Annotated in this window: 42 protein-coding genes and 5 pseudogenes (1 of these 47 running past the window's edge); 18 read left to right on the top strand and 29 right to left on the bottom strand. The window is 68.8% G+C overall.

Annotated elements, in window-relative coordinates:
* Positions 1 to 301: 301 nt before the first annotated feature.
* The 4 genes from AMK29_RS20275 to AMK29_RS37810 form a co-directional block, all read right to left on the bottom strand.
* Positions 302 to 7351, bottom strand: a complete 7050-nt coding sequence (locus tag AMK29_RS20275) for a polymorphic toxin-type HINT domain-containing protein (protein ID WP_241845543.1) — start codon at positions 7349 to 7351, stop codon at positions 302 to 304.
* A 187-nt stretch (positions 7352 to 7538) separates the two neighbouring features.
* Positions 7539 to 11171, bottom strand: coding sequence for a LamG domain-containing protein (locus AMK29_RS20270; RefSeq protein WP_241845541.1), 3633 nt, complete (start codon positions 11169 to 11171; stop codon positions 7539 to 7541).
* Positions 11172 to 12530: 1359 nt separating this feature from the next.
* Positions 12531 to 13133, bottom strand: a complete 603-nt coding sequence (locus AMK29_RS20265; RefSeq protein WP_158071342.1) for a DUF4328 domain-containing protein — start codon at positions 13131 to 13133, stop codon at positions 12531 to 12533.
* Between the two features lie 834 nt (positions 13134 to 13967).
* Positions 13968 to 14708, bottom strand: coding sequence for a transposase (locus AMK29_RS37810; RefSeq protein WP_073814695.1), 741 nt, complete (start codon positions 14706 to 14708; stop codon positions 13968 to 13970).
* A 725-nt stretch (positions 14709 to 15433) separates the two neighbouring features.
* On the opposite strand from AMK29_RS37810, the gene AMK29_RS20250 reads away from it, so the two are divergent.
* Complete coding sequence (locus tag AMK29_RS20250) at positions 15434 to 15766, top strand: hypothetical protein (protein WP_143202925.1); 333 nt, start codon at positions 15434 to 15436, stop codon at positions 15764 to 15766.
* 109 nt (positions 15767 to 15875) lie between these two features.
* Here the strand turns inward: AMK29_RS20250 and AMK29_RS20245 are convergent, their stop codons facing one another.
* On the bottom strand, positions 15876 to 16937 hold the full coding sequence (locus AMK29_RS20245) for an amidohydrolase family protein (protein ID WP_073814691.1): 1062 nt from the start codon (positions 16935 to 16937) through the stop codon (positions 15876 to 15878).
* A 306-nt stretch (positions 16938 to 17243) separates the two neighbouring features.
* On the opposite strand from AMK29_RS20245, the pseudogene AMK29_RS20240 reads away from it, so the two are divergent.
* From AMK29_RS20240 to AMK29_RS20225, 4 genes and pseudogenes are all read left to right on the top strand, one after another.
* Positions 17244 to 17672: pseudogene (locus AMK29_RS20240) on the top strand (transposase); the annotation flags it as partial.
* A gap of 160 nt (positions 17673 to 17832) precedes the next feature.
* Positions 17833 to 17964, top strand: a pseudogene (locus tag AMK29_RS37965) (IS630 family transposase); the annotation flags it as partial.
* A gap of 301 nt (positions 17965 to 18265) precedes the next feature.
* Entirely contained in the window at positions 18266 to 19225 is a 960-nt protein-coding gene (locus AMK29_RS20230; RefSeq protein ID WP_073814686.1) for an SDR family oxidoreductase, read from the top strand.
* Between the two features lie 541 nt (positions 19226 to 19766).
* Positions 19767 to 20403: pseudogene (locus tag AMK29_RS20225) on the top strand (class I SAM-dependent methyltransferase).
* A 305-nt stretch (positions 20404 to 20708) separates the two neighbouring features.
* On the opposite strand, the gene AMK29_RS36475 reads toward AMK29_RS20225, so the two are convergent.
* From AMK29_RS36475 to AMK29_RS37675, 4 genes are all read right to left on the bottom strand, one after another.
* A complete protein-coding gene (locus AMK29_RS36475) occupies positions 20709 to 20864 on the bottom strand; it encodes a hypothetical protein (RefSeq protein ID WP_158071341.1) in 156 nt (51 codons plus the stop codon).
* A 144-nt stretch (positions 20865 to 21008) separates the two neighbouring features.
* Entirely contained in the window at positions 21009 to 21890 is an 882-nt protein-coding gene (locus AMK29_RS20220; protein WP_073814684.1) for an NADP-dependent oxidoreductase, read from the bottom strand.
* Positions 21891 to 22038: 148 nt separating this feature from the next.
* Positions 22039 to 22434, bottom strand: a complete 396-nt coding sequence (locus tag AMK29_RS20215; protein WP_073814682.1) for a MerR family transcriptional regulator — start codon at positions 22432 to 22434, stop codon at positions 22039 to 22041.
* A gap of 223 nt (positions 22435 to 22657) precedes the next feature.
* A complete protein-coding gene (locus AMK29_RS37675) occupies positions 22658 to 22786 on the bottom strand; it encodes a hypothetical protein (protein WP_274535643.1) in 129 nt (42 codons plus the stop codon).
* A 105-nt stretch (positions 22787 to 22891) separates the two neighbouring features.
* Between AMK29_RS37675 and AMK29_RS37265 the strand changes: the two are divergent.
* From AMK29_RS37265 to AMK29_RS20200, 3 genes and pseudogenes are all read left to right on the top strand, one after another.
* A pseudogene (locus AMK29_RS37265) lies at positions 22892 to 23238 on the top strand (transposase); the annotation flags it as partial.
* Positions 23235 to 23702: a hypothetical protein gene (locus AMK29_RS20205; protein ID WP_073814680.1), complete on the top strand. Its 468-nt coding sequence runs from the start codon at positions 23235 to 23237 to the stop codon at positions 23700 to 23702. The pseudogene AMK29_RS37265 and the gene AMK29_RS20205, both read left to right, overlap by 4 nt.
* Positions 23703 to 24078: 376 nt before the next feature.
* Positions 24079 to 24891 (top strand): annotated as a pseudogene (locus AMK29_RS20200) (pectate lyase family protein); the annotation flags it as partial.
* 763 nt (positions 24892 to 25654) lie between these two features.
* Here the strand turns inward: AMK29_RS20200 and AMK29_RS20195 are convergent.
* The 3 genes from AMK29_RS20195 to AMK29_RS20185 form a co-directional block, all read right to left on the bottom strand.
* Positions 25655 to 26023, bottom strand: coding sequence for an STAS domain-containing protein (locus AMK29_RS20195; protein ID WP_073814678.1), 369 nt, complete (start codon positions 26021 to 26023; stop codon positions 25655 to 25657).
* Positions 26020 to 27438 (bottom strand): PP2C family protein-serine/threonine phosphatase, encoded by a 1419-nt coding sequence (locus AMK29_RS20190; protein WP_241845539.1) that lies wholly within the window; start codon positions 27436 to 27438, stop codon positions 26020 to 26022. The genes AMK29_RS20195 and AMK29_RS20190 overlap by 4 nt, the downstream gene beginning before the upstream one ends.
* Positions 27439 to 27875: 437 nt before the next feature.
* A complete protein-coding gene (locus tag AMK29_RS20185; RefSeq protein ID WP_198942291.1) occupies positions 27876 to 28325 on the bottom strand; it encodes an ATP-binding protein in 450 nt (149 codons plus the stop codon).
* Positions 28326 to 28777: 452 nt separating this feature from the next.
* On the opposite strand from AMK29_RS20185, the gene AMK29_RS36470 reads away from it, so the two are divergent.
* Positions 28778 to 28933 (top strand): hypothetical protein, encoded by a 156-nt coding sequence (locus tag AMK29_RS36470; protein ID WP_158071340.1) that lies wholly within the window; start codon positions 28778 to 28780, stop codon positions 28931 to 28933.
* An 83-nt stretch (positions 28934 to 29016) separates the two neighbouring features.
* Here the strand turns inward: AMK29_RS36470 and AMK29_RS20180 are convergent, their stop codons facing one another.
* Positions 29017 to 30558, bottom strand: a complete 1542-nt coding sequence (locus AMK29_RS20180) for a M4 family metallopeptidase (protein ID WP_079197008.1) — start codon at positions 30556 to 30558, stop codon at positions 29017 to 29019.
* 1080 nt (positions 30559 to 31638) lie between these two features.
* Here AMK29_RS20180 and AMK29_RS20170 point away from each other — a divergent pair.
* A complete protein-coding gene (locus AMK29_RS20170; protein WP_073814672.1) occupies positions 31639 to 31863 on the top strand; it encodes a hypothetical protein in 225 nt (74 codons plus the stop codon).
* A 62-nt stretch (positions 31864 to 31925) separates the two neighbouring features.
* Here the strand turns inward: AMK29_RS20170 and AMK29_RS20165 are convergent, their stop codons facing one another.
* From AMK29_RS20165 to AMK29_RS36465, 3 genes are all read right to left on the bottom strand, one after another.
* The gene (locus AMK29_RS20165) at positions 31926 to 32318 is read right to left on the bottom strand and encodes a hypothetical protein (RefSeq protein ID WP_073814670.1); all 393 of its coding nucleotides are present in this window, start codon (positions 32316 to 32318) and stop codon (positions 31926 to 31928) included.
* Between the two features lie 225 nt (positions 32319 to 32543).
* Positions 32544 to 32771 carry a hypothetical protein gene (locus AMK29_RS20160; protein ID WP_241845537.1) on the bottom strand — a complete coding sequence of 76 codons (228 nt, stop codon included), beginning with the start codon at positions 32769 to 32771 and terminating at the stop codon, positions 32544 to 32546.
* A 728-nt stretch (positions 32772 to 33499) separates the two neighbouring features.
* A complete protein-coding gene (locus tag AMK29_RS36465) occupies positions 33500 to 33655 on the bottom strand; it encodes a hypothetical protein (RefSeq protein WP_158071339.1) in 156 nt (51 codons plus the stop codon).
* Between the two features lie 820 nt (positions 33656 to 34475).
* Here AMK29_RS36465 and AMK29_RS36460 point away from each other — a divergent pair.
* From AMK29_RS36460 to AMK29_RS37260, 3 genes are all read left to right on the top strand, one after another.
* Positions 34476 to 34682 carry a hypothetical protein gene (locus tag AMK29_RS36460; RefSeq protein WP_158071338.1) on the top strand — a complete coding sequence of 69 codons (207 nt, stop codon included), beginning with the start codon at positions 34476 to 34478 and terminating at the stop codon, positions 34680 to 34682.
* Between the two features lie 76 nt (positions 34683 to 34758).
* Complete coding sequence (locus AMK29_RS20140) at positions 34759 to 35544, top strand: NUDIX hydrolase (protein WP_241845536.1); 786 nt, start codon at positions 34759 to 34761, stop codon at positions 35542 to 35544.
* Between the two features lie 3 nt (positions 35545 to 35547).
* Positions 35548 to 35784 carry a hypothetical protein gene (locus tag AMK29_RS37260; protein WP_241845534.1) on the top strand — a complete coding sequence of 79 codons (237 nt, stop codon included), beginning with the start codon at positions 35548 to 35550 and terminating at the stop codon, positions 35782 to 35784.
* A gap of 156 nt (positions 35785 to 35940) precedes the next feature.
* Here the strand turns inward: AMK29_RS37260 and AMK29_RS37960 are convergent, their stop codons facing one another.
* From AMK29_RS37960 to AMK29_RS20095, 9 genes are all read right to left on the bottom strand, one after another.
* Entirely contained in the window at positions 35941 to 36456 is a 516-nt protein-coding gene (locus AMK29_RS37960) for a hypothetical protein (RefSeq protein WP_073814665.1), read from the bottom strand.
* A 25-nt stretch (positions 36457 to 36481) separates the two neighbouring features.
* A complete protein-coding gene (gene nhaA, locus AMK29_RS20130) occupies positions 36482 to 37780 on the bottom strand; it encodes a Na+/H+ antiporter NhaA (protein WP_073814663.1) in 1299 nt (432 codons plus the stop codon).
* A gap of 233 nt (positions 37781 to 38013) precedes the next feature.
* Complete coding sequence (locus AMK29_RS20125; protein ID WP_073814661.1) at positions 38014 to 39558, bottom strand: alanine/glycine:cation symporter family protein; 1545 nt, start codon at positions 39556 to 39558, stop codon at positions 38014 to 38016.
* A 417-nt stretch (positions 39559 to 39975) separates the two neighbouring features.
* Positions 39976 to 41034, bottom strand: a complete 1059-nt coding sequence (locus tag AMK29_RS20120; protein WP_073814660.1) for an SPFH domain-containing protein — start codon at positions 41032 to 41034, stop codon at positions 39976 to 39978.
* 3 nt (positions 41035 to 41037) lie between these two features.
* Positions 41038 to 41469, bottom strand: a complete 432-nt coding sequence (locus AMK29_RS20115) for an NfeD family protein (protein WP_073814658.1) — start codon at positions 41467 to 41469, stop codon at positions 41038 to 41040.
* Between the two features lie 104 nt (positions 41470 to 41573).
* Entirely contained in the window at positions 41574 to 41804 is a 231-nt protein-coding gene (locus tag AMK29_RS20110) for a hypothetical protein (RefSeq protein WP_073814656.1), read from the bottom strand.
* Positions 41805 to 41825: 21 nt separating this feature from the next.
* Entirely contained in the window at positions 41826 to 46682 is a 4857-nt protein-coding gene (locus AMK29_RS20105; protein ID WP_073814654.1) for a DNA repair ATPase, read from the bottom strand.
* Positions 46683 to 46779: 97 nt separating this feature from the next.
* A complete protein-coding gene (locus AMK29_RS20100) occupies positions 46780 to 48804 on the bottom strand; it encodes a hypothetical protein (RefSeq protein ID WP_073814865.1) in 2025 nt (674 codons plus the stop codon).
* A 190-nt stretch (positions 48805 to 48994) separates the two neighbouring features.
* Positions 48995 to 49375: a hypothetical protein gene (locus AMK29_RS20095; protein ID WP_073814652.1), complete on the bottom strand. Its 381-nt coding sequence runs from the start codon at positions 49373 to 49375 to the stop codon at positions 48995 to 48997.
* 227 nt (positions 49376 to 49602) lie between these two features.
* On the opposite strand from AMK29_RS20095, the gene AMK29_RS20090 reads away from it, so the two are divergent.
* Positions 49603 to 50664 carry a PucR family transcriptional regulator gene (locus tag AMK29_RS20090; protein ID WP_073814650.1) on the top strand — a complete coding sequence of 354 codons (1062 nt, stop codon included), beginning with the start codon at positions 49603 to 49605 and terminating at the stop codon, positions 50662 to 50664.
* Positions 50665 to 51359: 695 nt separating this feature from the next.
* Here the strand turns inward: AMK29_RS20090 and AMK29_RS20085 are convergent.
* From AMK29_RS20085 to AMK29_RS20070, 4 genes are all read right to left on the bottom strand, one after another.
* Positions 51360 to 51671, bottom strand: coding sequence for a hypothetical protein (locus AMK29_RS20085; RefSeq protein ID WP_073814648.1), 312 nt, complete (start codon positions 51669 to 51671; stop codon positions 51360 to 51362).
* Entirely contained in the window at positions 51668 to 51964 is a 297-nt protein-coding gene (locus AMK29_RS20080; protein ID WP_073814646.1) for a hypothetical protein, read from the bottom strand. The genes AMK29_RS20085 and AMK29_RS20080 overlap by 4 nt, the downstream gene beginning before the upstream one ends.
* 75 nt (positions 51965 to 52039) lie before the next feature.
* The gene (locus AMK29_RS20075; protein ID WP_079196990.1) at positions 52040 to 52759 is read right to left on the bottom strand and encodes a potassium channel family protein; all 720 of its coding nucleotides are present in this window, start codon (positions 52757 to 52759) and stop codon (positions 52040 to 52042) included.
* Entirely contained in the window at positions 52752 to 54125 is a 1374-nt protein-coding gene (locus tag AMK29_RS20070; protein WP_073814645.1) for a TrkH family potassium uptake protein, read from the bottom strand. The genes AMK29_RS20075 and AMK29_RS20070 overlap by 8 nt, the downstream gene beginning before the upstream one ends.
* Before the next feature lie 303 nt (positions 54126 to 54428).
* Between AMK29_RS20070 and AMK29_RS20065 the strand changes: the two genes are divergently transcribed.
* The 4 genes from AMK29_RS20065 to AMK29_RS20050 all read left to right on the top strand — a co-directional run.
* On the top strand, positions 54429 to 55139 hold the full coding sequence (locus AMK29_RS20065) for an alpha/beta hydrolase (RefSeq protein ID WP_158071337.1): 711 nt from the start codon (positions 54429 to 54431) through the stop codon (positions 55137 to 55139).
* 92 nt (positions 55140 to 55231) lie between these two features.
* On the top strand, positions 55232 to 55738 hold the full coding sequence (locus tag AMK29_RS20060) for a hypothetical protein (protein WP_073814643.1): 507 nt from the start codon (positions 55232 to 55234) through the stop codon (positions 55736 to 55738).
* A gap of 79 nt (positions 55739 to 55817) precedes the next feature.
* Positions 55818 to 57248 carry a flotillin family protein gene (locus AMK29_RS20055; RefSeq protein ID WP_073814641.1) on the top strand — a complete coding sequence of 477 codons (1431 nt, stop codon included), beginning with the start codon at positions 55818 to 55820 and terminating at the stop codon, positions 57246 to 57248.
* Between the two features lie 20 nt (positions 57249 to 57268).
* Positions 57269 to 57671, top strand: partial view of a hypothetical protein gene (locus AMK29_RS20050; RefSeq protein ID WP_143202924.1) — the 5' portion only. Its footprint extends 143 nt past the window's final position; the window shows 403 of its 546 coding nt (coding positions 1-403); it begins with the start codon at positions 57269 to 57271; the stop codon falls past the right edge of the window.

The following is a 57671-nucleotide window of genomic DNA, read 5'->3' as shown; positions in this document are numbered from 1 at the left end:
GCCGGGTCAGGGCGCCATGCCACGAATACACCCCCCGCCTCGTCATCGCCAGCGTCAACCTCAACCTCCGCCCCTACTGACCCCACCGCGTTAGCCATCTGAAAGGCGGGGATCCCCGCCAGTCGGAGCTCCCGGCAAACTTGACCAGCCAGCTGGTTTCGATCGGCGAGAATGTCGTCGGGAGCGTTGTCGAAGTCAGACATGCATGAACACCCGGCCTATGTTTAGAAGTTGATGTTTTCCGGATGTGCGGTGGGTACTCTAAGCACCCACCGCACTCTCTTAGGCTAGCGCGCCCCGATCAGCGGCCACCAGCAGCCGCGATCATCTGCCTGAGTAGCTCGTTGGATGCTGCATTCATTGTCGCGTCAGATCCCCACGGCACCGACCAACTAACCGGGGTTCCCGGGCTGAGGGCGCCATCCAGCATGGGTCCACATGTCGGGCAAGGCTGACGCTCGCTGTAGAGATGCGAAACTTTGTCCGGCTTGACCCCCTTGGCTGCCAACTGGTCCAGAATGTGGTTCTCCGAGTGGTAGCCGTTGCCCTTGCTGAAGCCAATAACGAGGTCACCAGTCTTGGGGTTATTCCATCCCGGGACTCGCGCAACTGCAACATTCCGCCCCGGGCTAATCCCGGCCGCAACCCGGGCGTTATAAGCCGCACTGCTCAGCTCATTCCCGTTATACGGGACCTCCCCGCACTTGTTGTGCACCAGAACCGGCGTGTTCCCAGCGAGCACATAGTACGTGTGGAGGTCGGCAACGGTGAAGTTGTACGTCTTTACGTACTTTACGGAGGAGTTATTCCCCTTGACGACGACAGTGTTGCCCTTATCCGTCAACAAGGTCATGCCGGGCTGCAGGTCCTTGGCGGCGACCCAGGCGTGCTGAGAGGGTGACCAGAAGGGGTGCTCTGCTGTGGCCGTAAGGTTCTTAGCACCGTCTGGAGTCGCGATGGAAAGCGTGTTGAGGTGCTTGGCCTCTTGGGTGCGGATCAGTTGGGTAACCGGTCGTGCACCGGATTCCCCAGTTTCGGGGTCGGTCGCTAGGACCTTATCGCCAACCTCGACGTCCTGGATTTCTTTCTTAGTACCGTCGGCCATGAGGACGAGCGTCCCGGCAAGGAAGCACTGGCCGCCAGTTGGCAGACGCTTGCTGAGACCAAAACCTCCGCCGGCGCCAGCTTCCCTGTGGGCCAGCATCGCTCCGATGAATCCAGGGACTTGGTACCAGTCAGATCCAGTATTGACTCCTTGCTCGAGCATCCACTGGTCATAGTCGCTGCCGTAGTCACAGCCGGGCGCTCCTGCTCCGCTCTGTCCCGAGCCGTTCCCTCCCCAGCAGTCGCCGTCGGCTATCCAGCCGAAGAGTGATGCGAAATCAGCGACATTTCTGATGGTCCCGTAGAAGACCTGGTCGACAGGTGTGGAGCCGTAGTTCTTATAAAACCGCTTTGGCGATCCGCCTCCGCCAGTAGTGGCTGCGGTGCCGCTCGAGTCTCCCGTACTGGTCGTTGCAAGGGTGGTTGCATCCGGCTTCGGAGGACCGGGTACCACTCCGGGCGTGGTGTTCTCGAATCCGGCCCCAGGTCGCGTCGGGCAGTCGACTTCGGCGCACATGCCGGTGGGGTCCGACGTGGTGGCGGGGTTGTTGCCGGCGTAGCTGTAGCCGTTCATCGAGCCGGGGGCGTCGGGCGTGAGAAGGGGGTCGACGCTGACGAACTGACCGAGGGTGGGGTCGTATTCGCGGGCGCCGATGTGGGTGAGGTTGGTACCCGTATCAGCGGTCTTGTCGAGGAATGCCTTGTCGTCGGGCCAGGTGCCGCTGGTGGTGCCGCGGGCAGCGCCGAAGGGGGTGGTGTAGCGCTTGGTCAGGGCCTGGGTCACGTCTCCGGTGAGAGAGAGGTTTCCGGTGCCGTGATGGTCGGCGGCGAGGAAGTGGAGTTTTTCGGTGCCGGTTTCGTTGGTGCGCAGAGCGATGGTGGAGCCGGCCGCAGTGTAGTAGCGGTTGGCCCACTTCTTGGTGCCCTTGAGGTGGACTTCGGTGGCGCCGAGGTAAAGGACGGTCTCACCGCTGGTGCCGGAGGCGCGGCGGATGAGGAGCTCGCCGTCGGCGTCGTAGAGGTAGTCCGTGGTGCTGGTGCCTTCGGTGAGCTTGGTGAGCTTGCCTTCGGCGGACCAGGTCAGGGACTGGGTGGTGGTGCTGCCTGCTGTTTCGACGCGGGCGGTGGTGTTGCCGGTGGCGTCGTAGGTGTAGCGGGTGGTTTCGTCGGTGCAGTTGCCGTCGGTCGTGGTGGCCTTCAGCGCGTGCGTGCGGGGGGTGTTGTAGCAGTAGGTGCGGGTGACGGGGGTGGTGGTGTTCTGCTTCTCCGTAGCCCGTTGCCCTGCTGTGTTATAGGTGTAGCTGGTCCAGTAGGGGGCGGCTCCGCCGATGTTGGCGACGGTGCGTCCTGTGGTGGCGCAGGCGGCTGTCTTTGGTGTCCAGGCTTCGGTCATGCGGCGTTGGCCGTCGTAGGTGAAGCATTGGAAGTCGGCGCCGTTGCCGGTGTTGGCGTGGTCGAAGATTGATGTGACGTTGCCGGCTGGGTCGTAGGTGTAGGCGGTGTCGCGGACTGCGCCGCGGGTCTGGTCGTCGACGTCGGCGTCGGTAAGGCGGCCGGTGCCTTCCTCGTAGAAGTTGGTGAGGAAGACCTTCTTGGTGCCAACGGCGCTGGAGGTGCCGAAAATGAGCTGCTGTACCTGCCCGAGGTCGGTGTAGGAGGCGCCCTGAAGGTAGCCGGAGGTACCGGAGAGGCCGATGGGCAGGCCGTAGGGGTTGTAGTTGGTGCTGACGATCTCGCCGGTGAGGCCGCCGCCTGCCGGTTCGGTGGTGCTGCCGACCGTGCCGTCGAGGCGGTAGCTGACCTTGGCTGTGGTGGTGGCTGTGACGGCTCCTGTGGTGACTAGGGCGTCGTCGGCCGGGAGGGTCAGGGTTGTGGTGGTCGGCCGGCTCATGGAGTCATAAGAGGTGACCTTCTTGGTATAGGTCTTGCTGCCGGTCTGACCCTTGCCTCCGGTGTAGCGGATGGAGGCATCGGGCAGGCCCTTGAGGATCGCGTCGTAGGTCCACTCCGCAAGGCGGTTGGCATCGGTGGCACTGTTCTGCCAGAGGCCGGTCTTGCGACCGATCTCGTCGTAGCCGTAGACGAGGACCCGCTGTTCCGCGTCCTTGGTCATCTGGATCTGGTCGAGATCGGTGTAGGACGTGCTGGACGTGCCCTTGTCGGGGTCGGTCGCGGTGTCCTGCCGGCCGTAGAGGTCGTAGGTGTACGACCACTTGGCGTTGTCGGGCCCGGTGACCTGCTTCTGCTTGCCGTCGCGGAAGTAGCCGTACTTGACGGACGTGTAGGAGGTTCCGAGGGTTCCGCCGTAGGCGGTGTCGTCGGGCTGGGTGCCGGCGTAGGTGCGGGTCTCGGTGGTGCGGCCCAGGGGGTCGGTGATGGTGCGGCTTGCGGTGCCGCCTTGTTGGGCGGTGGTGGCCACGGAGTCGCCGGTGTAGGTGGTGACGACGGGATTGAACTTGGGCACGCCCTTGACCAGGAGGGTGGACTTCACCGGGCGGCCCAGGCCGTCGAACTCCATGTTGTACTGCTGGGGTGCGCCGCCGTACTCGGCACGGCTGTAGGTGCTGTCGGGTGCGGTGGTGGAGTCGAAGACGTCGGCGTAGGTCTCGTAGGCCAGGCCGCGGTCGTTGTAGCGGGTGTCGGTGAGGATCCGGCCGCCGTTGGGGGCCGGGGTCTGGGTCTGGAGGGGGCGGAGCAGGGAGTCGAACAGGCTGTAGCTGGTGGTGTAGGACTGTCCGTCGGCCTTGAGGGTGGAGACCGAGGTCCAGGAGGGGTCCTTGGTCTGGTTGATGCCGTAGTCGAAGGTGGCGGTGGCGGTGTCGCCGCCGGACTTGGAGCGGTTGGGCGCCCAGGTCGCGGTGATGCGGCCGAGTGCGTCGTAGGTGTTTTCGATCCGCTTGAGGTTGGCGTCCAGGGTCTGGGTCACCGAGCCGCGGGCGGGGTCGTAGTAGGTGTAGGACCTGTGGGCCTGGCCGTTGGCGAGTGTCGGCTTGGTGACGATCGTGGCTGTGAGCGGGCCCGTGGTGGCCGGGACATATGCCGTGGTGGTGACCTTGCCGGCGGCGTCGGTCACGGTGAGGGGGCGGCCGAGTTTGGCGGTGGCGCCGTCGTAGGTGACCTTGGTCAGCGTCTGCCAGCCGGTGGGGTGACGGTCGGCGGTGTTGCCGGTGACGGCGGCCGGGTAGCCCTTGGCGCGGCCGGTCCAGGTGGGCAGGCCGAGTGTGAGCGTCTGGTCGGCGGTCCAGCCGGTGGCTGTGGGGTCGTCGTAGACCACTGCCGTGTCGGACAGGATGTCGCCGCGTTGGTCCGGGGCCTCGGTACTCGTGTACTTGTGGGTGATGCTGGTGGGCATCTTCAGCAGGTCGTCGGTAACGGAGCAGGCTTGGCCGACGGTGCGTGTGCGGGAGACCAGGCTGGTCAGGCCCTTGGCGTCGTTACGGGTGTACCAGGTGCGGGTGCAGGTTTCGTCGCCGGCGGTCGACCAGTCGCCGTGGTTGTCCGACCGGATGGCCATGCCGTAGCCGTCGTAGGTAGTGCTGACAGCTGTGGTGCGCCACTTCTTTGCGGCGGTCAGGTAGGTGTTGGAGTAGGTCCCTGCGGTGCGGACGTAGCCGGCCGTGATGTGGGCGTAGGACTTCTGCTGGCTGGCGGTCTGCTTGTACCAGAGGTCGTTAACCTGGTTGCCGACCGCAAGGGTGCCGTTGTAGGCGATCTGCTGGCGCAGCTGGCCGGCGTACTGTTCGCTGTCGGTGACGTTGCCGACCGTCACTTCGTCGCCGGTGTTGCCGGCGATGTTGTCGATGTCGATGCCCGGAATGGTGACGCTCTTGGTCAGCGGGTTTCCGTTGGCGTCCTTGGCCAGGCGGCGGTCGCCGTGCATGCCCTGCATGTACAGGCTGACGGTCTTGGAGCGGGTGTTGCCGGCTGCTCCGGTGTGGGCGGTCACCTTCTGGTAGCCGCGCCAGGAGGACCAGGTGCGTTCCTTCTCCTTGGTGAAGGGGTCGTCGTTGTAGTGCCAGGCCGGTCCTTCGTAGGTGTAGGCGTTTTCTACGGGCACGTTGCGGCCGCCGGTGTCGGCTGTGGTGACCGCGATGACCCGGTACTTGTTGAACCAGTCGAGCTGCGGGTCGCCGCCGTTGACCGGCCAGTAGACCGGGTAGCAGGAGAGGGTGTTGTTGTCCTCGGCCACGGGCATCCGCGATCCGCGGAGGCAGTCCGGCTCGGAGAGGGCGACGGTGGTGATGGCGCCCGTCTCGGAGGTGATGGTGGAGATCCGCGGGCGGGTCAGCGGCACGACATTGTCTGGCTCCTCCGTGCTGGCCTGTTCGACGCGGTTGGCGCGCTGCTGGTAGGTGAAGCCGATGGTCGGCAGGGCAAGGGCGGTGCCGTTCTTGCCGGTCCGCTTCAGTCCGGTCAGGGTCCAGACCTGGTCGGAGCTGTTGCCGATGTCCTGGCCGTCGAAGATGTCCTGGGTGAGGGTGTAGGTGTCGACCGGCTGGTAGGCGTCGGGCTCGGCGGCCGTGGACCAGACGTGGGTGTTGATGCCGGTGAGGATCTTCCGGGTGAAGAACGCCGGGCCGATGGCCTTGCAGTCCGTCTCGCTCGCGGTGCAGATCGAGTCGAAGGGCACGTCCGGCCAGTTCTTGGCCGTGTCCTCGGTCAGGGCGTCGCAGCCCCCGCCGATGTCCTTGCAGCGTTCCTTGTGGTCGAACGTCACCTTGCCCGAGGCGGTGCCGGTGAACAGGGTGTCGGAGCGCTGGCCGTACCGGATCTCGTGCAGGTACCCGCCGCGGGTGTACTTGGCGAGGGCGGTCTTGTCGCCGTTCTTCGCGTAGTAGTTTGTGTCCGCTTCGTACCAGTAGGTGGAGGCGTTGCCGTGGATGTCCTCGACCAGGTCGAGGTTCCAGCGCCATGCCTGCTGCTTAGCACGGCCGGAAGGGGACGTTCCGGAGGAGTAGCCGGGTTCGCCGGCATCGTCGCCGAAGACCGGCACGGTCCATACCGAGTTGGTGCGCTCGGTGCCGGCGCCGGCGAGCTTGTTCAGGCCGAAGGTGTAGGTGGTGCCGTTGCCGGTGACGACCTTCCAGTACTCGCCGGCGCCGTCGATGCCGTCGTCGCCTTCGTCGGCGTTGTCGGCGCCGGTCGCATGGGTGACGATGGAGGCGTCGTCGTTCTTCAGCCGCCAATGGTTGCTGGTGTCGTCCTTGACGAGTTCGGTGGCCTTGCCGTTCAGGACGAGAGAGGCGTTCTCGTACTTCCAGCACTGGTCGTGCTTGCCGGTCTGACCGTCGTCGTCGCACGAGCCGTATTTGCGCTCAATGTACGACGACGTGAGGTCGAAGCCCTCACCGACCAGGGAGCCCTGGTTGTTGGTGTTCGCCGTGCGGCCGTCGACGCTGCCTGAGTCGTAGGAGAGTCCCAGAGACGGGGCGGGTCCGGCAGCTGCCGGAGGTACTGAGATCGGGTAGGACCAGGTGAACGAGCCCGAGGAGCCGCCGGCCTCCCAGGAGGAAGAGCTTGCCAGCGGGGTCGCCTTGTAGTCGCCCGCGCCCTTGTCCGAACCGCCCGTCGTCGTGGCCGTGAGGGCCAGCACCTGTGGTGCGGCGTTGACCTGTGCCAGGTTCGCGGTGACAGTCTGATCCTCGGCCTTGTTCTGCGAGCTGATCAGTGTCGTCTTGCGGCACTCGGCCTTCTGCGGAGTGGTCAGCGCACACACCGGAAACGACACGAGACCCAATCGGGTGGCCCACGCGCCACCGATCGCAGAACCGAAGGAGCTGTAGTCGACCTCGACCTGTGCGGCCCCCGCGCCCTGGGCCGCCACGGTGAACAGCACGCCGGTCACGCCGGCCGCTCGCGCTGCTTTCTGGTCGAGCACCTTCACTGTCGAAGTGCCGGACGCGGGGTGCTGGACGAACCGGGCCTCTCCCGCTCTCTCCACGCCGCGCAGGTGTACCAGCGCGGTGCCGTCGGAGGCGGGGGCCGGGGTCAGTCGGCCGCTCAGCGTCTGCGCTTTCGGCCAGACGTTCCGGGCGCGTTCCTGGTCGGCCAGGTCCGACAGGCGGCGGTTGGCCGCCCGGTCCTGCGCGACCTTGGCGCGTTCCTTCTTCGCGCCCGGTTCGGTGACGGCGTGCACCTTCACCGGTGCGGAGGCGGGGACCTCCGGGCGACCCGGAACCTGCGCGGCCTGAGCCAGGGGCACCAGCGGTGTGGGTATGGACAACGCCAACGCCAGGATGCCGATCACGGCACCTCGGCGTCTGCGCAGACGAGTACGTCTGGACACGACGAACTGACTCCTTCTGATCTTCGAACGAGACGAGGGAAGTGGCGGCCCGGATGGGCGCGCGGGCAAGCTGCGGTAACGGGGCGGGGCTAGATCGTGCGCCCCCGCCCCGTTGCCGTGGGTGGGAATATGAGCGTGCTTCGCCGGATCAGGGGCCGACGACGGCAAGCACCTGGTTTCCGTCGCTCAGCGCTCCTGCCCATAGGCGGATGTCGCTGATCTTGCCGGGCAGGTAGCTCCCCCAGGTGGTACCTGTCCACTCTTTTCCGATGCTGAAGCCCGACCCAAGCAGGGTTGTGTAAGCCTTCGGATCGCCCTGCCGGGTAGTACCGGTATAGAGGGTGATGGTCCCCGTCGTAGCGTCGTACACGCCTGTCAGCCGGACTTCGCCGTTAGGCGTGAGGAGTTCGTCGCTCTGTACCGACCCCGAACCATCCGAAGACCAGCGACCGAAGAACCAGCGGCCCACCGGAACGAGCTCCGTGGTCGGCAGGTCGCCCGGATCAGGCGATTCGACAGGCCGCACCTCCATTGCAGTCTTTTCGAACCAGATGCCCCACGAGGAACCTGTGCCCGTCTGCTGCCCCAGGACCTGCATCCGGGAACCGTCAGGCATCGTCCTCAGCTTCGCCGTGGTCACGTCTACTGCGGTGGACACGGTGAAGGAGCCGGTATCGTCCACGAGCGGCCGGACCGTTGAGCCGGAACCGTCCACGCCATCAAGGCTGACGCCCCCACTTCCCAGCACGGCGCCACCGGCCAGAGTCAGTGTGTTGCCATAGCCACTGCTGTCCTGCAGCGTGGAGCCGGATCCACCATCCGGGTTGTACTGGGCAACGAGCTCGACGTGTCCGCTGCCGTCCGCGGCCTTGGCCCCGGCTTCCTTCTGCACGTCTCCTTCCACCAGCGCCCGCTGCCAGAGGGCCACTTCGTCGATCTCGCCGGGGAAGTAGTCGCCGTAGGCACCGGCGTACTTGGCCCGTCCGACCTGCAGACCGCCTGTGGATGCCCAGGCACCGGTGACAAACGGCTTGCTTTTGTCCTGCAGGACACCATTGACGTAGAAGGAGATCGTCTTCTTCGTCGGGCTTGGATCCACCACGAGGCCAAGGTGGGTCCAGGCCCCGAGCTGCGGCGACTGCACTGCGTCGATTCGCTGGGTCGAGAGGGAGGCCGAGTCGGAGTCCGCCTCGGGCAGCCGGACGCACCAGGTCTTCACGTTCGCGCAGTAGCCCATGTAGAAGGCGCTGTGCCGGTTGCCGTTCTGCCCGAGGACGGTGGCGTTGAGAGAGCCGGCAGCATCAAGCCGGGCCCAAGCCGTGACGGTGTAAGGCGACAGTGTCTCGATCACCTGCTTGGCGGTCGATGCAGCTCCATGGCTCGTGCTCGACAGAGACAGCGCCCTGTCCTCCTTGGGCTCCGTACCGACTGGTGCCGCAAGCTCGCCGCGGCGGCCATGGTCGGTTCGGGTGGCTCCGGATGTGGTGAGCGTCAGGTTGTTCTGCAAGGCGGGATCCGTCGTCGAGCTGTCGTACGCGACACCGGACGACTCATTGAAGCTCCAGCGGCCGACGGGCCCGCTTCCCTCCTTCACCAGGAACTTGACGGCTCTCTCACCGACACGCGCCTGGGCGTCCCTGGCCGCAACGTTCAAAACGAAGGTGCCGGATATCGGAGGGGTGATGGTGGCGGTGTAGGAGCCGGAAACCGCAGGCTTCCACCCGCTCCAGGCCCCACCCGGGGACAGCCGATACTGATAGTCAGTGTTCACGTCGCCGGAGGCAGGGCTGAAGGTGACTGTGCCTGGCTTCCCCGGCTCGCCGGCAGGCACACAAGACCCTCCGGTCACGCACTCGGAGTAGGGGGTCCCGAACGTGACGACCGGTGGCTTGGGGGCGGTGGAGTCAACCTTGAAATAGCACCAGGGGGTGGGGCCACTGCTGAGTGTCCCGGTGTAGGAGGTGTTGGGGAAGGACTGGGTGAAGGCGCGGTAGCGGTAGCGGGTGCCCTCCTTGAGGGCGACGTTCCAGTCCTTCACCTGGTTGGGAAAATCCTTCAACGTGGTGCTGTAGGCGACGTGGCCCGCTGTCGGGGCCAACGATCCTGTTGTCGGTTCCGGTGCGTCGGACCAGGTGCCGTCAGCGTTCTTGGCGTCGACGTCGAAGTACACCCGCAGCATCGCGGCGCTCTCGCCGCCGGGAACCACCCGGGGGGTCGCCACGATGAGCGGCGTGGGGTCGGAGATAGTCGTCGGTGACCCCTCGGTCTTACTGCAGATCTGGGTGGAACCCGACGCGGATCCCGACAGCAGTCCGTACTCGGCCGGTGTCGCGGGCTTGCTCATGTAGGTGACGGTGAGGACGGCGTCGTCGTCGAAGCGCTTCCATGCGTCGGTGTCCGTCTCGTCCTGTGCCGACAGCCGCAGGGTCAGGACGCTGAGCTTGCCGTCGGCGAACGACTTGGCGGTGGCCGTCAGGTTCTCATCCGGCTCGTCCGGGTTGTCGTTGAACTCGATCGGGGCGCGCGGCTGCGAGGGCGAGCACAATGTTCCCCGGCCTGCTGAGACGTAGCGGTCGCCTATGTGGTCCAGTGCTGTGGGGCCCGGCCACCGGGAGGACTGGGAGATGGGTTCGGTGCGCTTCAGGTTCACCCAGCGCGGGTTGCAGGAGAACGACCACGTCTCGGTCACGCGGAAGGTGGCGTCCAGGACGTGCTTGCCCTGGAGGTTGGTGGGGACGAACTCGAAGTACATGCGGTTCACGTAGCCGGAGCCGCAGTAGTACGTCACGCCGTTGACCACCGCGCTGCCGCACTTGCCGACACTCATGCCGTTGTCGCCGCCGGAGAAGTTGTAGAAGACGTCGCCATCCGAGGACAGCACCGTCCGCTCCGCCTCGTTCATCTCCGCCGACGGGTCGATGTAGAGGGGGAAGTCCTCCGCGTCGGTACCCGTGACCAGGTCAGCGGCGGGTGTGACCGTCAACGAGCCCGGCTTCAGGTCGACATCCATCAGTGCGGCGGCGTCGCCGGCCCCCGGCCCTGCCAGCGGGTCGCCCTCCTGAAGGGGGGCTACCGGCTCGGGCGCCGGGTCGGCGGAGACGCCGGAGATCTCCCGGAAGCCCGCAGCCTGCGTGCCTGTCCCCGCAACCGGTGGCTCGACGCCGTCATCGCCGGCCGAGTTCCACATCCGGGCGGTCGGCGAACGGAACACCACCCGGCCGTTGCCGTCCAGAGCCTCGACACTGCCCACCGCACCCTCGCGCAGGCGCAGCCCGTCCGCCTTCAGCCCGTACTCGATCGACTTGAGCTCCGGCAGTACCGCAGCCGCGGGAGTCTCGACCTCCAGCACCTGGCGGAAGCCCTCGACCGTCGCGGTCAGGATCAGGTTCACATCCGGCAGGACGTTCTCATAGACGGCACGCTCGCCGTCGAGGCGCGGCTCAGGCAGGCGGCCGGGCCAGCCCATCGATACCGATCGGCCGTCCTGCCCCATCGTCACCAGGCTCTCGCCTGAACCGCCGCCGGAGAACGACAGGTCCACCACGGCGGCCTTCGGACCGATCGACCCGTCCTCCCGGCGTACGAGCGTCGCGTCCGGTCGCGTCCAGCCGCTCCCCGTGTCTACGCGGACTGGAGCGATCGACTTCTCCAGCGTGAACGTCGCACCATCGGGGTTCGCGAACACGGTCTCCCGCTCCGTCCGCTCCCCCACGACCTCCACCCGGGCACCTGCGGCTGCCGCTTCCTTCAGCGCCTGCTCCGACTCCGTCAGAGCAGTCACCGGAACGTCATCCGCCAGGGCAGGACTGACAGTCAGAGCTGGTGCGGCACCTACCAACAAGGCCCAGGCCGCTGTCAGAGCGAGTACTCGCCCTGTTCTTCGGGCGTGCCGAGCACGCCCCGATCTCACGTTCATTCCCCACCCGCAGCTCAACCGGACCCGAAATACGCACGGCCCGGCATGACATGTGACCTACATGCATGTGAAGTGAAGATCTAAAGTCCTTCATGTGATCTTCCTGTGTCAGGGGATCCAACGCCTCGAGCAGCACCTCGTCAAAGGACTTGACCAGCGGAAACACGCCGCAGCCGCCGACATAGATCAGACATCTCCGACCGACCACCCCAACCGAATCGGACACACGCCCTAATTCGGGGTGACGCACGCCACATAAATCATCGGGGTCGCGGGGAACTATCTGTCAGGTCTCCACGCACAGCAGGCACCGCAGCAGGCCGCCGCATCCCGCGCCGGGCGCATCATCTGCACCAAGGAACAGCTGGGACAGACTGAACTCAGGGCGCCCTCAAACTCGACAACCGCAGCATCTTCCCGGAGATGCTCACGAGTTGTCCGGTGAAGTCACTTCCGGCGACTTCGTCACGCCGAGGTGCTGGTGGTTCTGCGGGCCTTAACCCACCAACGTATCGACTCACCACCGGCTGTCGTAGCTTCAAGCCATCAAATGATGGCCCCAAGCGCCTACCAGCACAGAGTCTGCAAGGCCCCTCCGGCTCGCAGCTATCGCCCACCGGCTTCTCGGTGCTACGAGCGCCACCACAAGTCTCGACAGATGTTCCCTGCTCATCAGGCGGGCCGCGCAGGGTCGCTGAACACGGGTCCGATGATGGCTCCAGCCGCCCGCCTCGACTCGACAGGCAAGACGACCTCTCGAGCCCACGCAGGCCAGGCGGCGACCTGCACCGGCCCACTGTGCGCCTCCACGACATGGACCGGCTCATGGCCCAGAGCGTGACAGAAGGTCGCCGTGCCGAAAGGATCGGGATCAAGGGGATAGCACGAGAGCCGTCTGACAAGACCGCTGAGGCCGCACTCGCCGCCTGCGCGCCATCGAGTCCCATCAACTTGGCCGGACTGCCGAGCACCGGAGCAGATATCTGCGGGACGAGGAGACCGACACGAACGTGTTCATGGCGCCGCACCGCTGGTTCAGACTGTGAAGAGCCCCCTCCGTCACCGGGACGGCCTCAGCGGCAGTCGCGCTGAGGCTTGCTGTCAGAGGACATCGCTCCAGTCCCGGGCAAGCGAGGTCCCCCCACCCCCAGGCCGGTCGTAGGTGTTCCAGCCGCCAAGCCGACCGGCAAGCCATGAGTCGGGTAGTCCGGTTAGGCAGCCCCGTCAGTGGCCGGCAGCGGCCTGCATGCGGGTCAGCCTGACGACGAAGTACCCCGCCGCGCCTGCCGCAACGACGTTCAGCGCATCGCCCGTCATTCCCAGGGTCACCGCGTCCACCATCTCGGCGAGACCGTGAGCCCGGTCATGGAGGTACCCGGAACACCAACGGAGCAGAAGCGAACCGGCGAAAGTACCCCACCAGAGGTTTACCGGCCAGAAGGCGGCGCCGGCGCCCGCCCCGCGGCCGGGCCCCCGCAGGCAGGCGGCCCACATCTCGACAGCGATCCGGTACGGCATCCACAGAAATGCCACAGGAACGAACCAAGCTCCGATCGCCCAGCCGGTTCCCCGTCTGAAGCCGTCCGGCGCCAGCGCTCCGGCGGCCCGCCGCATCCGATGGAACCAGGTGACGAAGACCACGGCGCAGGCCAGAAACGCCGGAGCGTGGAACCGGTGCACCATTCTGAACAGGGCGTTTGCCGCCTCCAGTTCGTCCTGCTGGGCGAACACAAAGCCGCCGCTTCCCCGTACCGCAGAGTGAATCAGGAGACCGGTGTAAAGGGCGAACAGATCACATACAGCAACGGCCACGAGCAGCACACACACCGCAACGAGCAAGGCGCGTCTGGGACCTGACACCTGGGCGGGCAGGCCGGGGCGTGGGCGCAGAACACCGAGAGGGGAAGTGGACATGGCGGTGCGGCCCCCTACGGGTGTGGGACTGGAATGTGCCCGCAGACCTGCGTGCAGAGGGAAGCTACGCCACTGAGGACCCGCCCGTCCACGGCGAACCGTCACCAGGGTCACGACGGCGCGACGCATCATTGGAGGTTGGGCACGGTGGGAGGGCATTCAGGCAATGGCTTCTTGCAGCAGGCCGGAGCACGGTACACAGCGACCTCAAGGTGCACCTGAAGGACTTCTCAATGCCAGTGTCAAGCCGTTGCGGGTGCTGTCCGGCCGGGGTTATGCCGCTGGTTCAACGCTCACCGCGACGGATCGTCTCCGAAGGTGAACCGCCAGAATCTCCATCTCAACGAGCGTGCCGATGAGAGCGGTCTCGGCAAGTTGCGTGGCCTGCACCCGTGCTTCGCCCAGGGACAGTTCTCGCGCATTGCGGAGGGCCTGCAGCACGGGAGCAAGGCTCAGCAAGTCTCCGGACAGGCGAAGCCGTGCCGCCCCGGGTACTTGCAGCAGAACTTGTCGAATGTTCTCGGGTGTGACGGGTCCGCTGTCCTGCTCGCACCACCCGTTCAGGCAGTCTGAGCATCGTCCTTCGGTGCCCCAGCAGAGCATGCCGTTGTCGAAGAATGACCGACATCGCAGGTCGTGGTGCCTCCGCAGACACCGCACCGGCCTGTGACCTGTACTCCTTGCGTGATCACAGGGGCTCCTCAGCGTCATCGGTCCATGCTGATGGGATCCTCTCTGAGAAGTCGGCTATCGTCGATCAGGTTTGCGCGACGAGAAGCCCTGAGGGGCGGTTGCCGCCGGTGGCATGGGTTCGTAGTGCCGCTGGTCTCGGAGAAGTGCCCACAGCACGTTGACCCGTCGCCTGGCCAGCGCCAGGACTGCCTGGGAGTGCCTCTTGCCCTCGGCCCGTTTGCGGTCGTAGTACCGGCGTGATTCCGAGCAGCAGGTGATGCTGCTCATGGCGGCAAGGAACAGGGCCCGTTGCAGACGTCGGTGGTATCGCTTGGGGCGGTGACGGTCGCCGCTGCCATTGCCTGAGTCCCTGGGAGCCGGTGCCAGGCCAGCGTAGGTCGCCAGGCGATCAGGGCTGCCGAAGAGATCCATGTCGCCGCCGTGGCGGCACTTCGAGGCCAGGAGCAGGGCGCCACCTCTCAGCGCCTCCAGGAGATCGCCGCCGAAGTGCTCAAGGAGGCAGCGGATCGAGGCTTCCTTCCGCGCCCACGAGCAGGCCGCCATCATTGCCAGCATGCCGGGCATCGGCTCCCAGGGCTCAGCGAGGGGGACCATGTGGTCGATGTCGAGCTTCGCCGGGTCGGTAACCTCCTGCTCGTCGTAGCAGGAGAGCCACTCGCCCTCGCTCAGCTTGCAGCCGGCCTCGACCGACGGCGCGGCTTGCCCCGGTCGGGTTGGCGGCTGGGACTCGATGGCGCGCAGCCGGCGATGACCTGCAGCATGAGGCGGGCCGCACTTCTCGCGTACGTCCGGCATCGGATCGCGTTCGACGTCTCATCCCGGTGCCTCCGGCTGGGACGCGAAGCGACGCGAGGCGTACGCAGACGACCAGGACGCGGCCACCAGCCTCGTCGCCGTCACCGCGCGCACGAACCGACAGACGGCCGACCAGGACCCGGCCACATGGATGCCGCCGGCCCCGAACACCACCTGCCGCTACCTCGCCGATTGGACCGCGACCAAGCCCCGCTGGGGCCTTACCGCCGACCAGAACGAGATCGACACCATCAACGTCTACGCCGGCGGCCGTACGAGAAGACGGTCGTCCACTACACCCCGGCGCCGTAGCTACCGAAGCGCGTTGTGCCCCCGCGCCCGCGGTCACCGGGCACGTGGGAGGCGTACCAACGACCAGTCGGCGCGACCTCTTGAGCTTCACCGTGGCGTCCGCATTAGGGTGGTACAGACGCGGCGTCCCTTGCGGAGCGGCCTGCGGCCGACACACCACGCGGGCGAGATACAGCTTCACCCCGACGTTGACTCTCCGATCGACACGGTCGCGGGCGAGCCCTCAGTGGCCCGCCCTCGATCCTGAGGGAACCCGGACACAGATGCTTTCCGTCATATCAAGAGGCACGCTGCGGCTGGGGCTCTGCGTCGTCGCCGCTTGCTCGGTTGCCTCCTGCGCCACCGATGTCCCGCTCTTTGCGGTCTCAGACAGTGAAGCCGCCGGAGTATGGAAGGGGAGCGATGGGGGCGTCGTGGAGCTGAAGACGAACCGCAGTTTCACGACCTCCGGAGTCAACTGGCGGAACGTGTCCGAGGGCAGCGAGTGCCCGCAAGGAGGCACAAGGACGGGCAGGTGGGGCTTCTGGGGGTCCGAGCCGGGCCACGCCGATTCCTCCGCCGTGCTCGACAAGTACACGGCCGGAGACACGATCAACCTCTCCTTCGAGGGAGCTCCGCAAGGGCAGTGCCTGATCAATCTCAATGTCACGAAGGGTGGCAGCACCCTCTGCGTATCGGACGACATCGAAATCCCTTGCAGCCGGGAGATCACCTTCACCAAGGATGCGGGGAAGACTGCACCGTAGGCCCACAGCGCGCGGATTCGTGGGCCGCCCCGTAGTGAAGACCGACACTAGCCGCAGATCCACGCAGGTGTGCCCTACTGCGTCATCCCGCCAATGAACACGCACGTGGTCAGCGCATGACCTGGCCCCGCAGAATCACGCGCATTGGTCGTCCGAGAACCTCTGGCTCCGCAGCAGGGTCCCGGTCATACGCGACGAGATCGGCGGGCGCTCCATCTATCAGACCAGGTAGCCCCAGCCAGTCCCGTGCCGTCCATGAAGCAGCCCCGAGCGCTTCCTCCGCCGGCATCCCCGCCCGAAGCAGCCATTGAGACTCCGTGGCAACCGTGCCACACGGGAAGGTGTCCGTCCCGGCGAGGACTGTGACACCCGATTCGTGCGCCAGACGCACATTGTCGATCATGCCTTGCCAGCCGAGGAGCCAGCTCGAGCGCTTCGCGCTGGACTCGCGGCCCCTCCAGACCTCCGCACTCTCGGCGAACGCCGAGAGAGTGGGTATGTACGCGGTGCCCTGCCCGGCCATCAGGTCCAAGAGATCCGGATCGAGGTGCATCCCGTGTTCAAGGCTGTCGGCTCCGGCCAGGACAGCGTTTCGCGAGCCCTCACCGGTCTGGCAGTGCACGGCGACCCGCCCACCGACAGCATGAACCGCATCCACGGTCGCCTTCAGCACATCCAGAGGCACAGCAGGCTCGTCCCACCGCCAGTCACCGATGACCTTGCACCAGCCCGACGAGGCCGTGGCCTCCTCAACCGCTGCCCCCGCCAACTCGTGCTCACCAACATGCCGCCCTGCCCCAGGGAAGAAACGCCCCGGCGTCGCCAGCCACTGCCCCGCCGATCGGACGCGCGGCAAATCGGGTTCTGTGTCGACCCAGCCAGGCATCCGCTCCGCGGTCCCCGGTGTCCGCACCAACAGCACGCCCGCATCCCGGTGCTCCGACAAGTGCCGCCGCAACAACGCCTCGTCGAACCTGTCATCCGGACTCTCCGCTCCCGGATGCGTGTGGACGTCGACAAGTCCCGGCAGCAGCCATCCGCCGTCCACAACGGTCTCCACTTGCTTCGCTGCCGCCCCAGCAGGCGGCTCAGTCCGCAGCCGCTCTCCGTCGACCCAGAACGTGCGCTCCTCGCGCTCAGGCAGAACGACACCGCGTATACGCATGATCATGACTACGAACCTACGCGACCCAGCCGGAGCGCCCCTGGCCTTGGGGAATTTGCTGCCAAAGAGCATGCTGCGTATGGAAGGTCAACGGTCATCACCCCAATCTTGCTGCGGGACAGGGACACCGGGCTCTACGCCGACATCAAACTTGCAAGCGGCTTCCACCTTGAGCTTTCAAACAGACACTGAGCCACCTTGCATGTTCCGACGTCAGCCACCGAGACTTGCGGGACAAGCCTTACTGATCGTTTCAGAATGAGTTGAGCTGTGGGTCTTGTGTCCGACGATCTTGGTCGGCAGGGTGTCCGGGTGCGTGCTGATCTTGTTCCTGACGTCCTGTGGGAGCGGGTGGTTACGCTCCTGCCGCCCGCTCCCGAACGGCGCCGCCGGTATCCCGGACGGCTGCGTGTTCCCGACCGTGTGGCGCTCGCCGGAATCCTGTTCGTGCTGCGGACCGGTGTCGCGTGGCGCGATGTCCCGGCCGAGACCGTGGGCTGCTCCGGGGTGACCCTGGCGCCGGCCGCGGGACTGGACCGAGGCCGGTGTCTGGCCACGCCTGCACGCCGTGGACCTGGACGACTGCTCCGTGGACGGCTCTCATGTTCGGGCCCTCAAAGGGGGGATCATGTCGGCCCCTCGCCTGTCGACCGTGCCCGCCCGGGCTCCAAGCACCACCTGATCGTCGACCGCTACGGAACCCCGCTCGCCGTCACGCTGACCGGCGGCAATAGGAAGAATGGCTGATCACAGCCGTACTCGCTGAGCTCACCGACCAGGACGTCTCCATGCAAGAGCTGCCATCGCGGCATCTGGTGTCCCCATCCCCCACCACCCAGTCGGGTCCGCATCATCGCAGTGCGCAAATCTCTGGCCAAGCGTTTCATTCTGAAACGATCAGTTAGGCAATCTGGCCCCATGCAGCATCGATGACCTGGCAGGGCTGGTCCGCACGCGCCTAACGGATGCAGTACCGGCCCGACCTGCTCGACGGGTTCATTGCGAAGCCGGACTAATCCGGGTCCCACCATGACGTCAGCCCGAACCGAACACCTCAAATAGTTCCGGCAAAGCTGTCTCTGCCCTGCGTCTATCGGCGCGGGGCTGGCCGGCGGTCGACGCGGAACAGCAGCCCGCTGACGCAGTGTCACGACGAGTCCGGCGCCCTCTGGGCCGGCCGGCAACGATATTGTCGCCAAGTGCATCCTGGTAGACTTCCCGGCCTCGATCCGCAGCCGTGGCACTGCGGCCGTGGGGCACGGCCAGAGAGGCCGTCCGGTGCCCCGGGCCGGGCCCGGTGCAAGATCTCCGCTCACGCGTTGAAAGGTCTTGCCGTGGACAGGTTCGAGCAGAATGAGAAGACGCCGGTAACCGAAGGCATCTGCCTACTGACCGTCGTCAGCCCGCGCAGAGATGAAGGCAACAGCCCGACCGGGATCGTCGGCCGGTGGCTGGCCCGACGACTGCTCGCCATGGGTTGGCATGTGCGGGTGATGGCCGAGTCGGACCAGTGCGGTGGCTGGCCTGACACGGTCCACGTCGTGGAAGGGTCCATCACCCGGCCGCTGGAGTGTGCCCGAGCCTTCGACGGCGTCGAGGCCGTATTCCTCGCCGGTGCTCATCCGTCGACAATCCAGGACGCCCTCGCTCTGGCGCGAAACGCCTCCGCCCGTAAAGTCGTTCTGTTGTCGTCTCACGGGCCGGAGTACGAAGAGGCGAATCCGCCGGAGACCTGGTTCTGGCTGGCGATCGAGAAGGCGGTGGAGCACTCGGGCATCGCCTGGACGCACATCCGGCCGTCGGCTGTGATGGGTGCCGTCATCGAGGGCACCTACCCGGCGACAGGATCGGACTGGCCTGACACCGTCCGCGCCGACGGGGTGGTCCGGGAGGCTTTCCTGAACCAGGGCCACTACCCCTTCATCCACGAGCAGGACCTCGCCGCCGTCGTGGCCGCGGCACTGATCAGCGACGAGTACACCGGTACGGTCGTCGAGGCTGTGGGCCCGCCGCTGAGCACGCGTTCACGGATACAGAGCATCGCCACCGCTCTCGGCCGCGACATCGACACCGTCGATCTGGCGGCGGACGAAAGTCGGGCGATCTGGCGACGTCGTGGCTGGCCGGACGGTGCGATCGACGTGACGCTGTACGCACTTGAAGAGTACGGCGCCCGTTTCGCCGAACTCGTTCAGTGGACACTCGACCAGCGGCCGTCCGTGCAGGACATCATCGGCCGCCCACTGCGCACCTACGACGACTGGGTGAGCGAGAACATCGACTCATTTCGCTGACCTCGGCGTGCTGAGCACAATTTCCCGCCGGGGCCCTCCGCTGTTCAAGGTCGTCGACACATGACGTCACCCCGAACGCCGCGAGGAGGGGACGGACGGTGTAGCTGTGCTTGCCGTCGTGCAGATCGGTGCCGGTCTGCTTGTCCATGGTGTCCGCGTCGCCGAACAGGTCCGGGGAGTCGTCGCGCCCCGATCCCACAACCCACACCCAGCCGTCCGACCAAGCAGCCCGGGGCCAGCCCGGGGCTGGCGCACAGCCGGCTGTGGGTCAGCGGCGCAGGTCGGCATTGAGCCGTGCGGTCACACCCGGCTATCCGGGGACGCTCCGTACCCGCGTTGTCCCGGAGGTCGCCCAGTGCCGGCCGAGGAGGACGGTGATGAACACGGCGCCGACGGCGGCGGCCACCGTGAGAGGGCCTTGATAGTGGGGTGGCGCCAGACGAGGTAGCCAGGTACGACCGCCACGAGCAGGCCGGTGACGAGTAGGAGCAGTAGGACGAGGGGCGGGACAAGGCGACCGAGGGGCTGATGGACGCACGCCATGACAACACTGCTGCCCCGCACTATGCGAGCACTTGAGCAGTTCCATGCCAGCCACCCCTGGGACCACAACGCCCACTACCACCGGTGGATCCTGCGCCAGGGCTCTGGACGTCGGATCAGGCAGCGGTGACCTCGCCAGACTCCTGGTCTCACGGGCCGGAGCAGTGCACGGTATCGACATCGATCCCACGATCGTCGATCGCGCGCGGGGGCTCACAGACCCCGCCGCCCCGGTGACCTTCACTGTCGGAGACGCAATGAAGGAGGTGCCGCCCGGCCCCTACGACGTCATCACATGTGTCGCCACTGTCCACCACATACCGTTCAGCGACGCCCTCACCTGCTTCCGCCAACACCTGGCACCCGGCGGAACCCTGGTCGTCGTCGGCGTCTATCGCCCGCAGTCTCGGAGCGATTACCTGATCGATGCCGTGGCCATTCCGGCAAACGTCGCCATGGTTTGGATCAAGAACAAGGGCCGCAAGGCGCCGCGACCAGCCTCAATGACCGCCCCGACCCGACCGGCTACTATGACCTTCGCAGACACTGTTCGCGACACCTACCAGGCGCTACCCGGTGCACGGTTGCACCGACGACTGTTTTGGCGCTACACGCTGGTCTGGCACCGGCCCTAGTGCTCGCGGACGGCGAGGAAGATCGTTATCGCCTAATTAGGCTAGCGTCCCTTGGCCTGGTGCCGGTGCACGGCGAGCAGGGGTGGGGGCAGCCCGGCGACACTGATCCCAGAGCGCATCTGGGCGCCGGGCCTCGCCCGCGCACGCCATATCGGCGCGGGCTGGAGGCGAGACGACGGCGCTCGGCGGCCGTCATCGCCCGCGGGGCGTGGGCGCCCGGCTCGGGCAGGTCGGTACGGCCGGACCCCAGGGGACGGCGTGGTGCGGTACTCACCGCACCAGTCTCCGCGGGCTCATCGCACCCCTCACCGCACCTGGGCGACGCGGTCGGCGGCTTCTTCGTGGGCGGCGACGGCCTTCAGGGTGTCGATCTGTTCCGGGGAGAGCTGAGGGCTGGTGGCGAGCATCGTGTGTTCGGCGACGGCCGAGCCGAAGCCGGGCACGTGGACGGGGGCGAGCATCAGGCGCGGAGGTTGCCTGGTGTCGGCGTACGCCTGAACGTGCTCAACCCCGTACAGGTGAACGTGCTCAGTTGATGATGCGCTGACCAGGGGTTCTCGTCAGCTCCAAAAGGAACGTCGACGGCGTCAGGCAACTGGGCACTCTCATGCCACCTTGATCACGACCTTGCCCGAGGCATGACCGCTCTCGACGGCGGCGAGGGCGGCCGGGGCTTCGAAGAGCGGATGGACCGCCGTGATTACGGGTGCGAGGACTCCGTCGAGAGCCAGCTGGGCCGACCGCTCCAGGTTCTCGCGGTCGACGCGACGCTCGACGAAACGCCCACCGAGATCGGACACAGACGTATCACCCACAGCTATGACATTGCGGGGATCCCGGGCCAGCGGAGCGACCGTGCGCAGCGAGGTGCCTCCGACCAGGTCGACGATCCCGTCGAAGCCGCCCGGAACCAGCTCGCGTGCCGCGGCGGCGACGTCCTCGGCGGCGTAGTCGATGAACCGCACGCCAATGCCCTCGGCGCGCCCGCGTTTGGCTGCACCTCCGGTGCCGATCACACGCAGCTCGCGCCCGATCGCCAGTCGGGCGACGGCAAGTCCGACCCCTCCCCCGACCCCGTTGACCAGGACTGTGGCGCCGGCCGGGAGGCCGAGCTGGTCGAGCACGTCCACCGCGGTCGTCCCGGCCACTGGCAGCGTGGCCGCAACGGCCGCGGACAGACCCGCCGGGATGCGCGCGGTGTTCGGCGCGGACAGCACCGTCGTCTCGGCGTAGGTTCCGCCACCGGTCAGTGCGAAGCCGAAGACGGCGTCGCCCACCTCGAGCCCGTCGACGTCCTCGCCCCGGGCAAGAACGGTTCCGGCAGCCTCCATGCCCAGCACGCGGGGAAACGGACGCCCGCCGTCGAGCCCGTCGACCAGACCTGAGCGCAGAAGGTGATCCAGGGGATTTACGCCGGCGGCATCGACCCGAATCAGCACCTCACCGCGACCGGGTACGGGATCGGGACGATCGAAGAACTCCTGCACCTCGGGCCCGCCATACCTGTGAAAACCCCATGCCTGACCCATCTTCAGCCGCCTCTCGTATGACCAACCCGGTGACTCCGGGTGCCGTCGCCATCCTCACCCCTGACACTGGTGTCAGGGGCAACCGACTGAGATGCAGGTCACAACATCAGGTCGACTGCGCCCCCGATTGCGGAGCCGCGGAAAGCTCCGCCCGGTGCCTGCTGTTGGCCCTGATCAGCACGTCGAGTGCATCCCGGGTTTCGATCAGGTGCGCAATGTCGGCGTCGATCCGGTCGCGCTCCCGCAGCATCGCCGTGAACGTCTCCTCGGCGGCGTCCAAGTCACCCGGGATGTCCACACACGGCAGCACAGTCGCGATCACCCGGCTGGACATCCCCGCGTCGAACAGCTGCCGGATGAGCGACACGCGCTGGACCGCGGCATCGGAATAGTGACGCTGCCCCGCGTCGGAGCGCGAGCTGGTCAGCAGTCCCTGGTCCTCGTAGTACCGCAGTGAGCGCGGACTCACGCCCGTGCGCTGTGACAACTCGCCTATCCGCATCCTTGAGAGCCTACGTCCACGGCCGCCAGGTTCAGACCGCCGAGGAGTCACGCACGCTTACGGACACCCCTCCGCAGGGTTGCCGTCCCGGCCCCACGACTGAGCACGTTCGTCTGTACATACCCGAGCAATTTTCTCAGTACGCCGACACCCGCCTCCTGGTCGCGGTCCGACCCCGGTTCCGGTGGCGTGATGGCCTGGAGGCGGTCTGCTTCGGCGGCGGCTACTCGCGGGCGACGTCGTCGGCGTGGCAGTCGCCGCACACCAACAGGTCCCCGGCCTTCCAGGCCGTCCTCGCGGTGGTCTCCTCCCAGCGCTCGTCGGTGAACTTCCTTCTGCACCGCTTGCACACCGGCCACCGTGCCTCCCGCTCACCGCCACGGCGTCGCTCGTCCTCCGCTTCGGCGCGGGCGTACTGGCGGCGGCAGAGAGCGTCGCCGTCGGGATTGACGAGCGCGCGTTCGCGAAGACCTACGGGGCAGAGTTCCCGAAGGCCGTCGCGAAGATCACCGAGGACCGGGGACGAAGTGCTCGCCTTCCACGTTTTCCCCGCCGAACACTGGATTCACTTGAGGGCCACCAATCCCATCGAGTCGCCCTTCTCCGCGGTCAAGCTCCGCCGCGGACCAAGGTCACCCGCGGCGCGGGCAACCCGGCGGCCCCCTCGCGATGGTCTTCAAGCTGGTCGAGTCGCCTCAGGCGCGACGGCGTACGATCACCGGAGCTCACCTGGTGTCCCTGGTCCGCGCCGGTGCGCTATGCGAGAACGTCGTCCTGGTCAAGCGCGAGGAGCAGGTCGCATGAACGTCCACGACATCCTGCAGGAGCCAGACGAGCACGTCCGCTTCGCGGCCTACCTCGAAAAGCTGGGGCACGTTGCCGACGCGAGCGAGGTTAGCCTGGTCAACCGCGTGCTCACGGATCCAGACCTGACAATGGCGCAGTCTGCTGTGCTGCGGCACCTGGATCGTCGAGCAGCCGGCCTTCACCTCGGTCCCGCCTACGAGGGGTGGGCGCAGGCGATGACCCAGGCCACGATCGACCACCCCTTCCTGGCTCAGCGCCTGCGGGAGTGGTCACTGTTCCGCACCATCACGCTCAAGCTGCCCTGGCAGTCGGAGAACCTGCTCGCGTCATCCAACTGGCTCCAGCTCAGGACCGCCGCCGGGACGAACACCGAGGCCATCGAGATCCTCGCCGAAGCCGGCCGCACTAAACGGATCCGCAATACCGCCAGAATCAGCCTCAACCACCGCAGTGAGAGCTGAAGTCAGCTCACCCACAACTCTTGACTATTGCTCGAGTTTGCGCCGATCGGCGTGGCATCAATACGGCGGAGAGCGGGGTGTCGGTGGTGAGGCGGGTAACGTACTCGGGCAGCGGGTCGTCGGCGGAGTTCTGCTTCGCCAGCGGAGGCGAAGCTGTCGAGGATCCGGGTGGACTTGCCGGATCCGCTGTAGCCCAGCGCTTTCCCAGTGAGCCGAAGCTGATGGATCGGATCGGGTAAGGCGCCGTGGAGGCGAACTCGGGCGACATTGAGTGGCGGGGCAGGCGGAGGAAGAACGCTCCGCACGCGGCAACCATTCGCAGTTCGGCGGCCACTGACAGGGCGTAACCCCGTTCTTCTCCCTGTAAGGAAGCCCCGTGGCTGCTCGCCCCCATCGCCGGTCCCTCCGTTCCCGTCGTGCCGCCGTCATCTGCGCGGCTGTCGTGGCCGCAGGCGTCGGCGCTGGTGTTGTCGTGATGAACGCCAATGCCGGGACCGTCGACCTGTACCACCAGACGCTCACCCCCAAGGACGGCTGGGCATCCTCCGGTACGGGGACCACCGGTGGCACGAAGGCCGACGCCGCCCACACCTTCACCGTCTCCACCCGTGCGCAGCTCGTGAAAGCGCTGGGCTCGGTCTCCGACACCACGCCCCGCATCATCAAGATCAACGGCATGATCGACGCCAACACCGATGACAGCGGCAAGAAGCTGACCTGCGCGGACTACGCCCTCGGTACCGGCTACTCGCTGTCGGCCTACCTCAAGGCTTACGACCCGGCCACCTACGGCCGCTCGAAGCTGCCCTCCGGCACCCAGGAGACGGCACGCGCCGCCGCCCAGGCCAAGCAAGGTAAGAACATCGTCTTCAAGGTGCCCGCCAACACGACACTTGTGGGCGTCCCTGGCACGAACGCCGGCCTCACCGGGGCCATGCTCCAGATTCAGAACGTGGACAACGTCATCGTCCGCAACCTGACCTTCGCCGCCGCCGAGGACTGCTTCCCGCAGGCGGACCCGACCGACGGTGACGACGGCAACTGGAACTCAAACTACGACTCGGTGTCCCTGCGCGGCGCGACCCACGTGTGGGCGGACCACAACACGTTCACCGACGCGCCGCACTTCGACAGCGCCAACCCGAAGCACTTCGGCCGCGAGTACCAGATCCACGACGGTGCCCTCGACGGACGCGAGTCCTGAAGCCGACGACACACGAACGCACTCACCCTCACCGCGCCGATGAGGCCCAGCACCGCTTCAGCGGATCGTACGGAAGCGGCAGCTGGAACGCACTCCACCTCGACACCTCAAACCCCTCCTCCGACACGCTCTGGGCCCTGCGGCCGAACGACCAGCCCTGGCGTTACTGACGCCCGGCCGGCCGCTCTCCGCCCGGTCGGCGCCCCTCGTCTGCCCAGCGGATGACGCCAGCGCCCGCGAAAGCGGATGATCCCGTGCTCACGTGCGGCCGGGACGTCGTGGACGGCTCCGGGCAGAGCCAGTGAGCGCCCACAGCAGCCGGCGGACCGGCCAGGACCTGCACGTTCATCCCGTGCTTCTTGCTTTCCGGCTTCCATGGTCATGGGCACCGAAGAGGGACACACCGACTACTTCCGCGCCGACAAGGCATGGCTGTACATCGTGATCCTGACTACATGATCAGTCGCGGCTGGCCAGTCCGGCAGCCGCGACCCCTACGACGAGTCTCACTGACCCGGTGGGAAAGGCAGCGTCCGGTGTGCTGTACGCCGCGGTCCGATGTGTAGCGCCTGTCGGAGCGGATGCAGCGCCCCGATGTGTAGCGCCTGTAGGAACGGATTCAGCGCGCGCCGCGACCAGTACGTTGGTCGCGACGCGCGCTGTGCAGGCCCCCGTGCCCTGCGGGAGGAAACGGCGGGGCGTGCAGCGCCAGCCAGCTGTTGGTGCCGCCCCGGCGAGCGGAGAGGTCTCAGGCGGTGGTGTGGTTGCCTTGGCGTGCGGCAAGCGCGGCCTCGGCGCTGGGATAGGCGGGCAGGAAGGTGTCCATCCCGGTGACGCTGAGCAGACGGCTCAGCCGGGCGGGGATGGCCGCCAGGGTCAGGGAGCCGTCGGCGTCCTTGGCGCAGCGCCAGATGCCGACCAGGGCTCCCAGTCCTGAGGAGTCACAGAAGGTGACGTCTGAGAGGTCGGCGACCAGGTCGGGGTGGCCGACCGAGATGAGGTCCAGGGCGCGGGTCCGGACGGCGAGCGCGGTCGTGATGTCGAATTCACCGGACAGTGCGATCACGGCCAGGGTGCCGTCGGTGTGCGGGACGTCGATGTGGAATGCGGCGGTCATGGGCGTCGGTTCTCCTGCCCGACGGAGGCGTCGGCGGTCGGGGCGGCGGCGCTGTGAACGGTGGTGGTGATGCCCGCGGGAGCGGCATCGGGGGTGGGGACGGACAGGGCCAGCAGGGCCACGTCGTCGCGTTCGGTGTCGGGGAGGGTGTCCAGGAGCGCGACGGTGTCGTCGATCAGGCGGCCGGCACTGACCGGCGCCGGCCGCCGGGCGAGGAAGTCGGTCAGGCCCGTGTCGGCGAGCATGTGGCCATCGGCGGTGCGGGCCTCGGTCAGACCGTCGGTATAGAGGAGCAGGCCCTGGCCGGGTGCCAGGTGCAGGGTGCGTGAGGCGAAGGCGGCCTCGGCGAACGCACCGACCAGCATGCCTCCCTTGGCGCGGACCGCCTCCACCCGTACACCGTCACCCTCGGCAGGGATGAGGTGGTAGGCGGGCGGGTGGCCGCCGGTGGCCAGTGTGACTGTGAAACCGCCGTCCCGGGCGGGATCGAGCAGGCCGAAGATGGCGGTGCAGAAGCGCGTGCCGACCGCCGCGTCCAGCAGCAGCGCCGTGTTCAGGGCATTCAGCGCGGCCGTCGGATCCGCGTCGACGAGGGCTGCGGCCCGCAGCGTGTAGCGGGTCAGTGAGGTGACCGAGGCTGCTTCGGCGCCCTTGCCACACACATCACCCAGGAAGAACGCCCACCGGCCTCCGCCGACGGGGAAGACGTCGTAGAAGTCGCCGCCCACTTCCTGCGGGGAGGCGGTCTTGTAGTGGCAGGCGAGCTCCAGCCCGGGTACCGCGGGCAGTGCGGGAGGCACCAGGGTGCGCTGCAGGGTGGAGGCGAACGCGGCGATGGCCGCCTTGTCCCGCTCCGCACGCTTGCGGGCCTCTTCCTCAGCCTCGCGCCTTTCTTGCTCGACCTTGCGGCGCTCCTGCTCGGCGCGTACCACGTTCAGCGCCGACAGCCGCAGCTCCAGCTGGTCACACACGACGGCGGCCAGGTCCCCGAGGATGGAGGCGTCGGCCTCGCTGATCTCGCGGGGGCGGGTGTCAAGGATGTTGACCGTGCCCAGCCGGTACCCGTCGGCGGTGATGATCGGAGCGGCGGCGTAGAACCGCACCCCCATCGGGCCGGCGACCAGCGGATTGGAACAGGCGACCGGGTCGAGCAGGGTGTCGGGGATGACGGTGGTGTCATCGGTCAGGACCGCCGAGGCGCACAAGCCCGGATCTCGGCCGATCTCGGTGACGCCTTCCAGCCCGTGCGTGGCCTTGAACCAGATCCGGTCCTCGTCCACGATCGTCACCGTCGCCACCGGCACCTCGAACAGGCGCGCGGCCAGCGCCGCGACCCGGTCGTAGGCGCCGTCCGGAGGTGTATCGAGGATGTCGTAACGGCGCACCGCCGCCATCCGCGCTGCTTCGACCGACACGGCCGAAGGCTCGCTCGGTGCTATCGCAGGCAGGATCGCTTGTTCCGGCATGTCCCTCGTCTCGTCATCCCCCCAGGAAGGCACCGACCGGACAGCCAGCACCTCAGAACCCTACCGAACACCCCGCGCCACCCGATCCGGCGACGAGCGAGGAGCGTGTCTGTACTCGGCTGCCTTGAGGGGGGCGCCACGACCGCACTCGCCATACTCGCCGCCGCCTCCCGCCCGGTGTGAAGTCACGCTCATGGAGGGGACCACCGCACTGCGAGTTGCCCGGGTGCGGCCAGGTATGCGCCGAAGGAGCATGGGCGTCAGCCCGAGGGAGCCCGCAGGTGCTGAGCGGGCCCCCTCGCGTTCATGCGTACCGGCTTCGTCGGTGCCGACCGGCGGGGGAAGCCGTGCCGGTCCCGACGTCCCACCATGAGGGTGAAGGTCTGTCACGGCTGGTGGCCGACGACGTCCCCGCCGGGATCGTCGGCCAGCCTGATCGCCGTGGTGATCCGTTTGCCCACAGGCTCACGGTGCACCGCGAAGCTCTGGGAGACGGCCATGACGATCTCCAGCCCGTGCTGGCCGACGCGGGTCGGGTCGGGTGCCAGGATCGCCGGCGGTGTCGGATTGCTGTCCCAGACGCTCACCTCGACCTGCCCGCCCCCGGTGACCTCCAGGGTCAGCAGGCACGGTCCGGGTGCGTACTTGCGGGCGTTGGTCACCAACTCGCTCACCACGAGCTGCACGGTGCCCATGACGCGCCCGGACACCGGCAGGCCGTACACGGCCTGCACATCGGTGAGAAAGCCACGGGCCAGGTCACGGGCGCCGCCGATGTCCTCGCTGCCCTCAAACGCCCCGGACACCGAGAAGACATTCCCCCTCAGCAGCCGCATGCGCTCATCGCCCGCCAACTGTTCCATTCGCCCGCCCCGTCGTCGCTCCACCGGCCGGGCCGTCGGGTACCCCCGAATCCTCAGCACAAACTCCCCCGCCGGCTCCCCTACCGGCCCATCCGAGGTGCCTGCCAGAGAACATCCGGGAGTCCCCACCGGGGTCGGCCTCACCAGGTGGGCGGGAGGCGCGGGGGCTCGATACGACCCGGACCCGTCGACCCCCCTGCCCTGCGACTTCCGGGTTTGTTGCCGTGATGCCTGCCCAAGGAGCGTCGCCGGCTGAGCCCAAGAGCAGGGCGCGCCCAACGTCCGTAAGTCTCCGGCGCCGACGACGGCGACGGAGGCGCAGTCCGGGGCGGGTGAGGGCATCTGGCGGGCGGAAGAGCGGACCGGGGCGGGATGGGGACGGCGTCCGCCCCCGTTCACCGGGCCCGGGCCGTGCCCAGGAGGGGGTGGTCGAAGACAGTGGTGAACGCCGGGTCTCGAACAACGGCCGGTATGTCGAGATGAACACCGCGCTCGCCGGTGCGACCACCCGGCTCGGTATCCCGTTCCCCTTCGACATCGACCCCGCCGGGCTCCTGCTTGCTCTAGATCCTTCACGATGAGGGCGACGACGGGCGGGCGGGCGGTCGATGAGCAGGCTGGGCGGGTCGCCTGGCGTCGTGCGTGCCGGGCGACCCGCCGGGTGCTACTTGACGTTGATCGCCGTCCAGGCCTTGGCGACCGCGGTGTACTCGGCGCTGCCCGCACCGTAGAGGTCGGTGGCCGCGGAGAGGGTGGCCGTGCGGGCGCCGGCGTAGTTGGTGGAGGAGGTCATGTAGGTGGAGAGGGCCTTGTACCAGATCTTGTAGGCCTTGGCGCGGCCGATGCCCGTAAGGGTGGAGCCGTCGCTGGTGGGAGAGTTGTAGGAGACGCCGTTGATCGTCTTGGCGCCGCTGCCCTCGGCCAGCAGGAAGAAGAAGTGGTTGGCAGGGCCCGACGAGTAGTGGACGTCGAGGCGGCCGACGCTGCTGGACCAGTAGTCGGCGGAGTTGCCGTCGCGGCTCGGCTTGTCCATGTAGCGGAGCGGGGTGCCGTTGCCGCGGATGTCGATCTTCTCGCCGATGAGGTAGTCGCCGGCGTCTGAGGTGTTGGCCGCGTAGAACTCGACCGAGGTGCCGAGGATGTCGGAGGTGGCCTCGTTGAGGCCACCCGACTCCTTGCTGTAGCGCAGGCCGGCGGTGGAGGCGGTCAGGCCGTGGGACATCTCGTGGCCGGCGACGTCGAGGGAGGTCAGCGGCTTGAGGTTGCCTGTTCCGTCGCCGTACGTCATGCAGAAGCAGGAGTCGGACCAGAAGGCGTTGACGTACGCGTTGCCGTAGTGAACGCGCGAGTAGGCGGCGACACCGTCACCGCGGATGCCGTTGCGGCCGAGCTCGTTCTTGTAGAAGTCCCAGGTGACCGCCGCGCCGTAGTGGGCGTCCGCGGCGGCGGTCTCCCGGTTCGTCGCGAGGCCGTTGCCCCAGGTGTCCGTGCTGTTGGTGAAGAGGGAACCGGTGCCGTTGGTGCCACCGTTCAGGTCGTACGTCTTGTGGCCGCCGCGTGCGGTGTCCGTGAGGGTGTACGAGGGGGCCGTGCCGAGCGTGACCTGGCCGCTGTACTGGGTGTGGCCGGTGCCGGTCTCGATGGCCTCGTAGGAGTACAGCTCCTTGCCCGAGGTCGCGTCGGTGATGACGTGACGCTCGCTCGGGGTGCCGTCGGCCTGGACGCCCGTGACCGTCGTCTCCCAGGCGAGCGTCGGTTTGCCGGTGGCCGCCCAGATCACTTTGCGGGACGAGGCGGGGGTGGCGGACCGTGCGTCGGAGGAGGCCGCGGCGGACTTGCCCGCGGTCGTGGCCGTGACCGAGGCGGCCGTGCTGGCCACGGATATACGGGCGTTGGTCGCCTTTGTGGTGGTGCGGTTGCCGTTCCTCTTCTGGTGCACGACGAGGTCGCCGCCGAGGACGGGGAGGCCCTCGTAGGTGCGCTCGTACCGCGTGTGGACCGTGCCGTCGGTATCCTTGACGACATCCCGGACGACGAGCTTCTCCTGGCCGGAGAGGCCGATGGCCCTGGCCGTCGCGGCGGCTCCGCTCTGGGCTTCCTGGACGGCGGCGGCACGCTGGGGGCCGGAGAGCACGAGCGCGGTCGCGCCGGACTCACGCTGGGCATCGGCGCTGGCGGATCCGGTCTGGACTCCGACGACGACCATGGCGGCCGATGCGATCAGGGCGGCGGCGGCGGTACGGCGGTGCGAGGACTGCTGGCGGGTCACGCGGGCTCCTTCGCTGAAAAGCGTGGGGATCGTGGGGGGTGTGGTGCGGCTGCGAGCGTGTCAGCGAAAGAGCCCGTTTGACAGGTATGCAACAAGGATTTGACCATCTGTTGTCCGAAGAGCAGAGAACTGTGTCCGCTATGCGGCCAGTTGACTGTCCCTAGGGAGCGTCTTGTCGATCATGTGTCGAGCCAGTCGAGGGTGCTGGCAAGGTGACGGCGGCGAGGTAGCGGTCGGAACGCTTGCCGTAAGGGGGTGGCAATGCCGCGCAATTGCTCGAGGCGGCGGAAGCGGCGTTCGACGACGTTGCGGCGCCGGTAGGCGCTGCCGAAGGCGCAGGGCCGTTCGCGGCGCCGTTTCTATCCTGCGAGCCGGTCGACGCGCTCGGGGATCGTGGCCTTGGTCCCTCGACGGCGGAGGCAAGCCCGGAAAGTCCGGGCCGAGTAGCCCTTGACTGCGACTACGTGGCCAGGTCGGGTGCAGAGTCGGCCGGGCCCTGACCGCGAGACGCGGATGGGGCTGATGACGGCCTCGGCCTGAGACAGAGCCGGTGATGGTGAAGCTGGGCGTATGGATGGCGAACACACGTGCAAGACGCAAGAAGATCGCCGCTGCCCATCTCGCCGCAATGACGGCCCAATGACGGCGCTGGGCGTGGACTGGGCGTGACACCGGCTGAGGCTGGTCGGAGAAGAAAACGGTCAAGCGAAGTACACCGAGAGGCCCCGGGCGTCATTGCCCGGGGCCTCGTGCTGTCGGCGGCGGCCCCGCCCGGACATGGCGCGGGCCTGCAACGCGGCGCAACACCGATTCCACGCACCTCTTCCGATGCATCACCGCAGGTAAGAGCGCGATGCGCGACGGTGTCGCACTGAACGTGTCGCCCTGTACGCTTTCGATGCTGCGGTCACTCCGTGGCGTGAGGGCCTCGGGGACCAGGACGAAGACGTCCTCGCCGAGGCCGCCGCCGAAGCGCGGGCCTTCGACGCCGACCCGGCCGCCGCCGTCGACGAGCTGGTGCGCGACCTCCTCGGGCAGTTGGCCGACTGGCAGCAGTCGATCGGCGAGCTGGTCCGCGCGCCCACCACGGCAACTGAAGGCCGACCGCTACCCGGCTGCTCCACCGACGCCGGCCGCACCGAGGACATGGGTGGCGCCCGGCCCCGCACCACGCTGCTCGATGCTGTCGCACGCCACCACCACGCTCACCTGCTCGCCGCCATCGTCGAGCTCGGCGGGTAGCTGGGGCTCCCAGCTACCCGTAACCGTCGCTTCAGGGGCGCGGCCATCCCAAGGCCGCGCGGTCAGCGACGCCGGCCGCCGCCGATGCGGCGGTCGTCGGCCAGTCCGGTAAGCGGGCCGAACTCACAGGCCAGCTGGCTCCACGTCAGAACCTCGCCACAGCGGGCCGGGAACTCCTTCGGGTTGAACTCGGGCATGGTCCAGGTGCCAGTGCCCCGGTCCCGCAGCCACAGGTCCCCGTCACCGTCGACCACCGTCGGCGGGACCGGAACGGGCTCGGCCTGATCGGTGGGATCCCAGGTGACCCGGCCCGGGTGGGAAACGCGGCGCAGCTCGGTGGTGGCCAGCCGCGCGACCGAGTCACGGGTGGACTCTTCGGCGTCCTTGACCGACTCGAGTCGGAATGCGTCGTCAAGTACGGGCAGGGCTGGATTCTTGCTGCGCTTTGAACTCATACGCTGACTACCTCCGGTGGGGGGCGTCACATCCGTTATGGCACCCCGTAGAGCAACACGGTATCCGAGGCGGGAGCCGGGCCAGGCCTCCTGCGCCGGAACGGTCAGCAAGCCCGCCGGCGCCCAGGAAGATGCTCTGCGCCAGGTCAGCGTCTTGTTGGGTGAGGCGAGGAAGGCACTCGACACGCTGACGAAATAGCTGGAAGCAACCGTCCAGCCCACGGTTCAGCCCCCGCTAGGTACAACCCTCTCCGGGGCGAGCGCGGCCTCCAGGCGGACCAGCCGTCTGTAGAAAGTGCGAACGAGGCGGGCGCGGTTCTGGACGCAGCGCACGCTGCCCTCCAGCGTCGAGGACAGCCGGCCTTCCGCATCGCGCAGGACGACGGCGGCGAGCGCCCAGGGGCCGCTGCTCTTCGGCAGATGGTCGGCACGGCGCCGTACGTCGGTCGTCATCGCCGGAGGGAAGGGCGGGGAGGGTGATAGCCCCGCCACTACCGGTGCCGCCGGGCAGTACAGCACTACCACAAGGGGAAGCGGAAGCCGGGGCGGCGGCGGTGACGGCGCGGCACCCGGCCAGTCGCTCCCCAATAATCCCGGCAAGGGCAGCGAAGGCGCGAACGCCCATGCCGGCAGTTCCTATTACGCCGGCAGTGGCGGCGGCGGTGGAGGAGGCGCGACATCGGTCGACGGATACGTCATCGCCGGGGGCGGTGGTGGTGGAGGCGCCACTTCCTCGTATGCCATCGACGGTGGTGGCGGACACGGTGGTGGCGGATTGTGCCAGGAGGTCTCCGGCTGCGACTCCTCGTTGATCCAGCGCGGCGGCGACGGATCCCCTGGTGGGGGGCCGTCTTCAGCCTGGCAGGGGCGGCACCAGTGTGGCTGGCGGCACCGGCAACACCAACGCGCACCAGGTCATCAACCCCGACGAACGTGACCCGGCCAGCAACGGTCGAGTGAAGATCACCTGGAGCCCAGGCCTAGCAGCATGGCGACCGTGCTGGGCCGACGTCCTCACCTGGCGTGCCGGCTGGTTCGCCGGCGCCCTCGCCGTGGCCAACGGGCCACCGATTCACCGAACGCACTCGCGCCAAGGAAATCCGTTCCTGTTGTTCAGCTTGGTGTCAAGCAGGTGGGACTCTTGGAGTAGGCCTTCGGGAGCTGCCCCGTGGCAGACGGAATCAGGGCCTGCGCCCTTTCCGGACCCGCCGGGCGGCCCACGCGCCCTGCTCGGCGGTCTGTACGGCGGCCCGGTCAGCGTCGCCCGCCTTCTCGGCGCGGGCGATCAGCCCGGAGTAGGTGCCGACCACGTGGCTGATGCCTTCCAGGTCGACCACGTACGCCGTGCCGTCCTCGGCCGACCACGAGGCGTCCCCATATTTGTCAGTACCGAGTTCTGCTCCGTCACCATGTCCCCCCTGCCCTGTTGGTCACACACGGGCCGTGGCGTCGACCGCCACGGGACGAACATCCCGACTCTGTCAGAAAACCGACTCCTGGTTCGGGCTCACGGGTGACGGCTTCCGCTTCGACCACCTCTTCGTCTCCACACGCCACGCTGACCGCTTTCTGGCCTGCGGCTACCACCAGGAAGCCTGCCTAGCGGGGCTGAGCGACAACGCGGTCATGACGCTGCGCCTGGTCCTGCAGTCCACCCCGGGCGAACAGGGCCAAGCCCCAGCTGCGGGCGCTGGCTAACAGCCGACCGCCGCAGTGACCGACGTCGGCGTTTCGGCCAACCCGTGCTCGACCCGGTGCTCTTGCGCGGCAAGGGGCGGTGCACTCCGCACCCGCGGGAAACCGCTGAATTACGGGGCGCATAACACGTCCGAAATGAACAGGTGCTCGAAATCATGCGGCGTCGTTGCACATGGCGACACCTTCACCACGTCCACGAGGGGGAACACATCCACGCCAGTCGAACCAGGAAGCGACAAGATCGCGAGCGGCCCGAAGGCCGCAGCGACGGACAACGTCTCGATCGCCGAGCGGGAGCTGTACGGCAGCCGACTGCGCTACGACCAGTCCTACGTCCGGCACGAAGGCCCGCTGACTCGGCCGAAGTTCGGGCACATGGCGGGGGCGCTGCCGTAAAAGGTGGGCATGGTGCTGAGCGCCGATTGGAAGGCAGACCAGCGCGCGCCCGCGGCCGCCGCCATGCCGATCACCCCAATGCAGACGCCGACCGACAGCCGCAGCATGCTGCGTGCCGAGTCGGTGCCGAACTTCCCCCGCCTCCAGGACCCGCTGGACCTGCGGCCGTTCGGTCGCCGAAACCTCCACACCGGTGACGGCCGTGTAGTAGCGGGCGGAGACCCCGGCCCCCGCGGCGCCCAGCCGTCCGGCCACGAGACCGTGAGCTGATCCACCAGCTCGACCCCCCTTCCTCCAGCCTGCCCTCCCGCTCCGTTCTCACGACTTCGAAGGCGAGACGACGCCCATGTCACCCAGCTCTACCGCGATCCGCAGGACCGTCGAGGCGTACCTCGGCCGACACCCCGGCGAGCGTGACGCGCTGGCCGGGCTTCTCGCCGCGCTGGACCGGCCCGACGACGCGACGGCCCGGACGACACTGCCCGGGCACGTCACGTGCAGCCCTGTCATCATCGACCGGCAGGGCCGGGTCCTGCACATCCGGCATCGGGCCACCGGCGGCCTCTTGCTCGCCCGGGGCGGTCACATCGAGCCCGGTGACCGCACATTGCTCGCCGCGGCGCTGCGCGAGGTGTCGGAGGAGGCCGGGATCGGGCCGGGCGCCCTGTGCCTGACCCGGCAGTTGCTCGGCTCTCCGGTCGACATCGACGTGCACGACATCGACGCCAGCCCGTCCAAGGGCGAACCAGCCCACCGTCACTACGACGTCCGGTACGTCTTCTACCTCGCCGGCGAAGAGCCGCCGACGATCGCGTTGCATGACGAGGAGGCGTCCGGCGCTCAGTGGCTCCCGCAGGTAGAGGTCACCTCGCCGACGCTGCGGGCGAAACTCCTCTCGGCGCGGCTGCACGGCCGGCCTGAGCCGGTGAACGCGTCCGCGCTGATCCACGACGGGACCGGCCGGTACCTGCTCCATCTTCGCGACCACAAGCCGGGCGTCATCTGGCAGTCGGGGGCATTCGCCCTTCTCGGCGGCGGCCGTACCCACGAGGACCCGAGCCTTGAGGCCACGCTGCTGCGGGAGCTGTCCGAGGAGGTGCCCGACCTCCGCCTCGAGGACGTGAAGCCCTAGGCCGTGGAGTCCGCCACCAGCGTAGACGGCCTCAGCGTCCCGGTCCGGGTCTTCGCGAGCCGGTGGCGCGGCAACCCCGACCGACTCGCGCTGCACGAAGGTGTGCTTCTGCGCTGGTTCGCGGTCGACGAACTGGACCGGCTGCGCCTGAGCCCGGCCACCCGGAACCTGATTCGCGGGCACGCGGCCGAGAACCATCGGCTCGGGGACTGGGGTGGGCGGGTCGCCGAGTCGGAGTAGGACGTGCTGGCCGTCGTGGACAACGTCGTCGGTGGCCATGCGGACGATCCGGTTGACGGGCTGGGCGAACAGCAGGACCAAGCAGGCGGCGAGCCGGACTCTCGGCGAGCTACTGTCGTCGGCGAGGACCCGTTGCAGCGCGGTGATGCGCTGGTGTTAGCCCATCGGGTGGGGGTTGGTGGTCGGGCGGTTCGGGATGGTCAGCCGTGGCATCCGGCGGGTCTCCATGCACCAGCGCAGGAATGCCTGTGCGGGACGCCGGGTGGAGTACGTCTCCGCGTGCCAGGCATCAAGGTCGGTCTGGGTGCAGAACTCCAGCGTGACGTGCCGGGCGGCGAGCCAGACCAGGAAGGCGCCGGCCTGGGTGATCTGCTGATGGGATTCCTGCGTCGTGCTGGTGCCCAGCGGGCTCTTGGCCGCTTTTGGCGCGGAGCTTGCGGAGCTGGTGCCATGTGGCGAAGTGCTGGAGCGTGCGGGCGGGACGGGAACGGGCACGAAGTCGTTGCGCCGGAAGTACCCGACCTGGCCTTCCACTCCGCCCTTCTCATGGGCGTACGACAGGCGGAACGAGAAGAGGTAGCAGCGGGTGGGGACCCCTGCGAGCACGATGTGCACTTCCCCGAAGTCCACCTCGGCCTCCGCGCCGGGGACGTGGGACTGCGGGATGAACACAGGGCCGGCGCCGTGCCCTGATCGTTCATCCGGAGTGCCGTGTACTGCCGGTCTGGTAGATGTCGGGGATGCCGTCGGCGTCGTCGTCGCGTTCTTCCTCTTCCCACAGCTCCTTGTAGATCCGGTTGCGGCGGCGCAGGAGCAGCGCGGCGAGGACGGCGGCGATGAGGGAGCCGACCAGGACGGCGGCCTTGATGTGTTCGCCGGTGGCCGGGTCGGGGAAGGCGAGTTCGCCGATGAGGAGGGCGACGGTGAAGCCGATGCCGGCCAGGGTGGCGAGGCCGAGAACGTCGGCCCAGGCGAGGTCGGGGTTGAGTTCGGCGCGGGTGAAGCGTGCGGCGAGGTAGGTACCGAGGAAGATGCCGAGGACCTTGCCGACGACGAGGCCGATGACGACGCCGAGGGGCTCGGGGTCGGTGAAGACGTGGCCGAGGGCGCTGCCCGAGACGCTGACGCCGGCGGCGAAGAGGGCGAACAGCGGGACGGCTACGCCGGCGGAGAAGGGGTGCACGAGGTGGGAGACCCGGGCGGCGGGGGACCGTTCCTCGCCTTGGTCGCGGGTGGTGCGCAGGATCAGGCCGATGGCGACGCCGGCGACCGTGGCGTGGATCCCGGAGTTGTACATCAGCGCCCAGGTTGCGACGCCGAGCGGTACGTACCACCACCAGCCGCGAACCCGCAGGCGCTGGAGGGCGTAGAAGAGGACCAGGCCGGCGAATGCCCCGCCCAGGGCCCAGAAGTTGAGGTCGGAGGTGAAGAAGACGGCGATGATGAGGATGGCGCCGAGGTCGTCGACGACCGCGAGGGTCAGCAGGAAGGCGCGGAGCGCGGACGGCAGATGGGTGCTGATGACGGCGAGGACCGCGAGTGCGAAGGCGATGTCGGTGGCCATCGGTACGGCCCAGCCCTCAAGGCTTCCGTCGCCGAGGGTGACGGTGAGGGCGTACAGGGCGGCGGGTATGGCCATGCCGCAGAACGCGGCGACGACGGGCAGGGCGGCGGTGGCGGGGGTGCGCAGCTCGCCGACGACGAACTCGCGTTTCAGCTCGATGCCGGCGACGAGGAAGAAGACGGCGAGGAGGCCGTCGGCGGTCCAGTGGGCGACCGAGAGGTCCAGGCCGAGGGCGGGGATGCCGAAGTGGAAGTCGCGCACTGCCTCGTACGCCCCGCTCCACGGGCTGTTCGCCCAGGCGAGCGCGATGACGGCGGCGGCGAGCAGGACGAGTCCGCCGACGGTCTCGGTGCGCAGGGCCTCGGCGACGGCCTGGCGTTCGGGCCAGGGCAGCAGGCCGAGGATCACCTTGCGCGGGCGTGACTGCGTCATGAGGGGGTGGCCTCCGGGGTGGGTTGACGGTTGGGCACAGGGCCCCTCGACGCCGACCAGACTTCCCGGCACACCAGCGCATCGCATTGACGCGTTCTTCACACCCTATCGGGCGCTGCGGGGCCTCGCCAGGGCGTCTCTCAGTTGTCGAGACGGGGTGAAGGGCCCTGCTTCTCACCAAGGCGCGAGGTGAGAAGCAGGGCCCTTCGGGAGCCGGGCAGCCGGGGGGGCGGTCAGACGGTGGTCTTCACCGGCTCCTGGTGGGGGTCGGTCTCGCCGTCGGTGTCGAGGCCGGCGTCCCGCTTCTTGACGAAGGCGAGGAAGGTGTTCAGCTCGCGCTTGACAACGGGGGCGAGGAGGTAGAGGCCGATGATGTTGATGACGGCGAGCATGAAGAGCACCGCGTCGGCCATGTCGATCAGCGTCTGCAGGGTGAGCAGGGAGCCCGCGACCGCGAAGAGGGTGTAGAGGACCTTGAAGGTCAGCTCGCTGGTCCTGCTGCGGCCGAAGAGGTGGGTCCAGGCCTTCATGCAGTAGTAGCCCCAGGTCAGCACCGTGGAGATCGCGAACAGCATCACCGCGATCGTGAGGATGTAAGGGAACCAGGGCATGACCGTTCCGAAGGCGTCGGAGGTGATGGTGACGCCGCCGATGGACTCGCCGCCGTTGCGGAGCTCGACGTAGCTGGCGGGGTTGGCGATGACGATGGTCAGGGCGGTCATGGTGCAGATGACGACCGTGTCGATGAACGGCTCCAGGAGGGCGACCAGGCCCTCGCTCGCGGGGTGCTTGGTCTTCACCGCGGAGTGGGCGATCGGGGCGGAGCCCAGTCCGGCCTCATTGGAGAACGCGGCCCGCTTGAAGCCGATGATCAGCGCACCCAGGACACCGCCGGCGACGCCCTCGGGGTTGAAGGCGCCCTCGATGATCGTGGAGACCGCGGAGGGCACGGCGGAGGCGTTGACGGCGATGACGACGAGGCAGGCGGCGATGTAGATGCCGGCCATCGCGGGGACCAGCTTGCTGGTGACGGAGGCGATGGAGCGGATGCCGCCGAGGAGCACGATGCCGACGAGGGCGGCGATCAGGATGCCGAAGAACAGCGCGCCGGCGGAGGAGCCCAGGGCGCCGTCTTCGCCGCCGGTGACGGACACGAGCTGCGCGTAGGACTGGTTGACCTGGAAGAGGTTGCCGCCGAAGAGGCCGAAGAACAGGATCATGAAGGAGGCGAGGACGGCGAGGACCTTGCCGAGGGTCTTGCCGTTCTTGCCGAAGCGTTCGGCCAGGCCCTTGGGCAGGTAGTGCATGGGGCCGCCGGAGACGGTGCCGTCGGCGTGCACCTCGCGGTACTTCACACCGAGCGTGACCTCGACGAACTTGGTGGCCATGCCGAGCAGGCCACAGAGGATCATCCAGAACGTGGCGCCCGGGCCGCCGATGGAGACCGCGACGGCCACACCGGCGATGTTGCCGAGGCCGACCGTGCCGGAGACGGCGGCGGTCAGCGCCTGGAAGTGGTTGACCTCGCCGGCCGATCCCTTCTCGTCGTACTTGCCGCGCACCACGTCCACGGCGAGCCGGAACTTGCGCAGCTGGACGAAACCGAACCAGCCGGTGAAGACCAGACCGGCGACGACGAGCCAGGCCACGATCAGCGGAAGCTGGGTGCCGCCCACGGGCACGGCGTAGAAGACGATCTCGCCGAGCCACGTGGCTATCGGCTCGAAAAAGCCGCTGACGGCTTCGTCGACGGACTGGGTGAAGGAATCGAGTGACACGGTGGGGACCTCAGTGCGCAGGACCGGCGCGCGGGAGGCAGCGCCAGTGGGGGTGCGGTCTGTGAGCGAACGCCGTTGTCCGGTCGGCGAGCCGAGAGATCGACGTCCGTGGACTCGGAGCGTGATCACCTCGGTCGTACTGCCGGGATGTGCCCGGCATCCCGCAGGACGGGCGAGGGGTGGTGCCACCTGCGGAGTTGCGCATTCCTACACGCCGACCCGACCCCGCCACGTGACGCATGTCACTTCACTCACGGTGATCTGCGAAAAGCGCAGGAACCGTGATGTGACCGTTATTCGGACAGGCCCATCCGTTCACCGTGCACTTATTCCCCCTGGTCAGGAGCTCGCGTCAGGACACTCCTGTCGGTCGCTCAACGGGAGATGCCAGCGATGGCGGCAGCGACACCGGCTGTCTTAGCCGCCGTCCGGGCCCCGCGGTGCCTGACGGCCGGTGGTGAAGGGGCGCGTGTCGGCGTCGGCTTCGGCCGCGTCGGCGAGTGCCTCGGCGGCGGCTTCCGCCGCCTGCGCCGCGTCGTCGGCCGCCTGGGCGGCGGCCCTGTCCTCCGCGGACGTCTCCCGGGTGGCCGGGGATTTGGGCAGCACCTCGTTGAAGGCGCGGGACACCCCCTGGAGGGCGGAGGTGACCTCGCTGGGGATCACCCAGAAGGTGCTGCCCGCGCCCTGGGCGAGCTGCGGCAGCATCTGCATGTACTGGTAGGCGAGGAGCCCCGGGTCGGGGTCGTTGCGGTGCACGGCCTGGAAGACCTCGTCGACGGCCCGGGACTGCCCCTCGGCCTTGAGGATCTCGGCGGTGCGGTTACCTTCCGCCCGGAGCACGGCGGCCTGCTTGTCCCCTTCGGCGGTCAGGATCTGCGACTGGCGCTGCCCCTCCGCTCCCAGGATCGCCGCCCGCTTGTCGCGCTCGGCGCGCATCTGCTTCTCCATGGCGTCCTTGATGGACTGCGGAGGGTCGATGGCCTTGATCTCCACGCGGTTGACTCTCAGCCCCCACTTGCCCGTCGCCTCGTCGAGCACGCCGCGGAGCTGGTTGTTGATGGTGTCCCGGGAGGTCAGGGTCTTCTCCAGGTCCATGGAGCCCACGACGTTGCGCAGGGTGGTGACGGTGAGCTGTTCGACGCCCTGGAGGAAGTCGGCGATCTCGTAGGCGGCCGCTCGCGGGTCGGTGACCTGGAAGTACAGCACGGTGTCGATCTCGACGACCAGGTTGTCCTCGGTGATGACCGGCTGCGGCCTGAACGAGACGACCTGTTCGCGAAGGTCGATCACCGGATAGACGCGGTCGACGTAGGGGATGACCAGGTTGAGCCCTGGCCTCAGGGTGCGCCGGTAGCGGCCGAGGCGTTCGACGTTGCGGGCCCGAGCCTGCGGCACGATGCGTACCGCCCGCACGACGGTGAACACCGCGAGGGCCGCGAGGATCAGACCGGCTATGAGCAGTCCCGGCACGTCCATGACTCACTCCCGGGGGTAGACGACGGCGGTGGCGCCGTCGATCTCCATGACGTCGACGGTCACTCCCGGAGGTATTACCAGCGTGTCGTCGTAGGCGCGGGCCGTCCACTCCTCGCCACCGATGCGGACCCTGCCGCCCAGGCCCGTCACCTCTGACACGACATGGGCGGAGCGGCCCACCAGCGCGTCCGTGCCGAACCGCTCGGTCTGTGGCCCCCGCAGTTGGCGCACGGCGACGGGACGCACGAACAACAGGCTGACCACGGCCAGAGCGGTGAAGACGACGAGCTGCAAGGGTGGCGGGAGCCCCAGCGCGGCGGTTCCCGCCGTGACCGCCGCGGCGACGCCGAGGATCCCGAGTGCGGCGGTGAGGGTGAGGATCTCCGCCACCGCCAGCACCCCTGCGGCGATCAACCAGACCAGCCATAGATCCATGGCGCTCTCCCGGCAGGTGCGACTCCATGAAGGACCGAACAAAAAGTGCACCTTTTGTCGGTTATGCCCTTTTCTGTGAGGTAGCACGCCCAGGCGGGCGTGCCTCAGTGCTCCCGCTTCTGTCGGTACGTCCTGAGGGCGGGGTTGACGAACGGGTGCACATGACCACACGACCAGCAGATCAGGCCGGTCGCCGACTCGTTCGCCCACGCCATGTTGAAGAACTCCATTCCCGTGCTGTTCAGCAGCACCTCCCGCTTCCGGAACGTGTCGTTGCCGCACATCAGGCAGAGGATCGGGTGCTCTCCGATCGCCGCGTACAGGGGCTTGGCCATGCTGTCTCAGCCCTTCCTGCGTCAGTTGTGGCGGTGGGCGGAAGCGGTGACGTCGGCGGAGTGTGACGCGTGCCGTCCGGCGGGGCGCGCGAGGAGGTGGCGGGGGTCCGTCGCCCGGGTGATCGCGGCCTCGACGGCGGTGATGCGGTCGGCGAGCAGGCCGAGTGCGGCGACCGCCCGGGCCACGGGGTCGTCTGCGGATCCTCCGAGGGCTCGGGTACGGGCGTGGGTGGCGGTGATCTCGGTCCAGCGGGCGGTCTGTGCCGGGGTGAGGGTGCCGCGGATCGCGGCGAGCTTGAGGAGGTTGGCCTCGGCCTGGGTGGTGAGGGTCTGGGCCTCGGCGGTGTAGTGGTCGTCGATCACCGCGCTGAGCTCGGCGTCGTTCATCGCGGGTGAGATTCGGGCGGCGATCTTGTTCATGGTGCGGTACGAGCCCTGGAGCCGGAAGGGCGGCTCGGTGCGGGCCTCGTCGGTGGTGGCGGCCGAGGCGATGTACTCCTTGTTGACGGCGAGCACGGTCTCGCGGGCGTTGAGGAGGTGACGGAGGACGGTGATGACCTGGTCGAGCTCGGCGGGGGCGTAGGGGTGGGTGAGCCGGTCACGACGCGCTGTCGGGTCGCCGGCCGCCAACCGGGTCAGCAGCTCCAGGTCGGGGCGTTCACGGCCCGCTAGGGGCGCCAGGACCGGGTGGGACGTGAGGGCGTTCTCCACGAAGCTGAATGCGAAGGCCTTCTCCTTGCCGGTGAGGACGTCGCCGAGGTTCCACACGTCGGCCCGGTTGGCGAGCATGTCCGGGACACGAAAGGCCTGCCCGGACTCCGTGCAGGGGTTTCCGGCCATGCAGACGGCGAAGCGCTTGCCGCGGAGGTCGTGGCCGTTCAGGGTTCGGGTGGCGTCGCAGAGCGGGATGAACTTCTGCAGGAACTCGGGCGAGCAGTGCTGGATGTCGTCGACGTACAGCAGGACGTTGCTGCCCGCTGCCAGGGCGAAGGCGATCTTCTCCAGTTCCCGGCGGGCGGTCGCGTCGGGGGCCTCGGCGGGGTCGAGGGAGGTCGTCCGGTGTCCGAGGGCGGGTCCGTCGACCTTGACGAGGAGCAGGCCGAGGCGTTCGGCGACGTACTCGATCAGTGTGGTCTTGCCGTAGCCGGGCGGGGACAGGAGCAGCAGCAGGCCCTGGGAGTCGCTCCTCCTGGCATCTCCGGCCGCGCCAAGCTGTTTGGCAAGGTTGTCGCCGATGAGGGGGAGGTAGACCTCGTCGACGAGCCGGTTGCGGACGAAGGACGACATGACCCGGGGCCGGTACTCGTCAAGGCGGAGCCGGTCGCGCTCGGTGGCGACGAGCCGAGCCCTGCGCTCCTGGTACGCGCGGAAGGCCGGCACGTCGGTGGCGGCGAAGTACCGCGTCCTGGCCAGGAACTCGTCGAGTCGCACCTCCAGGGCGCGCCCCCGCAGGCGGGGGTGGTTGCCCAGGAGCCCGGGGACTGTCTCGGTGGTGGGGGCGGCGATCTCGTAGCGGTCGAGCTCCGGGCACAGTTCGACCGCTATGGCTTCGGCGAGGACGCCCTCGTCGAGCCGCTCCCCGGACGCTGCCGCGTAGGAGGTGAGCCAGGCCTCGACGAGCTGACGTCGCGCGTGCGGTCCGGTGAGGGAGGCGAGGGCGTCGTCGTAGGCGGAGGTGCCGACGGCGCGGCGGAACTTGTCGAGCAGGGTCCGTGCCGCGTCCGAGACGGCGAAGCCCGTTGGCGCGGTGGCGAGTTCCTCGACGAGGTAAGCGGCGGCCGCCGGGTCGCCGATCTCCTCGGCCAGCTCGTCCCGCAGGCCGTCGACGGCCGTCTCCGCGCCGAACAGGTCGCGGGCCCGGGTCAGGGCGTCGGCGCGGCGGGTCCACTGGTCGCGGGCCTCGGCGGTGGCGGTGTGGGCCCAGAAGATCTGGGCGGCCGCGCGTGCCGGAGCCGGGTACCTGAGCAGTCCGATGCTTGCGTGGAGCCGGAGGAGGGCCTGCAGGATCGCCGCCGCGTCGTGGTCGTGGACGCCGCGCTCGTACCCCTCGTCGTACGCGGCCTCGGCGGCCCGTCGCGCGAGCGCGGCCAGGTCCTCCCCCGCCAGTGTGCCGGCGCCGTGCTCGGCGAGGAGGCGCGCGGCGAGGTATTCGGACCGGTAGACGTCGGGCGACTCCGAGGGCAGGGTCCGGTCCCAGAACGGGCGGGTCTCGGCGAAGTCCGGGTCGGTGAGGGGCACGCGGTAGTCGGTTCCGGTCAGGCTGAGGGCGAGGGTGTCCTCGTGCGGTACGAGGGTCAGCTCGGGGGCCTGCCGGTTGCGGGCGAAGCGGTGCCGGCCGAGCCGGATCGTGGCGCCGCCGTCGGCGAAGAGCTCGCTGCGGTCCCGCAGCGAGCGACCTGCTTCCTGCCGGGCGGCGCCGAGGCGGCTCTCCAGTTCCTCCGCCCGTGCCTCCTCGCCGAGTTCCCGCAGCTCGGCGCCGGTGCGCCGGATCTTGGCGACCATGGGGTCGGAGGCGAAGTACGTGTTCACCTCGTCCAGGTCGGCCAGCGTTCCGGCTCGCCGGGCGACCGCTTCCAGGGCGCGGCCGGCCGATGCCGCGAGGCGCTCGGCGCGGCGGGCGCGGGCGTCCTGGAGGGACTGCCTGCGCGCGGCGAACGCGTCGTACAGCTCGGCGCGCTTGTCGGCGATCTCGCCGAGGAAGCCGTCGTGCTCGGCGAAGCGGGACTCCAGGTTCTCCAGCTGGAGCAGCAGCCGGCCGAGCTGGCCCTCGCAGCGGTCGGGGGTGTCCGCGGCGGCCAGCGCGCCGGTGGCGGTCTGGCCGAGCAGGGCGAACTCGGCGGCGAACTCCGCCCGCCCCTCCTGGTCGAGGAGTTCGGCGCGGCGGGCGGCGAGGAGGGCCCGGGCGCGGTTCAGCGCCCCCAGGACGTCGGCGATCCGTTCCAGGATCGAGGTGCGGACGGTGGCGTCGCCGATGTCGAGGCCGGCGATGATCTCGCTGAGCGTCCGCAGGCCGGCGGTGTGCGTGTCGAGCCGTTCGGCGACCGGGCCCGCGCCCGCCACGGTGGTGACGGCGCCGGCCTGGGTCGCGAGCCGTTCCGCCTCGGCGTGGTGGCTGGTGAAGGCGTCCTCCCGCCGGAGGAAGGCGAAGGCCCGCTGGGCAGCCGAGGCGATGTCGGCCTCGACGTCCCCGGCGAGGGTGTCGATGCCGTCCGTGTCGGCGTACCGCATGTCCTTCAGGGTCACCAAGTGGCCCTGCGCCCGGCGGAGCTCGGTGATCCGGGAGATCCACTCCTCGGCCGTGGCGGGCGCCTCGCCCCGGATGCGCCGGACCAGCCGGCCGACCTGCTGAGCGGAGTCCGCGAAAGCCTCCGCCGCCTGCCGGGTGAGCGTGGTCACCGTCTCGAACTCGTCGAGGACTTGCGCTGCGGTGGCCCGGAGTTCGGTCAGTGGGGTGCGCAGGTCGCCGGTCTCCGGGTCGCCCAGCCAGTGGTGGACGTCGCCCGCGCGCACGCAGGCGGCGACGAGGGCCTCGTAGACCTCGCCGGCGGGGGTCAGCTCGGTGGCCTGACGGGCGATCGTCAGGCAGTCGGCGATCCCCCGGACGAGATCCGCGTTGCCGATGCGGGCCAGCGGACCGTCCACGGCAGGGGTCGCATGCGTGTCGGAGACGTACGGGGTCCGCCAGATCTGCACGGGGTGGACCCGGCCGGGCTCTCCGGTCTCGTCGCGCAGCACGACCATCGTCCCGTCGTCGAGCAGCGCGTATCCGCGGCAGGACACCGGATGGGCGATCTCCTTGCGGATCAGGTTGTACGGCAGGAGGAGACCGCGGCGCTCCGGCCGGGTGTGGAAGGCGAAGAGGAGGTTCTCGCCGTCGGACGAACGGATCGCCCGGTCGAAGACCAGGTCCGAGGTGTCGGTGTCGAAGGTCTTCACCGCACCGGAGGCGAGGCAGTAGCCCCCGGGGAAGACGATTCCCTCGTCCTCGGGCAGCCGCATACACGACTGACCGATGCCGTCGAGCCTGACCACGCTCCCGGTGAGAGCGTTGAAGACGAGGTGGCGGACGACCTCCTCTTTGTACGGGCGGACACGCACCAGGGTCAGGGCCCCTACGACCGCGTACGCGACCTCGGCGTCAGCCAGTGCCTGGAGCGGCTCGTCGACCGGCTCGGCGTACACGCCCTCGGCCCTCTCGGCGTCGTTCTCCGTCTTGAGCGTCAGCGCCCCGCCGACCGTGGAGACGAAGAGGCGGCCGCCGAGTGAGATGTGCGGATGCCGGCCCTGGACGTGGTCGTCGCGGGTCGTGTCCACCCAGTCGACGTCGTGCGAGGGCGGGAAGACGTGGTCGCGTTCTCCCAGGGCGTCGAGGAACCGCGTCTCGCCGGACGGCCCGACGGACCAGCGCAGGACGCGGATGTCGTCGGCCTTCTGCCCGGTCCGGAAGACGGCGAGGAGCCGGCTCTCCACGCGTCGCAGGCGGAGCAGGCGCGCGCCCCGGAAGTACCGGTGCAGCGCCGAGAACTCCCGTACGAAGCCGGGGTCGTCGAGGAGGCCGGGCACCGCGTCCTCGGACAGCGGGTTCAGGTCCCGGTCGTGGAGGGTGAAGACGTCGGCGACCGACGGCTCGGCGCTCTGCGCGGAGGCCGGGTGGGAGCCGAACAAGAGGACGTCGTCCCCGACAGCGGCGACGTCCAGCAGTACCCCGGCGCCCTCGGTGCGGACGCTGGCGGTGCCGGTGAGAGACAGCCCACCGGAACCGAAGGCGGTGGTGCGGGCGGTGTTGAGCGCCTCGGCACGCCCGGCCAGCTCTGCCGCCTGCGCCGAGAGGCGGTCGCGCAGCACCGCGTACGTGTCCTGGTCGATTCCGGTGCTCATGTCGATCCGCTCCTTGTCCCGTGATGGATGCGGGTCCGGCGCCGACAACCCCCGTATGCCGGCACCGGACCCGCTATGACCGCTCCCCCCGGGGCGGTCAGTTCGTGGCCGCGCCGTTCAGCGCGGCGGTCTCGGCCAGGGCGGCGGTGGCCGGGCCGGGGGCGTGCGCGTCGAGCACGCCGGACTTCATGACCTTCGCGAGCAGAGCGGAGACGCTGAGGTTCTGCACGTCGGCGCTGGAGAGCGAGCCGAGCACCCGGGTGAGGTCCTCGGTGAAGGACCCCTCCCCCATAAGCCACGGGCCGGCCAGCGCCTGCGCGGTCTGCGAGTGATCCATGAAGCCGTCGACGGACTTGCCGAGCGCGACGGACTGCACGAGCCGGTCGAGGAAGACCGACTCCCCGCCGACGATGTTGATGTCGGCGTTCTCCAGGCCGGTGGCGAGCACGGTGGCCTGCGCCTCGGCGACCTGCCGCTGCACGTCGAGGCCGGCGAGCCGGATCTCCTTCTCCGCCTCCAGGCGCAGCCGGTACTCCTCGTGGGTGCGGGAGGCCTCGTCGAACGCGGCGACGGCGATCGCCTTCTGGTTCAGCCCCTCCGCCTCGGACTTGAGCTTCTCGCCGATCGCGGTGGCCTCCGCGAGCGCCTTGGCCCGCAGCCCCTCGGCCTCCGCACGCAGGCGTGCCTCGGTCGCCTCGGCCTCGGCGCGGCCGGTCTTCTGGATGGCGTCGGCCTCTTTCTCCCGTACCTGCGCGGCCGCGAGGCCTTCGGCGGCGGCTTCGGCCTGGATGCCCTCGGCGAGGCGGATCTTGGCGCGGGCGTCCATGTCGGCGGCCTTGTTGCGGGCCTCGGCGAGGGTGAGCTGTTCGGCGGCCCGGTGGACGGCGGCCTGCTCGGCGGCCTCGGCCGCCTTGATGTCCTTGACCAGCCTCTCCTGGGCCTCCGCCTCGGCGGCGATGACGACGGCCTGCCGGGTGCGCTCGGCCTCCTCGACCGTCCGCAGCCGCTTGATCGACTCCTCCTGCTCGGCGACCGTACGGTCCACCGCGATCCGCTCGCGGATCACCTCTGCGATGTCCCGGCGCTCCGACTCCACCTCCTTCTCAGCAGAGATGCGGGTCAGCTCGGTCTCCCGGTCGCGGGCGATGACTTCGAGGAGGCGGTCCTTCTCGATCCGCTCGTTCTCCACGGCGATGACCCGCTCGCGGTTCTTCTGCGCCACCGCCACCTCGCGGGCCTGGTTCTCCCGCTGGATGCCGAGCTGCTCCTCCGTCTTCAGGAAGGCGCTCTGGGCCCGCAGCCGCTCCTCCTCCACCACCCTCGCGGTCTCGGCCTCCTCCCGGGCCCGGACGGTGTCGATCTCGCGCTTCTGCTTGATCTCGGCGTCGGCCTGGCGCCGCTCCAGCTCCAGGATGGCTTCGCGGGCGTCGACGTTCTGCCGGGTGATCTCCTTCTGCTCGTGCTGGCGGAACTCGTTCGTCCGGACGTTCTCCACCGCGGTCAGTTCGGTGATCTTGCGGATGCCCTGGGCGTCGAGGATGTTGCCGGGGTCGAGCTGGGACAGCGGGGTCTGCTCCAGGTAGTCGATGGCCGCGTCCTCCAGGCTGTAGCCGTTGAGGTCGATGCCGATGATCTCGATGATCCGGAAGCGGAGCTCCTCGCGCTTGGTGTAGAGGTCGGTGAAGTCGAGCTGCTTGCCGACGGTCTTGAGCGCCTCGGAGAACTTGGCGTTGAACAGCTCCTGCAGCGTCTCCTTGTCGCTGGCGCGTGCCGTTCCGATGGCCTGGGCGACCTTGATGACGTCCTCCACGGTCTTGTTGACGCGGACGAAGAACGAGATCCGGATGTCGGCGCGGATGTTGTCCCGGCAGATCAGACCGTCGCGCCCGGTCCGGGAGATCTCGATGGTCTTCACCGAGATGTCCATGACCTCGGCCTTGTGCAGGACGGGCAGGACGACCTGCCCGGTGAAGGTGACGTCGACCTTCCGCATCTTCGAGACGATCAGCGCCTTGCCCTGCTCCACCTTGCGGAACAGCCGGCTGACCACGAGGAGCGAGGCGACGACGATGAACAGGACAACGGCGACGAGCACGCCGATGCCCGAGGTGATGGCATCCATGAGGAACCCCGTGTCGATGAAGGAAGAGGGAAGCCGCAGGCTCGGGCGGCGGGACAGGAGGGCGCGCACCGGATGACGGGTGCTACCCGAGGAACTGTTACCTGCGTCGCCGTGCGGGCGCGGGGAGATGGTGCCGCCCGGCGGCGGCGGTCCGGTCCCGTTCGGGAGACTCCGCCGGGTCCGCGGAGTCCTACCGGAGGGGCCCGGGTTCGTCGGGAAAGAGCTTCGCCAGCGGCCGCACGAGGCGCCGGGTCACCCACCACGAGGCGACGGGAGCGAGCACCAGCAAGGCGAGCGAGAGGAGAGCAGAGAAGGGTCGGGGCACATCGGCGAGGCCGAGGAGCACGGAGCCGGTGACGCTCAGGATCCAGCCGCCCACGATGAACAGGGAGGCCGCCACCGCGACGGGCACCCGGCCGAGACGCAGCGCTTCGGAATCCACGTCGCCGTCGAAGCCGTCGCGCTCCACGGCACCGCACACCACCAGCAGCCAGAACACCGCCACGGCGACCACGGCCGCACTGAACGACAACGAGGGGAAGCCGACGGCGGCGTTCAGGAACTCCCCCATGGCTCTCCCCCTGACGTGTCGCGGCTTCCGTCCTCCGGCATCAGACCAAGGCCCATGCCCTTCCGACAGCCATCCTGAAGCAGAGTCACCTTCCTTCGCATTGCCGTAACCCGGAAGTCTTTGACGTCTCCCTGATGCCGGTGGCGAGCCCTCCCGGGGGACGTGCCAGGCTTGGTCCCTTCGCGTCAAGAACTCGTCAGAGACGCGTCAGGAAGCCGGGAGGGGCCGTGACGGAGAGGGAACCGAGTGAGGAGTACCTGGACGGGTACGCAGCGATCCTGACGGACGTCTGCGCGACCGGCCGCGGCCTGTCTCGCGAGGAACGCGACGCCCTGCGCTCTCGCGGGGAGCGGGCGGCGGAGGCCGGTCTTGGGCTGCGGGCTCTCGTCCGGGCGCATCTCTCCGCCGCCGAACGGGTGCGGCCCGGGCTTCCGAGGGCCGCCGCCGACCACCTCCTGAGCGCCGTCGGACAGGCCGTCGACGCGTTCGCCGAGGGCCACGAACGCGCCCAGCGCCTGGCAGTGCGGCAGGAGGAGGCCGCACGGCGCGAGTTCATCGACGACCTGCTCTACGGCCGGAGCGATCTGGGCAGACTGGCGGAACGTGCCGAACGTTTCGGGCTGCTGCTGTCCCACGCGCACGCCGTGGCCGTCGCCCAGGGGCGGGAGCCGTACAGCGACGGCTACGAGGTCACCCGTACCGTCGAAGCCTCCCTCGCCACCCGCTTCGGCAACCGCCGCATCCTGCTCACCACCAAGGACGGCAGGCTGATCTGCGTCGCCCCTGCCGACCAGCCCGACGTGCTCGCCCACTTCGCCAAGCAGGCGTACGCCGCCACCGACGGCGGCCAGGTGGCCGTCGGCCGCGCGCACCCGGGTGCTGGCGGCGTCGTCCACTCCTACGAGGAGGCCCTCAACGCCCTCGACCTGGCCGACCGCATGGGCTTGGACGAGCCGGTCCTGTACGCCGCCGACCTCCTCGTCTACCCCGTTCTGACACGCGACCGACAGGCCATGGCAGATCTCGTCAGCACGGTGCTCGGACCGCTCAGGGAGGCTCGTGGCGGCGCGAAGCCACTTCTGGACACTCTTGCCGCGTACTTCGACACCGGCTGCGTCACCGCCCAGGCGGCCCGTCGCCTCAGCCTCAGCGTGCGGGCGATGACCTACCGGCTTGAGCGCATCCACCGCCTCACCGGAGCCGACCCCGGCGACCCGGTCCAGCGCTACACCCTCCAGACCGCTGTCGTCGGCGCCCGCCTCCTGAACTGGCCCGACCAGCCCCTGTGATCACGGGGCTGGTCGGGCAAACTGGGGGGTGGAAGGACCGTCTGTCCACCGTCTTCGCCCCTAGGCGGTCACCATGAGTCACTCCACCGATGCCCCACGGATCCTCGGCGAAATCGAGCGCAGTCTCACTCACGACGATCCCGCCTGGCCTCCCTGATCGACTCGCTGAACGCACAGTTCCCCGAGCGCCGGCATCACCCGCGATCGCCCCAGCCCAGGCCGTAGCCGCCGCGTCGTGGCAGCAGCCGTACTCGCCGTCATCGCCCTGCTGGCGCTGATCCTCCCCGTCATACCGAGCGATCGGTCCGCCCCGCCCGAGGGCAGCGACGGAGGGCCGACAGCGCTCTCCGCTCGTTCGGCGCCCGACGGCCACGGTCCTCCATAGCCCGAAGAGGTGGGACGTCACGCGGTTCCCCGCGCGCACAGGGCGGGGCTCGTATGCTCGTTGTCGATCTGAGGGGGCCGTCAAATGCCATGGACCGCTGGAACCGGACCGTCCGTCCCACTGCTGGCGAGCGGGTCCGTACTGACAGCCGCCGGAGCTTTCATGTACTTCGTCCCACAGCTGCAGACGCCTCTGTTCGGTGTCGGGTCGCTGGCGCTCGCGTTCGCTGCCGCCGTGGCCGTCTCGGTCCGGGCACAGCGATGAGATCACGCGTCTGCGCCGGGTTCCTCAGGCAGTGCCGCACGCCTGGTCATCGACGCCCCGACCGGGATCGCCCCGCCAGAACGTCGTACAGGATCACGAGGACGATCGAGCACCCGATCATTCCCAGGGCGCTGTAGGCGCATGCCCTCAGTACGCCGCCTGTCGCCCCGGCCAGGCGTGCCACCTCGTCGGTCAGCACGGCCGCGTACAGCGTGACGCCCGCGGCACCCAGCAGGCGGGTGGGCGCGCCTGTCCGGGCGAGGCGGCCCGGCCTCCAGCCCAGGAGAACGGCGGTGCTTGGCACCAGGAGCAGCGCCGCGCCGCCGATCAGCAGTGTCCAGCTCGCCCAGGTACTCACGTCAGAGCGCCCGAATCATCGGGGCGGGAGGAACGCACCCGGTGGCGGCGTAGCTCGAACAGGCCGATCGCCGCCGTGGCCACGAAGAGGGGGAAGGCGAGCGTCTCGGCGATGGCGGTGGCTCCGGTGGCCCGGCTGAGACTGGCCGCGAGACCGGCGCACAGCAGTAGCCCGGGAAGGGCCCGTCGCCGGCGCGGCAGCGTACTGATCCGCCAGACCCGGACGCTGACGACGGTGTTGAACGTGAGGAAGGCGATCGCCCATAGGGCGAGCACGACAAGAGTGAGGGGCATGGCCGGGGCTCCAAGGGCAGGCGGAAGTCTGTGCCGACCAGGCTTCCCGGCTCACCTATGGGTTGATCCTAGTGGTCAGGTCAGGTCGGTGAAGGTCTCCACGGCACCCGTCTTGCCGGTGACGACGATGATGTCGCCCTCCTCGACGACCGTGTCGGCGGTGGCGTGGGTGAAGTCCTCGCCGGGGCGCTTGATGCCGACGACGGTGACGCCGTACTCGCTGCGCACCCTGGACCGGCCGAGGGGCTGTCCGGTGGCGGCCTTGGGGGCGACGGTCTTGACGAGGGCGTAGTCGTCGTCGAACTCGATGAAGTCGAGCATGCGGCCGGTGACGAGGTGGGCGACGCGTTCGCCCATCTCGTGCTCGGGAAGCACGACGTGGTGCACGCCGAGGCGTTCGAGGATCTTGCCGTGCTGGCGGCTGATCGCCTTGGCCCAGATGTTGGGGACGCCGGCTTCGAGGAGGTTGGAGCTGACGAGGATGCTCGCCTCGATGTCGCTGCCGATGCCCACGACGGCGCTGGAGAAGTCGTGGACGCCGAGCTGGTTCAGGACTTCGGGGTCGGTGGAGTCGGCGACGGCGGCGTGGGTGAGGCTGTCGCTGTACTTCTGAACGAGGCGGGCGTCGGTGTCGATGCCCAGGACGTCCCAGCCCCGGCGCATCAGCTCGTTGGCCAGCGAACTGCCGAAGCGCCCGAGGCCGATGACGGCGACACGCTGGTCGCCGACGGGCCGGTGCTGCTCGGTGAGCCGCTTGCCGCGCCGCTTGCGCAGACTGTGGAGGTGGTTAGCCAATGACGGGTCGCTCCTCGGGTAGTTCGTAGCGTCGCGTGCGTTCACGCAGCGCGAGCGCGGAGACCAGGGTGATGGGGCCGATGCGTCCGATGAACATCAGGACGACGAGGATGAGCTGCCCGACGGCGGGCAGGTCGGCGGTGATGCCGGTGGACAGACCCACCGTCGCGAACGCGGACACGGCCTCGAACAGCACCGCCTCGAAGGACGCCTTGCTCACCGAGAGCAGGGCGAGGGTGGCGCTCATGACCAGCCCCACGCCGAGGAGCGCCACCGTCAGGGCCTGACGCAGCACGTGCGGGGCGAGGCGGCGTCCCAGGACGACGGAGTTCGGCTCGCCCCGCACTTCGGCGAGGATCGCGGCGGCCAGGACGGCGAAGGTGGTGACCTTGATGCCGCCCGCGGTGCCCGCGCTGCCACCGCCGATGAACATGAGCATGCACGTCAGCAGGAGGGTGGAGGCGTTCATGGCTCCGATGTCGAGGGAGTTGAAGCCCGCGGTGCGGCTCATCGCCGAGTGGAAGAAGCTGTTGAGGAACTTGCCCCAGATGTCATGCGCACCGAGCGTGTTCGGGTTGGTCCACTCCAGCAGCCCTGTGAGTACCGTGCCGACGAGCAGCAGCACCACGGTGGTGATGACGGTGAGCCTGGTGTGCAGGGTCCAGTTCTTCCGCCCGGTGGTGCGGGCGCGGTTGCGGTGGCGCAGCATCTCGAGCAGGACCGGGAAGCCGATGCCGCCCAGGATGACGGCGACGGCGATCGGCAGGGTGACCCACGGGTCCTGGGCGTAGCGGGTGAGGCTGTCCGCGTGGAGGCCGAAGCCGGCGTTGTTGAACGCGGACACCGAGTGGAAGAAGCCGAGATAGGCCGCTTCTCCGATCCCGTTTCCGTATCCGAAGCGGAACCGCAGCGCCAGGCAGGCGGCCACGGCCAGCTCGACCATCAGTGTGGTGCCGGCGACGCCGAGCAGGACGCGGCGCACGTCCCCGATGGCCAGGCTCTTCGTCTCGGCCTGCGCCGTCAGCTGCATCCGCAGCCGCAGCCGGCCCGAGACCAGCAGGGCGAGGAGTGAGGCCATGGCCATGATGCCGAAGCCGCCGACCTGGATCAGGGCCAGGATGACGCCCTCACCGAAGCCGCTCCAGTACGTGCCCGTGTCCACGACCGCGAGACCCGTCACACAGACGGCGGAGGTCGAGGTAAACAGCGCGGTCAGGACGCCGGGGGTGCCACCGTCCTCGGTGGCGAGCGGCAGCATCAACAGGACGGTGCCGATCACCACGACGCCGGCGAAGGCGAGGACCACGGTGCGGGCCGGATGCGCCGAGAAGAACGAGCGCGCACGGTGCCCTGCGACGGTGGCCACGGTTCGACGCCCTCTCTCCTGTGGATACGACACGTCTTGTGCCGGTGACGCGTCAGCGACACGCCAAGAACGGCCGCCACCCTACCCGCGCCTCTGCTGCCCGGGCGGCAGGGTGCCTACGATGCGACCACGCCGTCGTCGACCTACCGCAGCCAGGTCGCACGGGAACGGGTACGGAACTGGCGCGAGGCGCGCCTGGCCGCCTGGCCGGTCCATCACGACCGATGGCAGGTCGAGACGTCCGCCGGCCTGACGAGCGTGGTCCGGACCGGGCCCGGCCCGGAGCCGGCGCGGGGGGCGATCGTGCTGATACCCGGGACGAACGTGAACGCGGCCGTGTCCCTGGGCTTCGCGGAAGCGCTGTCGCGGAGCGGCCCGCTGATCGTCCTCGACGTCCCGGGCCAGCCCGGCCTCAGCGCCGGTGAACGCCCGCGCCGCCACCGCACGGACCGGTACGGGCGGTGGCTCACCGACATCCTGCCGCAGGTGACGTCCGAACCGGCCGTGGTCGTGGGGCATTCGCTCGGTGGCGCGATCGCCCTCGCCTCCGGCTCCGACCTGATCTCCGGCCGTCTGCTCGTGTCGACGGCCGGGCTGGTACGACTGCGGGTCGGCGCCTCCCTGCTGGGCGCGACGATGCCGGTTGCTCCGCCCCTCCGTACCGCGGGCCGAGCGGCTCGTGCGGCACAGTCGTCGCCCGGTGCGTCGGTATCGGACGAGCTCAGCCGGTGGATGGCGCTGGTGGGCAGTTCCTGCCGCAGCAGCCTCGCTCCCGCGCCCTTGCCGTCGACCGCCCTGGCGCGCGCCAGGAGCGTGCCGAACATGGTGGTGACGGGATCACACGACGTCTTCCTGCCCCCGGCCCGCCTGGGACCCGCAGCCGAGCAACGGCTCGGCACCCGTCTGCGCGTCTCGACGGCACCGGGCATCTCCTGCCGGAGGAGTCCCCCGAGCGACTCGGCGCCCTCGTGGCCGAGTTCACGGACGCGCGCAGGCGGCATTAAGAACGCGTAAAGACTGCCGGAACCAGGCAGTGAACAACGCCGCCGCCCCGTGGAACCATCCTGGAACAACGGGAGAAGCAAGGCACGGGGCAGGGGGCGCACATGGGCTGGTTTCTTGGTCTCGGCATCGCGGGTCTCGTGCTGCTCGTCCTCTCACTGGTCTTCGACGGGGTGCTGGAGGGGGCCCTCGACCCGGTCGGCGGGGGGCTTGACGGGCTTCTGTCGTTGCCGGTGATCGCCGGGTTCGTCTCGGCGCTCGGTTTCACCGGGGCGATCGTCCTCGGGACCACCGGCGCGGGGGCGGGGGTCGCCGCCGGTGCGGGCGCGGTCGCGGGGGGCGTCGTGGGGTGGGGGACCTGGCGGTTCAGCCGGGCGCTCCTCCAGGGCGGCTCCGCGCCCGCACCGCGGGAAGGGGACCTGGCCGGTACGAGTGGTTCGGTGGTGACGGCCATCCCCGTGGACGGTTACGGCGAGGTCCTGCTCCATCTCGCGGGCCAGCCGGTGAAGTACGCGGCGACGGCCGGCGTGCCCGTCGCGCGCGGCACCGAGGTGTGGGTCGACTCCGTGCTCTCCCCGACGTCCGTTTCCGTCCGGCCTGTAGAGCGCTGACCGGACGAAGGCTCACCGGTCGAAGGTCGGCCGGGCGTCGCTATCTGTCTTTTTCCTTCTGATCGAAGGGGGTTTCTTCATGAGCCCTGTCCTCACCGCTGTGGTGGGCATCGTCGTTCTTCTGGTGCTGCTCGGCCTCGTCGTCATCACCCGCTACAAGGTCGCCGGGCCCAGCGAGGCGTTCATCATCACCGGCCGTCGGGGCAAGCAGGCCACCGATCCCACCACCGGGCGGGTGTTCACCGACAACAGCGGCCAGAAGGTCGTAGTCGGCGGCGGTGTGTTCGTCGTCCCGTTCGTGCAGCAGAAGTTCACCCTCGACCTGTCCAGCCGGCACATCCCCGTCGCTGTCCGGGGCGCGGTGACGCTGCGCGGGGTTAAGGCGAACCTGGAAGGCGTCGCGATCGTCAAGGTCGGCGGCACCGAGGACTCCATCCGGGCCGCCGCCCAGCGGTTCCTGATGCAGCAGGACGGCATCGTCGGCTTCACCCAGGAGGTGCTGTCGGGCGCGCTGCGCTCCATCGTGGGCCGGATGTCGGTCGAGGACATCATCCGCGACCGCGCCGCGTTCGCGGGCCAGGTCGCGGAGGAGGCCGAGGCGAGCCTGTCGGGTCAGGGCCTGGTCCTGGACGCCTTCCAGATCCAGGACATCACCACCGAGGGCTCCTACCTGGAGGACCTCGGCCGCCCCGAGGCGGCCCGCGCCAAGCAGGAGGCCGACATCGCCGAGGCCGTGGCCCGCCGCGCCGCCGAGCAGGCCCGGCTGAAGGCGGAGGAGGAGATCGCCATCGCGCAGCGGACCCTCTACCTGAAGCAGGCCGAGATCAAGGCGCAGACCGACGAGGCCGCCGCCCAGGCCAACGCCGCAGGCCCGCTCGCCGAGGCCGACCGCCAGCAGCAGATTCTGACCGAGCAGGAGAAGGTCGCCGAGCGGCAGGCCGCCCTGACCGACCGTCAGCTGGACACCCAGGTCCGCAAGCCCGCCGACGCCGCCCGCTACCAGGCCGAGCAGGAGGCCGAGGCCCGCCGCATCGCCCTGGTCAAGCAGGCCGAGGCCGACGCCCAGCGCGCCAGGCTCACCGGTGAGGGCGAGAAGGCCCACCGCGCGGCCCTCGCCGACGCCGTACGCATCGAGGGCGAGGCCGAGGCCACCGCCATCGCCGCGCGGGGCTCCGCAGAGGCGGAGGCCATGCGGAAGAAGGCCGACGCCTACGCCCAGTACGGTGACGCCGCCGTCCTCCAGATGCTCGTCGAGGTCCTGCCGCAGATCGTCGCCAAGGCCGCCGAACCGCTGTCGGCCATCGACAAGATGACGGTCATCTCCACCGACGGGGCGAGCCAGCTGTCCCGGACGGTCGTCGACAACGTCGCCCAGGGCATGGAGCTCCTCAGCTCCACGACGGGGGTCGACCTCGCGTCCCTGCTCCAGGGCATCAGCCAGAAGAAGGCGGCCCCCGGTCCGGCGCAGCCTGTGCCGACCGGCGACGGCGCCATCGAGATCACCGACTAGGACGAGAGCAGGAGAACGCGGTGAGAACCAGCTTCACGATGCACGCAGGGGTGCAACTCGCCCTCTCCCTCGCGGGGCTTCTCGCCGCGGTCCTCGCCGCCGTCCCGTTCCTGCCCCCGTTCGCCGACGAGTGGCTCCTCCTCGGAATCGGCATCACTCTGCTGCTGCCCCTCCATCTGGCGACGCTCGCCCGCGCCATCGCCGTCGGACTCCGGGACATGCGCTTCGCGAGCAACAAGGCGAACCAGTGGCGCGCCCTGCGCGCCCTGCCTCGGCGAGTCCGTGCGGTGCTCGTGGGTGCGGGTCTCGCCGGTGCGTTCCTGGTCACCGGAGTGTTCTGGGACGACTCGGGGCTCCAACGCGTCGAGTCCGTCCGGGGGCACTACTCCGCGATCGACACCTCCGACCCCGACCGCGAGCGCG

The sequence above is a fragment of the Streptomyces sp. CB02261 genome (assembly GCF_001905665.1).
Classification (GTDB): domain Bacteria; phylum Actinomycetota; class Actinomycetes; order Streptomycetales; family Streptomycetaceae; genus Streptomyces.
The sequence above is the reverse complement of the archived record's forward strand: the minus strand, read 5'-3'. Positions and strand labels throughout refer to the sequence as shown.

Excerpts from the sequence above, each read along its gene's own strand:
- AMK29_RS36475 (WP_158071341.1), bottom strand. The coding sequence starts at position 20,864 with ATGCTCGCCCCCGTCCACGTGCCCGGCTTCGGCTCGGCCGTCGCCGAA.
- nhaA (WP_073814663.1), bottom strand. The coding sequence starts at position 37,780 with ATGACGCAGTCACGCCCGCGCAAGGTGATCCTCGGCCTGCTGCCCTGG.
- AMK29_RS20115 (WP_073814658.1), bottom strand. The coding sequence starts at position 41,469 with ATGGATCTATGGCTGGTCTGGTTGATCGCCGCAGGGGTGCTGGCGGTG.
- AMK29_RS20205 (WP_073814680.1), top strand. The coding sequence starts at position 23,235 with ATGAACGTCCACGACATCCTGCAGGAGCCAGACGAGCACGTCCGCTTC.
- AMK29_RS20060 (WP_073814643.1), top strand. The coding sequence starts at position 55,232 with ATGGGCTGGTTTCTTGGTCTCGGCATCGCGGGTCTCGTGCTGCTCGTC.
- AMK29_RS20185 (WP_198942291.1), bottom strand. The coding sequence starts at position 28,325 with ATGCGGCTGCTGAGGGGGAATGTCTTCTCGGTGTCCGGGGCGTTTGAG.
- AMK29_RS20100 (WP_073814865.1), bottom strand. The coding sequence starts at position 48,804 with ATGGATGCCATCACCTCGGGCATCGGCGTGCTCGTCGCCGTTGTCCTG.
- AMK29_RS37810 (WP_073814695.1), bottom strand. The coding sequence starts at position 14,708 with ATGCCGGACGTACGCGAGAAGTGCGGCCCGCCTCATGCTGCAGGTCAT.
- AMK29_RS20245 (WP_073814691.1), bottom strand. The coding sequence starts at position 16,937 with ATGATCATGCGTATACGCGGTGTCGTTCTGCCTGAGCGCGAGGAGCGC.
- AMK29_RS20055 (WP_073814641.1), top strand. The coding sequence starts at position 55,818 with ATGAGCCCTGTCCTCACCGCTGTGGTGGGCATCGTCGTTCTTCTGGTG.
- AMK29_RS20160 (WP_241845537.1), bottom strand. The coding sequence starts at position 32,771 with ATGACGACCGACGTACGGCGCCGTGCCGACCATCTGCCGAAGAGCAGC.
- AMK29_RS20095 (WP_073814652.1), bottom strand. The coding sequence starts at position 49,375 with ATGGGGGAGTTCCTGAACGCCGCCGTCGGCTTCCCCTCGTTGTCGTTC.
- AMK29_RS20120 (WP_073814660.1), bottom strand. The coding sequence starts at position 41,034 with ATGGACGTGCCGGGACTGCTCATAGCCGGTCTGATCCTCGCGGCCCTC.
- AMK29_RS20110 (WP_073814656.1), bottom strand. The coding sequence starts at position 41,804 with ATGGCCAAGCCCCTGTACGCGGCGATCGGAGAGCACCCGATCCTCTGC.
- AMK29_RS20215 (WP_073814682.1), bottom strand. The coding sequence starts at position 22,434 with ATGCGGATAGGCGAGTTGTCACAGCGCACGGGCGTGAGTCCGCGCTCA.
- AMK29_RS20165 (WP_073814670.1), bottom strand. The coding sequence starts at position 32,318 with ATGAGTTCAAAGCGCAGCAAGAATCCAGCCCTGCCCGTACTTGACGAC.
- AMK29_RS20180 (WP_079197008.1), bottom strand. The coding sequence starts at position 30,558 with ATGGTCGTCGTCGGAGTCCAGACCGGATCCGCCAGCGCCGATGCCCAG.
- AMK29_RS20105 (WP_073814654.1), bottom strand. The coding sequence starts at position 46,682 with ATGAGCACCGGAATCGACCAGGACACGTACGCGGTGCTGCGCGACCGC.
- AMK29_RS20080 (WP_073814646.1), bottom strand. The coding sequence starts at position 51,964 with ATGCCCCTCACTCTTGTCGTGCTCGCCCTATGGGCGATCGCCTTCCTC.
- AMK29_RS20140 (WP_241845536.1), top strand. The coding sequence starts at position 34,759 with ATGTCACCCAGCTCTACCGCGATCCGCAGGACCGTCGAGGCGTACCTC.
- AMK29_RS36460 (WP_158071338.1), top strand. The coding sequence starts at position 34,476 with ATGCCGATCACCCCAATGCAGACGCCGACCGACAGCCGCAGCATGCTG.
- AMK29_RS20195 (WP_073814678.1), bottom strand. The coding sequence starts at position 26,023 with ATGACCGCCGCATTCCACATCGACGTCCCGCACACCGACGGCACCCTG.